We start from the raw sequence: 41,307 nt of genomic DNA, 5'->3' as shown, positions 1-41,307 counted from the left end.
CCCTGAGTTCCGCCGCCGCGTCGGCCAGCCGCTTGTCGCGTGTCCACAAACGCGCATCTGGCGTGAGCAGCGTGGCGGCGAGGAGATGCGCATCGACAAAGCCTAGGCCACGGCTGAACAGCGTGCCACGTTCGACCAGCGCCAGCACTTCCGCATCGCTCACGCGCACCGCCTGCGGCAAGCGCTGGAGCAAGGTGAGGAAGCCGATACGGTCGGCGAGGCTGCCCATCGCAAGTTCCCCCGTGACCATCGGATGGCCGAGCACATTTCCCGCCAACAGCACGCGGCCAAGTACCGCATCGCCGCTGCGCAAATGATCGATCCAGATGCCGGTATCGACGAGCAGCACTTTCAGGCCGTGCGGCGGCGCGGTCCGGCGGCTGCGTCCGGATCACTTCCCCCAAGGCGGGCGAGGCGGTGCGCTGCTTCGCGTTCGATCAACGCTTTCAGCGCTTCGCGAACCAGCGCCGATTTTTCCTTCAGGCCGGTATAGGCTTGGGCTTGCAATACGAGGTCGTCGTCTAGCGCGAGGGTTGTGCGCATGTTGGTGCCTCCGGGAGAGGCACGCTTTGTAGCATCGCGTGATGCTGGGTTCAATGCTGGGGGCAGGGAGGACGCGGGAGTAAATCCCGCGTCTTTCGTCGGACGGGTTCGCTTCGCGACCCGCCGGCCGGTCTCCGCCGTCTCAGGATTAGCTTTCGCTAATCCTGTGCGGGTCGCTCGTAAGGCTTCGCCTTACTTGCTGCGCTCGACTTGCTCAAATTCCAGCTCAACCGGCGTGGCACGCCCGAAGATGCTCACCGACACCTTCACACGGCTGCGGTCGAAATCCAATTCCTCGACAATGCCGTTGAAGCTCGCGAACGGGCCGTCGAGCACCTTGACCGAATCGCCGATTTCGAAATCGACCTTGATCTTCTGCTTGGGCGCAGCGGCGGCGGCTTCGTCCTTGGTGTTGAGCATCCGCGCGGCTTCCGCCTCGGGGATCGCTTGCGGCTTGCCATTGGGGCCGAGGAAGCCGGTAACCTTGGGTGTGTTCTTGACGAGGTGATAGACGTCGTCATTCATGTTGAGCTTGGCCAGCACATAGCCGGGCATGAATTTGCGCTCGACCAAAATCTTTTTGCCGCGGCGCGCCTCGGTGACCGTCTCGGTCGGGACTTCGATCTGCTCGACGAGCTGTTCGAGGCCCATGCGGGTCGCCTCCGACATGATCGAATCGCGGACCTTGCCCTCGAAACCCGAATAAGCGTGGATGATATACCAGCGTGCCATGGGATGTGTCTCTTACTTTGCGAGGCTGAGCAGCAGGGCGATGACCGCCTCGAAGCTGGTGTCGATCACGAAGAAGAACAGGCCGAGGATCACCGTCATGATCACCACCATAAGGCCCGTCGTCAGCGTCTCGCGCCGCGTCGGCCACACGACCTTCTTGGTCTCGGCCTGAACCTGACGGAAGAATTCGAGAGGGGTCGTCTTTGCCACGGTGCCTGCACTCTTGTTGTAACGTTGCGTGTCGGACATGGGCCCGCCGCCCGGGCCTGCCAAGGCCCGATGACGAGAATTCCCGATGTCGGAATGGGTACGGTCTAACAGGGGGCCGTGATAGGAGCAAGTCCCATCACGTCGGACGGCACAGGTGCCGCCGGCCGGCCTTGCGGCGTCTCGCGGGTCAGCTTCGCTGACCGCGTGCGCCTTCAGGCTTGGCAGGGGAGCTCGGACTCGAACCGAGGGCCTTCGGTTTTGGAGACCGACGCTCTAACCAACTGAGCTACACCCCTATCAACGGCGATCGTTAGCGTGCCGCCGCGTGGCCCGCAAGCGGCTTTACGCAGCGGCGCGGTCGCCCCAGTTGCGGTGCGCGAGGGCGCGCGCTTCGGCGACGGGGAGCGGGCGGCCGAAATAATAGCCCTGGACCTTGGTACAGCCGAGATCCTGCACCATGCGGTGTTCGTCCTCGGTCTCAACGCCCTCGGCAGTGGTGGCCATGCCGAGGCTTTGTGCAAGCGCGACCACCGCGCGGATGATCGCGATCGCCTCGGGCACTTTCTTCGACGCGCCGATCACGAAGCTGCGGTCGATCTTGATTGTCGAAAACTTCGTGCGGCTGAGATAGCCGAGCGAGGAATAGCCCGTGCCGAAATCGTCGAGGCTGAGGCGGACGCCGAGCCCGAGAATGCGCTCGAGCACCTTCACCGCGCCGGTATCGTCGCGCATGAACACGCTTTCGGTGACTTCAAGCTCGAGCCGGCTGGCGGGGAGGCCGCTATTCGCCAATGCCGAGGCGACGATCGCGACGAAGCCGGGATTGTGCAATTGTTCGGGCGAGACGTTGACCGCGATGCGCGTTTCACCGGGCCAGCTCGCCGCCTCGGTACAGGCCGAACGCAGCACCCACTCGCCGATCGGCGCGATCAGCCGCGCATCCTCGGCGAGCGGGATGAACTTGACGGGCGAGATCGAGCCGAGTTCGGGATGCGTCCAGCGCACCAGCGCCTCAAACCCTTTCAGGCTACCGGTGCCGGCATCGACGACGGGCTGATAATGCACGTCGAGCTCGTCATTGCTGAGCGCCTTGCGCAGCGCCTGTTCGAGGACACGGCGCTCTTCGGCGGCGACGTGCAATTGCGGTTCGTAGCAATGGTACATCCCGCCGCTCTGATCCTTCGAGCGGTAGAGCGCGAGGTCGGCCGAGCGGATCAGCATCTCCGCCGTCGCGCCGTCGCGCGGGCCGAAGGCGACGCCGACGCTGGCCCCGGTGTAGAGCGTGTGCTGATCGAGGTCATAGGGTTTGGCGAGCGCATCGACGATCGTCTGGGCGAGGCGTTCGACGCGCGCGCTGGCGCTCGCATCGCGCACGACGACCGCGAACTCGTCGCCGCCGAGCCGCCCGATCAGCTCATTCTCGCTCATCAACGCAGTGAGCCGTTCGGACACGCGCCCGAGCAACCGGTCGCCGATCGGATGGCCGAGCGAATCGTTGACCGCCTTGAAGCGATCGAGATCGATCATCATGAAGGCGCAGCGGCTGCCCCATTTGGTGGCGTCTACCATCGCGCGCGCCAGCGTTTCGTTGATGTGCAGGCGATTGGGCAGGCCGGTCAGCGTATCGAAACGCGCCATGCGGTTGATCTTGTCGGCCGATTCGCGCTGTTCGGTGACGTCCGATCCGACGCCGCGAAAGCCGATGAACGCGCCGCGTTCATCGATGCGCGGGTTGGCGGCGATTTCGAACCAGCGTTCGCTATCGTCGACCCACACCGGCAGCAACACGCCGCTGAACGCCACGCGTCCTTTCAAATGCTCGGCGAGCGTGCGCAGGCCCGCCGCGAAATTGCCGGCCTCCCAGGTCGGACCGGCCAACACTTCGAGCAGCGCCTTGCCGTTGATGCTGACGGGATCGAGCCCGACCGAATGCGCAAAGCGCGGCGAGGCGCGCACGATGCGGCGCGCGGCATCGGTTTCCCACAACCAGTCGGCGCTGTGATCCTGCGCCTCGCGCAGCAGCAAGCTGACGGTCTCGTCACGCTCGGCAAGCGCGATTTCCCCGGCGCGGATCACCACCAGCGCGCGGGCGCGGGTGAAGCAGCCGATCATCAGCAGCGTGGTAAAGAGCAGGACCGAGGCCGCCAGCACCGGCCCGCCGACAAAGAACAACATCGTGGAGATCGCCGCGCCGAGGACGCCTAAAAAGCTGAGCGTCGCCAGCGGCAGTGCCGCCATCGCGACGGCCGACGCGGTCATCAGCACCGACAATACGATCCACAGCCCAAGCGCGGTGGTGCTATCGGCGGTAGCGCCAAAGGCAAGCGGCGGCACCGACCAGACGGCCGCGAGCGCGATCCCCTCGAGCACCGTGTCGCGCACATCGTTTAGCGTGGCATTGCTGGCGGCGCGGTGGCGTGCGGCGAGGCGACGGAAGGTGACCGCCACCGCGACCGCTGCGACGACCGCGCTCCAGCTCGCCATCGCCCATAACGGCGCGGCGCGTTCGAGCAGCAGTGTAACCAGCGTCGCGCCGATGAGATTGGCCGCGAGCAGGAAGAAGGCGAGCTGGCTGCCGGCATGCAATTGCGCCGCGCGGATCGGCGCCCAATCGGTCGTGTCGGCAGGATCATACAGGCCGAGCAACGCTCTGGCGTCGATTCGCGGCATGGCGAATTGCGAGGTCGGTTCGGTACGCACGCCGCAGGGTGTAGCGCAGAAGCGTTAGCGGATCGTTATGGCGGGGAGCGCGGCCGGAATTCGACAGGCGCACCAACACGATCAGGCACGTCGATCAAGCCAATGTGACCGGCAGCTGTAGAAAAATCCTTCCGGACGGCGATTCGGGTGGCAGCGCGCCGGCGCGAATGTTGACTTGCAGCGACGGCAGAATCAGCGTTGGCGCGGCCAGCGTCTTGTCGCGCGCCTCGCGCATTGCGACGAACGCATCCTCGTCGGCGGTGTCCGCAAGATGGATGTTGCCGGCCGCTTCCGCCGCCACGGTTGTTTCCCACCGATACTCCGCGCGGCCAGCGGGGAGATAATCATGGCCAACAAAAATCCGCGTCTTAGGCGGCAAGGCCAGGATTCGCTTGATCGAGCGGTAGAGCGTTCGCGCGTCGCCACCCGGAAAATCGGCGCGCGCGGTGCCATAATCCGGCATGAACAGCGTATCGCCGACAAAGGCGGCATCCCCGATCAAATAGGTGTTGCAGGCCGGTGTGTGGCCCGGCGTGTGCAGGGCGCGGATTGTCAGCGTCCCCAGCGTCAGGCAGTCGCCCTCGCGCAGCAGAATGTCGAACTGGCTGCCGTCGGTTGCCACGTCATCGGCATCGAACATCGGCGCAAACACCTTTTGGACATCGGTAATATGCGTGCCGATGACCAACGCCGCAGCCGTCTTGCGCCGCAGATAGTCGCCTGCCGACAGATGGTCGGCGTGAGCATGCGTTTCCAGAATATAAGCGAGCGTCAGGCCCTGGCGGGCAATCACAGCCAACAGCGCATCGGCCGAGATGGTCGCCAATGTCCCGCCTTTGGGTTCGAAATCGAGCACGGGATCGATGATCGCGGCGGTTCCGGTCGGGGTGTCGACGACCAGATGGGTCGCGGTGAAGGTCGCAGGATCGAAAAAGGTCTGGACGCTGGGGTTCATGATGGAGCTCCTATCTCGCCTAATATAATCTCTTGCTAAATTAGTTTCAACGCATATATTTGCGGTATGGTCGACCTCGCCACCTTTGACATGACTCGCTTTGAAGAGAGCGCTGCGGCTGCGGCGCGTCTGCTCCGCGCACTCGCCAATGAGCGTCGCTTGATGATCCTGTGCCAATTGTCGGCGGGCGAACGATCGGTGGGCGCATTGCTCCCGCTCATCGGCCTGTCGCAATCGGCGCTGTCGCAACATCTGGCGGTGTTGCGCAGCGACGGGCTGGTGGCGACCCGGCGCGATGGCCTCGCGATTTACTATCGGATTGCCGATCCTGCAGCGGCGCAGGTGCTGGCGACGCTTGCCGCGATTTTCTGTCCCGATGATGTGGAGACATCCAATGCCCAAGACTCTGATCGCGCTGACGCCTGATTCTGTCGCGGAACGCCTGCGGCAGGGCCATGCCCTGCTGATCGACATTCGCGAGGAGGACGAATTCGCGCGTCGGCATGTTCCCGGCGCCGTGTCGCGCCCGCTGTCGCGGTTCGAGGCAGTGGCGCTGCCCGAGATGGCGGGGACCGATGTCATCTTCACGTGCCGATCGGGTATGCGCACGACCGCCAATGCGGCGCGGTTGGCTGCCCCTGTCGGCGGGCAAGCCTAGTTCTGGACGGGGGCCTTGATGGCTGGGCGCGCGCCGGATTGCCGGTGGAGGCCAATCGCAAGGCCCCGCTGGAAATGATGCGGCAGGTGCAGATCGTCGCGGGCTCGCTCGTGCTGACCGGGGTGGTTCTGGGGTGGCTGGTATCGCCCTATTTCTTCGGTGTGTCGGCCTTTGTCGGCGCTGGCCTGACCTTTGCCGGGATCAGCGGATTTTGCGGCATGGCCCGATTGCTCGGCTATCTGCCGTGGAACCGCGCGGTCGCGGCCTAGATCGTGGACGTTGCCAGCATATCCTATCCCGCTGCGATTGCAGGCGGCGCGGTCATCGGGCTGCTGCTTTCGGTGTTCGGCGGGGGCGGATCGGTGCTGGCGACGCCATTGCTGCTCTACATCGTCGGCGTGCGGGATCCGCATGTGGCGATCGGTACGTCGGCTGCGGCGGTTGCGGCCAATGCCGCGCTCGGCCTGTTCGTGCAGGCGCGCGCCGGCAGGGTGAAATGGCCCTGTGCTATGGTATTCGGCACCGCCGGGCTGAGCGGATCGCTGATCGGCGCGCATGTCGCCAAGCAGATCGACGGTAGCCAGCTATTGATCTGGTTCGCGCTGGCGATGGCGCTGGTTGGCGGATCGATGCTGCTGCCGCGTAAGGCAGATGGCGATGCGACCGTCCGCTTGACGACGGCGTTGACCTTCAAGCTGGCGCCAGCAGGAGCGGTGACGGGGCTTGCCGCCGGATTCTTCGGGATCGGTGGTGGCTTCCTGATCGTGCCGGGGCTGATGGCGGCAACGGGCATGACGCTGGCCAACGCCGCCGCGTCGTCGCTGGTGTCGGTCGTGTTGTTCGGCGCGGCGACCAGCGCGAGCTATGCGATGTCCGGTTTGGTCGATTGGTCGCTCTTTGCCGCGCTGCTCGGCGGCGGTGCGATCGGATCGGTGATCGCCATTCCGGTCGCACGATTGCTCGCAGACCGCGCGGCGGGGGCTCGCACCGCGTTTGCACTCATGGTGCTGGCGACCGCCGGCTATGTCGCGTGGGGCGCGCTGAGCTGAGCGCCCCGCGAGCCCCTGCGGCGGCGGCTTACGCCGCCAGGTCGTACGGTTTGATATCCCCGTTCAAATACAAATTGCGGGCCTTGGCCCGGCTCAATTTGCCCGAGCTGGTGCGCGGCAATGTGCGCGGCGGGATGAGTTCGATCACGCAGTTCATGCCGGTGACCGAGCGGACGCGTTCGCGGATCTCGTCGCGGAGGCGGACGCGTTCGGATTCGTCCGAGGTGCGGCACTGGACGAGGACGGCGGGGGTTTCCTCGCCGCCCGGCGTGGTGATCGCGAAGGCGGCGATGTCACCGGCCTTGAAGCCGGGGAGTTGCTCGACCGCCCATTCAATGTCCTGCGGCCAATGGTTGCGGCCGTTGACGATGATCATGTCCTTGGCGCGGCCGACGATGTAGATATAGCCGTCGCTGAGATAGCCCATGTCGCCGGTATCGAGCCAGCCATCGACGAGGCAGGCATCGGTCGATTCCGGATCGCGGAAATAGCCGACCATCACCGAGGGACCCGAGCACCAGATCTTGCCGATGGCGCGTTCGGGCAGGGGGGTGCCGTCTTCCTCGCGGATCTGGACTTGCATGTCCTTCACCGGCTTGCCGCAATTGACGATCGCGCGGAAGCGTTGCGGGCGATCTTCCCCCGCCGCGACGCCCGACAATTGCGTTTCCTCGACCAGTTCGACGCGAATGCCTTCGGTCGGCGGCATGATTGATACGGCGAGCGTCGCCTCGGCCAGACCATAGCTCGGCAGGAAGGCGCTTGCCTTGAAGCCGGCTTCGTCGAACGCATCGACAAAGCTTTGCATCACGTCGGGGCGGATCATGTCGGCACCATTGCCCGCGAGCCGCCAGCGCGACAGGTCGAAGCGGTCCGATGCCTTGGTCTGGCTCGACATGCGGCGTGCGCAAATGTCGTAGCCGAAGGTCGGCGAATAGCTGATCGAGGTGCCGGGGTTGCGGCTGATCATGTCGAGCCACGCGAGCGGACGGCGCGCGAAATCCTCGGTTTTGAGGTAATCGGTCGAAACCTGATTGGCGACCGGCGACAGGAAGCAGCCGACCAGCCCCATGTCATGATACCAGGGCAGCCACGAGACGCAGCGGTCACTCTCGATCACTTGCATACCGTGCGAATGCGCCGCGAGGTTGTTGAGCAATGCGTGGTGGGTGATGACGACGCCGTGCGGGAAGCGCGTCGATCCGCTGGAATATTGCAGATAGGCGATGTCGCTGCTTTTTGCCTGGGGCAGATCGACCATCGGCGCGGGGCGGATGACGAGTTCGGACCAGTCGACGCCCGTAACCCCGGCGGCGCGCGCGGCATCGCCGCCCATTTGCGCGAGTTCGGGGGGATAGATTAGCAGCGTTGGGTCGCAGCTGGAAAGCTGGACGCGGAGCTGTTCGATATAGGAATCGCGCCCGCCGAAGCTGCTCGGCAACGGCAGCGGCACGGGCCACGCCCCGGCATAGACCGTGCCGAAGAACAAAGCCGCGAAATCCGGGCTGGTCTCTGCGACGATCGCGATGCGGTCCTCGGGTTTGATCCCGGCGGCGATCAGGCGGCGTGCCATCGCCAGCGCATCGTCGCGCAATTCGGCAAACGGATAGGCGCGCGACAGCGTGCCGCGCGCATCGTGGAAATTCAGCCCGCGCGCTCCGCTTGCCGCATAATCGAGCGCTGCCCCCAGCGTCTCGAAATCGGCGAAGCGTCGTGCCAGCGTATCGGCGGTCGGGGTACCGACCACGTTTGGCGCGGCTGGCCCCGGTGTCGCCACCGAGGTTTTCCGCGTATCCGCTACATCCATCATCATCAGTGTTTGCGCCCTTGATCGCGACCGTTCGCCGACGGCCGCGCCTAATTTTTCGACATGCACCCCTGCTTGCGTCAGGCGTTCAAAATCGAGTTCGACTGTGGCACAATGATGGCGTCATGTTCCATCCAGCAAAGAACCGTTCGAAATCAAGAGAGATACGTACCGTCCCGCCCTTGGATGCGGCGGCGCTCGATCGGCTTGCGCTGCGCTATGTCGAGCGGTTCGCGACGACGCGGAGCCGATTGGCGCACTATCTGGTGCGCAAGATTCGCGAGCGCGGCTGGGACGGGGACCCGGCCGACCCGGCGGCGCTGGCGGAGAAGTTGGCCGACCTCGGCTATATCGACGACCGCGCCTTTGGCGAGGCGCGCGCGGCGGCGATGGGACGGCGCGGCCTGGGCAAGCGCCGCGTCGCGGGCGCACTCCATCAAGCCGGCCTTGTCGAGGAGGATCGCGACGCGATCGTCCCGGCGGTCGAGGATCGCGCGCTTGAGACGGCGATGGCATTTGCGCGGCGGCGGCGGATCGGCCCGTTCGCTGCGGTGCGCGCCGAGCGTGCCGAGCGCGAGAAGCACATTGCCGCGATGATTCGCGGCGGTCATGATTTTACGCTGGCACGGCGGATCGCCTCGCTCGGGCCGGGGGAGGCGCTTGACTCCAGCGACTGATACGTACGCGATTCGCGCGAATTGCGTGTCTATCGGCGCGGCTCGTTTCGCTTTTTGCGTCCGTACTTCGTCCATGCTAGCGACGTGCGCGGGGGATAGTTCGTGATGCGGAACGAAGTCATTCCGGCGCTTGGCGGCATCGACCGGGAGGGCGCGGCGGGTTGCGGCGCGGAGACGGCGGAGTCGTCGGCACGCGTCTACACCGGTATGCTCAAATGGTTCGATATGACCCGCGGCTTCGGGTTCGTCGTGGCCGATGATGCAACCGTCGGCGACATCCTGATTCATTTCTCCGTCTTGCGGCCGCATGGGCGACGCAGCCTGCCCGAGGGCGCGCGGATCGAGTGTCTGGCAGCGGTGCGCGAGCGGGGGCTGCAAGCGAGTGAGATCCTGTCGATCGACCTGAGCGACGCGGTCGAGCCGCCGATCCGCCCCCGCAGCGACGGCGTGCGCGGCGATTCCGCCGCGCTGATCGAGCAAGCCGGGCCGTTCGAGCCGGTGACGGTCAAATGGTTCAATCGGCTGAAAGGCTATGGTTTTCTGCTGCGGTCGCGCGATGCGAGCGATGTCTTCATCCATATCGAAACGCTGCGCCGCGCGGGGATCGAGGAAATCGAACCGGGGCAAGCGTTGCAGGCACGCATCGTCGAGCGCGACAAGGGTCCGCTGGCTGTAATCGTCGAAGACGAAGAAGGCTGAGGACCGATTATGGGCGTTCGATATGCGGCTTTGCTGGCACTCGCTGTGCTCGCCACTACGCCGGGGTGCCACGGCGCGACCGACACCACCAAGGGCGCCGAAGCCTCAAGCGGCACCGTCGCGCTGACCATCACCGGCAGCACGGGTGCCCATGCGTTTGTCGTCGAGGTCGCGAAAACCGCCGATGAGCAGGAGCGCGGGCTGATGTTCCGCACCGATATTGCGCAAAATGGCGGTATGCTGTTCGCGCCCTATCCGCCCGATGGCGGACCACCGCGCGCGGCCAATTTCTGGATGAAGAACACGCCGAGCCCGCTCGATATCCTGTTCATCCGTCCCGACGGGACGATCGCGCGGATTGCGGAAAACACGGTGCCGCAGTCCGAAACGCCGATCCCCTCGGGCGAGCCGGTCAGCGCGGTGCTGGAGCTGCGCGGCGGGCGCGTGCTCGATCTCGGCATTGCCGAGGGTGACCGGGTTAGCTGGCCGAGGCGGCCGCGCTAGATCGGGAAACGCGGTTGAAGGCGGCGCGGCGGCGCGCTAAGCGCGGTGGCATGGGCATCAACCTCAATCCCTTCACTTGGTGGAATGGCGCAACCATTGGCACGGCGTTTGGCCTGCGCGGCAAGGCGCGGGTCGGCGAGGACGCGCTGGGCAACGTCTATTATCAGGGCGGCAGCGACACGGCGGGCAACCCGCGCCGCTGGGTCATTTATAACGGGCCGAACGATTCGAGCCGAGTCGCACCCGAATGGTTCAGCTGGCTGCACCATCAAGTCGATGACGTGCCCGATCGCGCGCTGCCTGCGGCGCGCGTGTGGCAATTGCCGGCCGAGCCCAATCTGACCGGTACGGTCGCGGCCTATCGCCCCAGGGGTGCGCTCGAAAAGGGTGGTGTTCGCGCCGCTGCAACCGGCGATTATGAAGCGTGGGTTCCCGACGCGTGAAGCGCGCCGGCAGGTGGAGCGGGGTGCTCGTGCTGGCACTGCTCGCCGCCGGATGCGGGCCGACCAAGCCGGTTGCGCCCGATACAAAACCGACCCCGGTCACCGCGCTCGATGCCGATACCAGCGCGAGCAATATCGTAACGGTCGATCTCGGCGGCGGCGTCGATCCGAGCTATGGCGCGACGCCGATGGTGGACCGCGTCGCGACGCTCGGGCTGCTCAACAAGCGCAATGGCGCGGCGCGCGATGTCGTGCTGAAGCCGGGCAAGGCGATGCGAATCGGTGACGTCGTGGTGCGGCTGCGCGCGTGCGAACGGACCGCGCCGTGGGAGCAGGAACAGTATACGGGTGCGTTCGTCCAGGTCGATGTGCAGGGCAGTGACACGAGCTGGCGCCGGGCGTTTTCGGGCTGGCTGTTCAAGGAACGCCCCGCGCTCAATGTCGTCCAGCACCCGATCTACGATGTGTGGATCAAGAATTGCGCGATGACCTTCCCGCTCGGCGGTCCCGATTCGGTCGCGGGTGGCGGTGCGCCCGGCTCCAGCAACATGCCGCGGTCGAGCGCGAAGAAATCACCCGCAGCCGCGGATGACGCGCCCGAGCCGACCACGCCCGAAATCGCCGCGGACAATGCGACGAGATAATCGGCGCGGCTGATTTCGACCGCGCCGAGCGAGGCGAGGTGATCGGTCAGGAATTGGCAGTCGAGCAAGGTGAAGCCGCCAATGCGCAGCCGCGCGACGAGCCATGCCATCGCGACTTTCGACGCATCACGCGCGCGGCTGACCATGCTTTCCCCAAAAAAGGCACGACCGAGCGCAATGCCGTACAGCCCACCGGCGAGCGTATTGCCATCCCACACCTCGATCGAATGCGCGAAGCCCATGGCGTGGAGTTGGTTGGTGACGCGTTCGATCGGCGCGTTGATCCAGGTGTCGGGACGGTTGCCGACCGATTGTGCGCACAGCGCGAGGATTTGCGGAAAGGCCTGGTCGGCGGTGACGCGAAAACGGTCGGCGACGAGCGTCTTGCGCAGCGAGTGCGACACATGGAAACCGTCGAGCGGCAGGATCGCGCGCTCGCTCGGCTCGACCCAATAGACGTCCGCGGCATCGCGCCCGTCCGCCATCGGGAAGACGCCGACCGAATAGGCCCCCAGCACCAGTTGCGGGTCAAGCGGCGGGATCGGGTCTGGGTCGTCGTCGGGCGGCGGCGTCACCGCTGACGTCATTGGGCGATGCGACGCTCGATCGCCTGCCACAGCTGCGCGAAAGCTTGCGCACCCGCCGATCGCGCCGCGAAGCTGCCGACCGGGGCGCGGCGCGCGGTGACCTGTTCGATCAGGCTTGCCATCGGGATGACGGGCCAATCCGGGTGCCGCGCCAGCGCATCGGCATGCAATTTGCGCCGACGATCGACCATCGAGTGGACCGGCATGACCTGCGCCTTCGACCCGAGATGCTTGAGCACCTCGACGAGCGCGCGCTCCGATAGCGGGGATGGGATGACGGGGACGACGATCAGATCGGCGGCGCGCATCACTTGATCGCTCGTCTCGGTCAGGCCCGGCGGGCAGTCGAGCAGGATGCGGTCATACTCCTTGCGCAACCCGGTCAGCAGCTTTTGCAGCCGCTTCTTCTTGTCGAGTTCGTGGAACAACAGGTCGAGCCCGCGCAGCGACGCATCCGCGGGCAGCAAATCGAGCCGCGGAGTCGCGGTCTTTTCGATCAATTTGTCGGGTTCGACATCCTTGGCGAAGACCGACTGCGCCTGGTCCTTCGCTCTGGCATCTGGTTTGGCCGAGAGCAGAAAGCTCGACGCGGCTTGCGGATCAAGATCCCACAACAGGGTGCGCCGCGACGATGCGGTCGCGGCGACCCAAGCAAGATTGACCGCGAGCGTCGTCTTTCCGACGCCGCCCTTCAGACTGTAAATCGCAATCGTCGACACAATCGAGCCCCTCTTTTACGAACGGCCAATGTGGCGGATGCCGAAGAGCGGTGCAATCGGCGGAATTATCCGACCTTGCAGAGCTGCGCTGGCTTGCCCGGCTCCGTCAGCGTGACCGCCTTGGGGTTGCCGGTCATTTCATAGCCATCGGCCTTGAGCGGATCGCCGGCCTTGTCGGCGGTCAGTTTGACCGGTGTGCCATTCTTGCTGGTCTTGACCAGAACTTGCTTGTCGCCATCGAAGAAGGTGACGAAGGCGAGGCTGTTATCCTTGCAGCGCAAGCTGACATCGGCCTTGATCGACGGCGGGAGTTCGATCGGCGCCTTGTTGGCGAGGACCGATGCCATCGGATCCGGCGCGACGTTCGTCACCTCAGTCGGCTTATTGTCACAAGCCGAGAGCGCGAGCAGCGCAACGGCGACGGCGGGGAGGATGCGGATGATCATTCGATTTTCTTCGCTCACGCGGCATCGGGCGTCAAGACCGTAGCTTACTCTAGGACGTCAGTTTTTTGCGTTGCAACAATTCTGTAACGTAACGGTCATCTCGTTTCGCGGGCTTGCCACCGGGCGACAGGCATGAAAGGCTTGGGTCTTAAGACGTTGGGAGCGCGGGAATGGCGGCGGACATCACCAGCTATGCGGCCTTCTGGCCCTATTATCTGCGCGAGCATGCCAAGCCGGAAACACGTGCGATCCATTATGCCGGGACCGCGCTGACCTTCGTGTTCCTGGCGGTGGCGATCGTGGCGGGCGGCTATTGGTGGCCGGCGCTGCCGATCGCGGGATATGGTTTCGCCTGGGCCGCGCATTTCGGGGTGGAGAAGAACCGTCCGGCGACCTTCACCTATCCGTTATGGTCGCTGGCGAGCGATTACCGGATGTTCTTTTTGTGGGCGAGCGGGCGGCTGGGGCCGCATTTGCGCGCGGCGGGGGTTCACGGACGCGACGCGACCTGAACATCGGTCTGCGGGAAGTCGTCGCCCTTGAACAGCAGCGGCGCAGCCTCCGTCTTCGCCAGAGCATAGGCGAAACAGTCGCCATAATTCAGCTTGGCCGGATGATGGCCTTTGCCAAACCGGCGATAGGCATATCGCGCGACCTTCGTCTGATCGCGCGTTACGGGTACGATGTCGATATCGAAAAACGCGACAAGGCGATCAAGTCGTTCACTCAGAACATCGTCGCGGAGAGAATCGATTTTGATGCCCGCCTCAAGGTAACTGGCGGCAGACATCTTCAGGCGGCCCTTCTTGCCCAAGAGGATGGACAGGAAGCGAGGCGTTTCTGGTTCCTCGCGCAAAAAGCAAATCAGGACGGACGTATCGACGATCAACGCGGCAATCCATACTCGTCATAGAGAAGATCGTCCATGTCTGCCGACGTTAAGCCACCCGGCCAGCGTGCGCGACTGCCGTCGACGATTTCGTAAAATTCCGTTTCTTTTGCGCGTAGTTCGTCCGGCTCCCAGAGGCGCTCGCGTCGAACGGCCGCGAGCCGCATGCGCAGCGCACCGATAACCGCTTGTGTTACATCTTCTCCACTTTCAGAGGCCAACCGCTCGGCTAGAAGTTGCGCTTCGGCACTTTCGATCGTGAGGGCGGTAGGCATCGTTTCCTCCTACTCGAAAGTCTACCACGTCTGCTTCCGCCCCGCCAAGCGAAGCTTGCTTGCCGCGAGGAGAGGGGACGCATAGCTAAGGCTCATGCACACCACCCCCAACACGCTCGCTTTGATCGGCAACACGCCACTGGTTTTCCTCAAAGGGCCGAGCGAGGCCGCCGGCGCCGAAATCTTCGGCAAATGCGAATTCGCCAATCCCGGCGCTTCGATCAAGGATCGTGCCGCGCTCGGGATCGTCGAGGATGCCGAGGCACGCGGGCAGATTGCGCCGGGTGGGACCTTTGTCGAGGGGACGGCGGGCAATACCGGGATCGGCCTCGCGCTCGTCGCCAATGCCAAGGGCTATAAGACGATCATCGTGATGCCCGAGACGCAGAGCCGCGAGAAGATGGATACGCTGCGCGCATTGGGGGCCGAGCTCGTGCTCGTGCCCGCTGCGCCCTATTCGAATCCGGCGCATTTCGTCCACACCTCGCGCCGGATCGCCGAGGAGACGCCCAATGCGGTCTGGGCCAATCAGTTCGACAATATCGCCAATCGCAAAGCGCATATCACCGGCACGGCCGAGGAAATCTGGGCGCAGATGGACGGGCGGATCGACGGGTTCACCTGCGCCGCGGGGACGGGCGGGACGATCGCCGGGGTCGGGATGGGGCTGAAGGCGAAGAACGAGGCGGTCTGCATCGCGCTGAGCGATCCGTATGGCGCAGCCTTGTACAATTATTATGCGCATGGCGAGTTGAAGGCCGAAGGATCATCGGTCGCCGAAGGGATCGGGCAGGGGCGGATCACCGCCAATCTGGAGGGCGCGCCGATCGATACGCAGTTCCGCATTTCCGATGCCGATGGGATGGAGTGGGTGACGCGGCTGCTGGCCGAGGAAGGGCTGTGCCTGGGGCTTTCGTCGGGGATCAACGTGGCGGGTGCAGTGTTGCTGGCGCGGCATCTGGGCCCGGGCAGCCGGGTCGCGACGATCCTGTGCGACACCGGGTTCCGCTATCTCTCAACACTCTACAATCGCGCGTGGCTCGAGGCAAAAGGGCTGGCGGTGCCGCCATGGCTGGCCTCAGCCTAAAGGCTGGAATCGACAAGCGCATCTTAATGCGTTACATTTATGCCACAGCTTATGAAAATTATCGCACAGCACCCGCAACGGGAAGCAGGCCAGACAACCCAGCGCGTGAAGGTCGGCATGATCGGCCTCGCCGCGGTCGTGCTTCTCATCGGCCTCGCGGCCGCCATTTTCGCGACGATGAACCACGACCGCGGCGTCGCCGCGATCGGGAGCGCCCGCCCCGAGGTCGTGTCGGCGATCGTATCCGGCAATAACGCCGAACCCGTTATCGCGACCAAGGAACCGCTTGCCGAGTTGGGCGTCGCGCCGAGCGCCGCGATCGCCAGCAATGCCGCCCAAGCGCAGCCACACGCCACCAGCACGCGTCCATGACCTCGAATCAGGCCGGTTCGCCGGGGATTTTGCGGGAAAATGCCGCGCATCGGGCGGGTGCGGCGGGGATGGCAGGGGCTGGCGCGATGATCTCTTCGAACACACCGGGAACAAGTTGATATGGCGCGACAAAAATCGCGGGAGAATTTAAGGGATTAAACCTAGGTCCCCGCCATTCCCCGGCTTTCCCCTTGTATCCCCGGTAAATCACGTGTTAACTCTGCCTTCAACAGGGGCAGACTCATCTCGCCTGCGCGACAGTGCGCTGAGAATCGCAACGGATGCGATTCTCGGGACGGGAGAGGTTTGCCCGGCAGTGCGGGGTGGGCGTGGACGAACGCAGCGAATATCAGGGAGACGGTCTTGGCCTTGTCGATGACAAGGGCCGGGTCGCGATTCCTGCCTCGCTGCGACAGGCGCTGGCCGCCAATTCCCCGCGCCCCGATGGCAAGGATGGTGGCACGATCATCGTCGGCGTCCATCCCAGGCAGACCTGCCTGCGTGCCTATGACCCCGCCTTCGTCAAGATCCTGAAGGCCAAGGTCGAAGCGCGCGAGACCGCGCATACCGGCGAGGATGGCGAGCCCAATTACAATTTCAAGCGGCGCGGCGCGAGCGGCGAGCAAGCTCCGTTCGACGGCTCGGGCCGTTTCATCATGCCGGCTTTTCCACGCGACTATGCCAACATCGGTGAGCATGCCTTTTTCTGGGGCACGTTCGATTGGATCGAGATTTGGGACCCGGCGACGCTGATCGCGGCGACCGATGTCGACCCGGTAATGCAGGCGGCGTGCCGCTTTCACTGCAAGCAGAGGGGGATCGCGCTGTGATCCCCGCAAATCCTGTGATCTCCGAAGATCGGGTGAACGACGCGCCGCATGTGCCCGTGTTGCTGGCCGAAGTGCTCGATGCGCTCGCTATTGCCCCCGGCGAGACACACGTCGATGCGACCTTCGGCGCGGGCGGCTATACGCAGGCGATGCTGGCGCAGGGCGCGCGCGTGTTCGCGTTCGATCGCGACCCGGATGCGATTGCCGCGGGTGCGGCGATGGTCGCGGCGGCGGACGGTGCGCTGACGCTGGTGCCCGCGACCTTTTCGGCGATGGATGCCGAACTCGCCGCGCGCGACGCCGTGCCGGTGCAAGGTGTGACGATGGATATCGGCGTGTCGTCGATGCAGCTCGATCAGGCCGAACGCGGCTTTTCGTTCCAGTCCGACGGCCCGCTCGACATGCGGATGAGCCAGGAAGGCCTGAGCGCCGCCGAGTTCGTCAACGAGGCCGACGAAGCGCACATCGCCTATGTCATCAAGGAATATGGCGAGGAGCCGCGCGCGCGCCGCGTCGCGCAGGCGATCGTCTACAACCGCCCGATCACGCGCACCGGCGAGCTCGCGCGGATCGTGCGCAAGGCGCTTGGCTACAAGCCGCAGGACAAAAAGGACCCCGCGACGCGGACCTTCCAGGCGATCCGCATTCACATCAACCGCGAGCTGGGCGAGCTGGCCGATGGCCTTGCCGCGGCCGAGCGCGTGCTGGCGCCCGGTGGTCGGCTGGCGGTGGTGACGTTCCACAGCCTCGAGGACCGGATGGTCAAGCGGTTCCTGCGTGAGCGCAGCGGATCGCTGCCCTCGGGATCGCGGCATTTACCCGAAGTGGCGGCGAAACATGCGCCGAGCTTCGAAATGGTCGGGCGGGCGTTACGCGCCGACGACGATGAGATCGCGCGCAATCCGCGCGCCCGTTCAGCCACGCTTCGTACGGCAACGCGTACCAGTGCCGCCGCATGGCCGGAACAATCTGTGACAGAGGGAGCGATGTGATGCTGGGTCTGGCGTGGAAAAGCCTTGGGTGGTTTCTGGCGGGTGTCGCGGTGGCGCTCGGCTTTCTGCTGGTGCCGCTGCAGGTGGCAGCCGAGCGCAAGAAGCTCGATCGTACGGCGAGCGAAATCCTGCGCGCCAAGCGCGATATTCGCGCGCTCGAAACCGAATTCGATACTCGCGCGAGCCTGGCGCAACTCGACAAATGGAATGCCGAATCGCTGGGTATGGTGGCACCTGCCGCCGACCAGTTCGTCGCGGATGAAGCGGCCTTGGCCTCGATCGAGCCGACGGCAACCGGCGTTGGTCCGCAAATGGCGTCGTTCGTGCCGGCCGCGCCGGTTTATGCCGGAACCAGCCAAGCGCCGGTTGCGGAGTCAGCGGCCCCCGCTGCACCTGCGCCTGCACCGCGCAGCGCAATGGCGGCGGTTGCCGAGCCTCAAGCACAGCCGGCGTCGCGGCCCCGTGCCGAGGCGCGCCCCCGCGCAGCGCTGGCGTTGCTCGATCGCGCGTTGCTCGATGACAGCGTGATCGGCGATTTACGCAGCGGCGCCCGCGCGGAAATCGGGCACCAACGGTGAGTCTGCTCGTCGCCCGCCCGATTCCGGCGCGCCGCTCGACCGATCAGCGGCACGCGCTGGTCGCGGTCGCGCATGTGCGGCTGATGATGCTGATGCTGCTGATCATTGCCGGTTTCCTGCTGGTGATCGGGCGGATTGCGCTGCTCGGTCTGCTCGGCACGCCGGCGGGCGCGGCGACGCTGACGATCAATCCGGTGGTGCGTGGCGATATTCTCGACCGCAATGGCCAGCCGCTGGCGCGGACGATCGAAGCGTGGACGATTGGCGTGCGACCGCCCGACTTGCTGGGTGACCGGCAGGTATTGGCCGGGCAATTGGCGGCGCTGATGCCGGCGCATGATTCAGCCTGGTATCTCGACCGGCTGAGCATGAAGGGCAAGTTCACCTATCTGGAGAAGCACGCCTCGCCGGCTTTGGTGAATCAGGTCCATGCGCTGGGCGAGCCGGGGATCGTTTTCGCGCGCGAGCCCGAGCGGCTGTATCCGCAATCGACGCTGGCGGCACATGCGCTTGGCTATATCGGGCCGACCGCGACCGACCCCCGCCTGCTGGGGCGCGCCGGGATCGAACGCGCGTTCGAGGCGCGGCTGACCGATCCGCGGCTGCGTGGCCAGCCGATTTCGCTGTCGATCGATTCGCGCGTGCAGGCGGCGATGGAGAGCGAGCTCGGCCGTGCAATGGTGTCGTTCAAGGCGAAGGACGCAACCGGCGTGGTGCTCGACGTGCGCACCGGCGAAGTGATCGCGATGGTGTCGCTGCCGGTCTATAATCCCAACAAATTGAGCGGCACGAGCATCGATGCGCTGCGCAACAATGTGACGCAATCGGTGTATGAGCTGGGCTCGACCTTCAAGCCGATCACGATGGCGGCGGCGATCGAGAGCGGCGCGGTGACATCGATGGCGCGGCGGTTCGATGCGACGGTGCCGATCAAGGTCGGGCGCTTCACGATCCATGACGACCGCGGCGACGAGCAGAAGCGCTGGTTGAATATTCCCGAGACGCTGATCTATTCGTCGAACATCGCGACGGCGCGGATCGCCGAAGCGATGGGCAAGGACAAATTGACCGCGATGTTCACTGCGATGGGGTTTGGCGAGCGCCCATCGATCGAACTGCGCGAGCGCGCCGGGCCGATCTGGCCGACCTATTGGGGCGATACGACGCTGATGACCACGGCCTATGGGCACGGCATTGCGGTGACCCCGCTGCATCTCGCCAACGCCTATGCGACGCTGGTCAATGGCGGGATCTGGCGGCCGACGACGATGCTGAAGGTCGCACCCGGCGCGGCCCCGGCGGGACGGCGGGTCCTGTCCGAAGCGACGAGCGCGCGGATGCGGCAATTGCTGCGGATGGTCGTCCTGCTCGGCACCGGCAAAAAAGGCGAGGCCCCGGGCTACCGCGTCGGGGGCAAGACCGGCACCGCCGAAGTGGCGGGTGCCGGTGGCTATTCAAAAAAGGCCAACGTCTCGACCTTCGCCGCTGCCTTCCCGATGGATTCGCCGCGGTATGTGGTGGTCGCCATGCTCAACTCACCGGTCGGCAATGCCGAATCGTTCGGGATCACCGCGGCGGCATGGACCGCAGCCCCGGTCGTCAGCCGCGTGATCGCGCGGACCGGATCGCTGCTCGGCGTGACGCCTGATATGAAGCGCGATATCGATGTGTCCGACCTGACACCGCTGGTGTGGCACGGCGCGGGCGACCGCAAGAACGCGGAATGAGACGCGCATGAAACTGGGCGCGCTGACCGGCGGACAAGAAACCGCGACCGTCACGGGCTTCGCGATCGACCACCGCAAGGTCGCGCCGGGCGTGGTGTTCGGCGCGTTCCAGGGCGCGGTCGTCAATGGCGAGGACTTTATCGGCGCAGCAATAGCAGGCGGCGCGATTGCGGTCGTCGCGCGACCCGAAGCCACGGTCGATGGCGCGGTGCATATTGCCGATGCGGTGCCGCGGCGCAAATTCGCCGATCTCGCCGCGCGCTTCTTCGCGCCGTTCCCGCCCCTCGCGGTGGCGGTGACGGGCACCAACGGCAAGACCTCGACCGTCGAGATGGTGCGGCAATTGTGGCGGATGACCGGGTTCCACGCCGCCTCGATCGGGACGCTGGGCGTGACGACCGGCGACGATCGCGTCTCGACCGGGCTGACCACGCCCGATGTCGTGACCTTCCTGTCGAATGTCGCGGGGCTGGCGCGCGAGGGCGTGACGCATCTGGCGTTCGAGGCGTCGAGCCATGGGCTCGACCAATATCGCACCGAGGGCTCACGCGTGTCGGCGGCGGCGTTCACCAATCTCAGCCGCGATCACCTCGATTATCACGGCACGATGGAAGCGTATCTCGCGGCGAAGCTGCGCTTGTTCAGCGAAGTCCTGGCCGAGGACGGCGTTGCGGTGGTGTGGGCGGACGATGTCGCGTCGGCGCGCGTTGCCGAGATCGTGCGCGGGCGCGGGCTGCGGCTGATTTCGGTCGGCACGACGGGCGCGACGCTCCAGCTGATGTCGCGCGATCCGACCCTGCTTGGGCAGGCTCTGGTGATCGCGGCCGAAGGCAAGACGTACAAGGTCAACCTCCCGCTGATCGGCGCGTATCAGGCCGCGAATGCGCTGACCGCGGCGGGGCTGGTGATTGCGGGCGGTGGCGATATCGCGTCGACGCTGGCCAATCTCGCGCGGTTGCAGCCGGTGCGCGGGCGGCTTGAGCGCGCGGTGATCGCGCGGAGCGGCGCGCCGGTCTATGTCGATTATGCGCACACGCCCGATGCGCTGGAGGCGGCGATTTCCGCCTTGAAGCCGCATGCGGCGGGTCGGCTGATCGTGGTGATCGGCGCGGGCGGCGACCGTGACACGGGCAAAAGGCGCGAGATGGGCGCGGTTGCGGCGGCAATGGCGGACGTCGTGATCGTCACCGACGACAATCCCCGTTCCGAAGACCCGGCGGTGATTCGCGCGATGGTTCTGGAAGGCGCGCCGGATGCGACCGAGATCGGATCGCGGCGCGAGGCGATCGGCGCGGCGATCATGCAAGCGGGGCCGCAGGATATCGTGCTGATCGCGGGCAAGGGGCATGAGCAGGGCCAGATCGTCGGCGATCTGGTCTTGCCGTTCGACGATGTGAGCGTGGCGCGGGAGATGGCGTCGTGAGTGGCCTGCAGCTTCTTAAGCCCCTCCCCTCCAGGGGAGGGGTTGGGGGTGGGGCCGTGCCTCCATTCCCCAATTTCGCGTTTGCGGCACAGCCCCACCCCAACCCCTCCCCTGAAGGGGAGGGGCTTTTATGACTCTCTGGACCTCAGCCGACATCGCAGCGGCGACCGGCGGCGCGGCCTCCGCGCCGTTCAGCGCCACCGGCGTCACCTTCGACTCTCGCGAAGTGACCACAGGCGACCTGTTCATCGCGCTGACTGGCGAAGCGACCGACGGGCATCGCTTTCTGGAGCAGGCGTTCGAGCGTGGGGCCGCGGGGGCACTGGTGTCGCAGCCAAGCGCGCACCCGTCGGTGCTGGTGCCCGATACGATGGCGGCGCTGGAAAACCTCGCCCGCGCCGCCCGCGCGCGGACCTCGGCCAAGATCATCGGCGTGACCGGATCGGTCGGCAAGACGGGCACGAAGGAGGCACTGTTCGCCGCGCTCGACCGTGGCGCACGCGGCGAAGCGCATCGTTCGGTCAAGAGTTACAACAACCATACCGGCGTGCCGCTCAGCCTCGCGCGGATGCCGGCGGCTACGCGCTTCGGCGTGTTCGAGATCGGGATGAACCATGCGGGCGAACTCGCGCATTTGACGACGCTGGTGCGCCCGCACGTCGCGATCATCACCACGGTGGCGTCGGTGCACCGCGAATTCTTCGACAGCGAGGAAGCGATTGCGGACGCTAAAGGCGAGATCTTTCAGGGGCTGGAACCCGGCGGCGTTGCGATCGTGCCGTATGACAATATCCACCGCGACCGGTTGATCGCCGCCGCGGCGCCTTATGCCGCGCGCACTGTCACCTTCGGGCTCGAAAAAGGCGCGGACGTCCGCGCGATCGAAACGATGCGGACCGCGAGCGGGGGCACGTTCGTTACGGCGCGGGTCGGAACGCGCGAATTGAGCTTCACGATCAGCCAGCCGGGGCTGCACTGGGTCTCGAACTGCCTCGCGCTGCTGGCCGCCGTCGATGCGGTCGGCGGCGATCTCGCCCTGGCTGGGCTCGCGCTCGCCGAATTGGGCGGCTTGGCGGGGCGCGGCGCGCGCTTTGCAGTGCCGGTGGGAGGCGGCGAAGCGCTGATCATCGACGAAAGCTACAATGCCAACCCGTCGTCGATGCGCGCGACGCTGGCGGTGCTGGGGGCGGAGCAGGCCGCGCGGAAAGTCGTCGTGCTCGGCGAAATGCGCGAGCTGGGTGCGGAAAGCGACGCCTATCACGCGGCGCTGGCCGAGCCGATCCTGGCGGCGGGCGTCCGGACGGGCATTTTGGTTGGTGAACGGATCGCGCCGCTGGCCAACGCGCTTGAGGGGGAGGGCGATTTCGTCCATGTGCCCGACGTCGCTGCGGCGCGCGTCAGCCTGTCCGCGATGCTGGCACCGGGCGATGCGGTGTTGATCAAGGGATCAAACGGCGTAGGGCTGGCGGCGCTCGTCGCGGCTTTGCAAGGCGGAACACTGTAATGCTTTACCTTCTCGCCGAATATCTCGGTTTTCCGGGGCTGTTGAACCTGATCCGATATCAGAGCTTCCGCACCGGCGCGGCGGTCGCGACGTCGCTGTTCCTGGGGTTGTTGATCGGCCCGCGCTTCATCGGGTGGCTGCGCGTGCGGCAGGGCAAGGGCCAGCCGATCCGCGCCGACGGCCCGCAATCGCACCTCGCCAAGCGCGGCACGCCGACGATGGGCGGGCTGATGATCCTCACCTCGATGGTGTTTTCGATCCTGCTGTGGATGGATTTGTCGAGCCCGTATGTGTGGGCCTGCACCTTCGTGACGCTGGGCTTCGGCGCGATCGGCTTCCTCGACGATTTCGACAAGGTGCGCAAAGCGAGCACGGCGGGCGTATCGAGCCGCTTGCGGTTGATCGGCGAGTTCGTGATCGCGGGCATCGCCGCGACGCTGATCGTGCAGCAGAACGGCACGCATTTGTATTTGCCGTTCTATACCGGATCGGTGATCGATCTGGGCTATTTCTATATTGTGTTCGCCGCCTTCACGATCGTGGCGTTCGGCAATGCGGTGAATTTGACCGACGGGCTTGATGGCCTGGCGACGATGCCGGTGATCATCGCGAGCGTCGCGTTCATGCTGATCGTCTATCTCGTCGGGCGCGCCGATTTTGCGCATTATCTCGGCATCCCGCACGTGCCGCATGCCGGCGATCTGGCGATCTTCTGCGGGGCGATCGTGGGGGCGGGGCTCGCCTTTCTGTGGTTCAACGCGCCGCCCGCCGCTGTCTTCATGGGCGATACCGGCAGCCTCGCGCTCGGCGGCGCGCTGGGGACGATCTCGGTCGTCGCGCACCATGAAATCGTGCTCGGCATCATCGGCGGGCTGTTCGTGGTCGAGGCGATGAGCGTCATCATCCAGGTGTTCTTCTACAAGCGCACCGGCAAGCGCGTGTTCAAGATGGCGCCGATCCACCACCATTTCGAACAGCTCGGTTGGAGCGAACCGACCGTGGTGATCCGGTTCTGGATCATTGCGTTCGTGCTGGCGCTTGCCGGTCTAGCAACGTTGAAATTGCGGTGATCGTTTCGCCGACCTGGGCGGGCAAGCGCTTTGCTGTGCTCGGGTTGGCGCGATCGGGTGCGACGAGCGTGCGCGCGTTGCTGGCGGGCGGGGCGAGCGTGGTGGCGTGGGATTCGGATGCGGGGCGGAGAGTTCAAATCCTCCCCCGGGGACCGGGGGAGGGGGACCATGAGCATTCAGCGAATGGTGGAGGGGGAGCGACGGCAGTTGTTTCGCCCAGCCTCGCCCCCTCCGTCTCGCTGCGCTCGCCACCTCCCCCGGTTCCGGGGGAGGATTTGGTTTTGGCCGATCCACTCGACCTCGACCTCGCGGCTTTCGACGCGCTGATCGTCTCTCCCGGCGTGCCGCTCAATCGCCATCCGGTCGCGGCAAAGGCGCGCGCTGCGGGGACCCCCATCATCGGCGACATCGAACTCTTCGCCCAAGCCCGCGCCGCGCTGCCGCCGCACAAGGTGGTCGGCGTTACGGGGACGAATGGCAAATCCACAACCGTCTCGCTGATCCACCACATCCTGCAAACCGCAGGCATCCCCTCACGGCTCGGCGGGAATATCGGTCTGCCGATCCTCGAGCAGGAGCCGTTGCCCGCCGGTGGCGTCTATGTGCTCGAACTGTCGAGCTATCAGATCGACCTGACGCAGACGCTCGATTGCGACGTTGCGGTATTGCTCAACATCACGCCCGATCATCTCGACCGCTATGACGGGTTCGAGGCCTATGCCGCCGCCAAGGCACGGCTGTTTGCGATGCAATCGAAGGGCCATGCGGCGATCATCGGGATCGGCGATGCCGCCTCGGCGCAAATCGCGCGCAGCTTGTCGGCGCGGGGCGAGGATTTGACCAAGATCGCGCCCGGCGTGTGCATGGTGCAGCCGCTGTCGCCGAGCCTGGCCGGGCCGCACAATTTGCAAAATGCGCTCGCGGCGATCAACGTCTGCGAAGCGCTCGGCGTGCCGCATGCGGCGATCGACGCCGGCCTGCTGAGCTTTACCGGCCTGCCGCACCGGATGGAGCGGATCGCGACGAAGCATGGCGTGGCGTTCGTCAACGACAGCAAGGCGACCAACCCCGAATCGACCGCGCCCGCGCTGGCGGCGTTCGAGCGGATCCACTGGATCGTGGGCGGACAAGCCAAGAGCGACGATCTCGATGCGTGCGCGCCGAGCTTCGGCCGGGTCGTGCGCGCTTATACGATCGGGGCATCGGGCGCGACATTTGCGGACATTCTGGGCGGGAAGGTGCCGGTCGAGGAAAGCGGGACGCTGGCCGCTGCCGTCGCCGCCGCCGCCGCGAACGCCCGGGCCGGGGACACCGTCTTGCTGTCGCCCGCGTGCGCCTCGTTCGACCAGTTCCGCGATTTCGAGGATCGCGGCGACCAGTTTCGCGCGTACGTCGAGGCGCTGGTATGAACGCCCCCGTGCCAAAACTGTGGACGAGCATGAAGGGTCGCGGCGGTCGCGGTGATCGTACCGCGCTGGGCATGTGGTTCTGGGATATCGACCGGGTGCTGCTGCTGCTGACGCTGCTGCTGATCGCGGTCGGGCTGATCGCGGTCGGGGCGGCTTCGCCTGCTGCTGCGACGCGCTATTCCGGGGGCAAGCATATCGTGCCGCCGCTCTTTTATTTGTGGTGGCAGTTGATCTGGATCGGCGTGTCGCTGCCGATCCTGCTGGTCGTGTCGATGTTGCCGGTTCCGCTTGCGCGGCGCCTCGCATTGTTCGGGACCGTCGTCTGCCTCGTCCTGCTGATGCTGGTGCCGGTGATCGGGGTCGAGAAAAACGGCGCGACGCGCTGGATCAACTTTGGCATTTCGCTGCTGCAACCCTCCGAATTCCTCAAGCCCTGCTTCGTCGTGACGGTGGCGTGGCTGCTGTCGATGCGCGCGCAGGACGCTGCGCTGCCGGTGGTGACGATTACCGGCGGGATGACGGCTTTGGTCGCGTTTCTGCTGATGCTGCAGCCCGATTTCGGGCAGACCGTCGTGTTCTGCGCGGTGTGGATGGCGTTGCTGATGATCTCGGGCACGCCGCCCAAGGTGATGGCCGGGCTGATCGCGGCGGTTCCCGTCGGGTTGTTGGCGGCTTATCTGTTTTACGGCGTGGCGCGCGCGCGGATCAACGCCTTCCTGTTTCCCGAGACCGAGGGAATCGGCGCGGCCGACCATTTCCAGACCAATGCCGCGCACGACACGATCACGGCGGGCGGCTGGCGCGGGACCGGGCCGGGCGGCGGATCGATGAAATTCCGCCTGCCCGAGGGGCAAACCGATTATATTTTCTCGGTGATTGGCGAAGAATTCGGGCTGATCGCGTGCATGATCATCGCGATGCTGTTCCTGGCGATCGTGGTGCGGGTGTTCGTCAAATTGCTCGACGAGGAGGATGAATTTCGCCTCTTCGCCGCCGCTGGTCTCGCCACGCAATTCGGTGTGCAGGCGCTGATTTCGATGGCGGTGAATACCGGGCTTGCCCCATCCAAGGGGATGACCTTGCCCTTTATCAGCTATGGCGGATCGTCGCTGATCGCGCTGTCGATCGGCATGGGCTTGCTGCTGGCCTTCACGCGGCGCAATCCGTTCGTTACGCGCTCCAAATACATTGCGCATTCAGGGGCGCATCGGAGCGGCATATGACGGCGAAACATTTCGTATTGGCAGCGGGTGGGACCGGCGGCCACATGGTTCCGGCGGCGGCACTCGCGACCGAACTGATCAAGCGCGGGCATTATGTCGCGTTGGTCAGCGACGAGCGCGGCGTGCGCTTTCCCGGCCTGTTCGAGGGCATTCAGACGCATATCCTGCCAGCGGGGCGACTGGGCGGCGGGCCGGTCGGTTACGCCAAGGCAGCGGCAGCGATGCTCAAGGGCCGCGCGATGGCAATCCAGCTGTACAAGAGCTTTCGGCCCGACGCGGTGATCGGCTTTGGCGGCTATCCTGCCCTTCCGGCCGTGCTCGGCGCGTTCAACCAGGGCATCCCGACGGCGGTGCATGAACAGAATGCCGTGCTCGGCCGCGTTAATCGGCTGGTCGCGGGCAAGGTCAGCGCGATCGCGACCTCCTATGCCGAGGTGCAGCGGCTGTCGCCCAAGCATCGCGGCAAGACGCATCTGGTCGGCAATCCGGTGCGCGATGCGGTGCTGGCGCTGCGCAGCAAGCCCTATCCGCTGCTGGAGGAAGATGGCATTTTCCGCGTGCTGGTGACGGGCGGTAGCCAGGGCGCGAGCGTGCTGAGCCAGGTCGTGCCCGATGGTCTGTCGCTGCTTCCGGTCGCGTTCCGGCGGCGGCTTCAAGTGACGCATCAGGCGCGGATCGAGGATATCGATGCGTGCCGCGCGAAATATAAGGAACTCGATATCGCGGCTGATCTGGCGACGTATCTGCCCGACATGCCCGAGCAATTGGCGTGGGCGCATCTGGTGATCGCACGCGCCGGGGCCTCGACGCTGGCGGAACTGACGTGCGCGGGGCGACCCGCGATTCTGGTGCCGCTGCCGAGCGCCACCGACGATCACCAGACGGCGAATGCCAAGGAAATGACCTCGGCCGGCGGCGCGCGGACGATCGACCAGCGCAGCTTCACGCCGGTCGAACTCGCCAAGCAAATGCAACGGCTGGGGCTCGACCCCGAAGCGCTGCAGAATGCGGCGGGGCGCGCGCGGGCGTGCGGGCGACCCGATGCGGCGCGCGATCTCGCCGATCTGGTCGAGAGTCTGGGCGATACTGCCGGCGACATGCCGATCGGCAAGCCGCAACCGATCAAGGAAGCCTTCGCATGAGGGGCGTGGCCACCGACATCGGCACGATTCACTTCGTCGGCATTGGCGGGATCGGCATGTCGGGCATCGCCGAGGTGATGAAGAATCTCGGTTATACGGTGCAGGGGTCGGACGTGGCCGAGGGCTATGTCGTCGAGGGGCTGCGCGCCAAGGGGATCAAGGTCCTGATCGGGCACCACGCCGATAATCTGGGCGATGCGGCGGTGATTGTTACCTCGACCGCGATCAAGCGCGGTAATCCCGAGGTCGAGGCGGCGCTGGAACGGCGGATCCCGGTGGTGCGGCGCGCGGAAATGCTCGCCGAGCTGATGCGGTTGAAATCGACCGTCGCGATCGCGGGCACGCATGGCAAGACGACGACAACCTCAATGGTCGCGGCGTTGCTCGATGCCGGCGGGGTTGATCCGACGGTGATCAATGGCGGGATCATCAATAGCTACGGGTCGAACGCGCGGCTCGGCGCGAGCGACTGGATGGTGGTCGAGGCCGATGAGAGCGACGGCAGTTTCCTGCGCTTGGACGGCACGATCGCGGTCGTCACCAATATCGATCCCGAGCATCTCGACCATTACGGATCGTTTGACGCGGTAAAAGATGCGTTCGTCGAGTTCGTCGAGAATGTGCCGTTCTATGGCGCGGCCTTGCTGTGCCTCGATCACCCCGAGGTGCAGAACATCATCCCGCGCGTGCGCGACCGGCGCGTGGTGACCTACGGCTTTTCGGCGCAATCCGACGTGCGCGGCGTTAATGTGACGCCGATCCCCGGCGGTAATCGCTTCGAGGTGATCGTGCGCCACCGCGACGGGACGAGCCGGTCGATCGAGGGGATCGAAATGCCGATGCCGGGGCGGCACAACGTGCAGAATGCGCTGGCGGCGATCGGCGTGGCGCTCGAGCTCGGAATCGACGATGCGACGATCCAGCAGGGCTTTGCCAAGTTTGGCGGGGTGAAGCGGCGCTTTACGAAGGTCGGTGAGACGGGTGGCGTCACGATCATCGACGATTACGGGCATCACCCGGTCGAGATCCGCGCGGTGTTGTCGGCGGCGCGCGAGGGCGTCGAAAACCGCGTGATCGCGGTGGTGCAGCCGCATCGTTATTCGCGGCTCGGCGATTTGATGGAAGAGTTTCAGGGCGCGTTCAACGAAGCCGACATGGTGTTCGTGGCACCGGTTTACGCCGCGGGAGAAGCCCTGATCGACGGGGTCGATGCCGAGGCGTTGGTCGATGGGCTGAAGCGCCGCGGGCATCGCTCGGCGGCGACGATCGCCGATGCGGGCGCGCTCGCCGTCGCGCTGGCGGGCGTGGTGCAGCCGGGGGACATGGTCGTGTGCCTCGGGGCAGGGGATATTACCAAGTGGGCGGCCGGGTTGGCGGCGGGTATCGAGGCGGTTCACAAATCTCCCCTCCCGCTCGCGGGAGGGGTCGGGGGAGGGGCTGTTACCGTATGACCGCGCTTGTCGATATGCCCTCCCCTAACCCCTCCCGCGAGCGGGAGGGGAATTCCTATCGCGTGGAGGGCCGTCTCACCCAATCCGCCCCGCTCGCCCCGCTGGTCTGGTTCAAATCGGGCGGCAGCGCTGAGTGGCTGTTCGAACCCAAGGACGTCGCCGACCTCAGCGCCTTCCTCGCCGATCTGGACCCTGCAACGCCGGTCCTCCCGCTCGGCCTCGGCTCGAACATGATCGTGCGCGATGGCGGGGTGCCGGGCGTGGTGATCCGGCTCGGCAAGCCGTTCGCCAAGGTCGAGGCGGTGGACGCGACCACGCTTCGCTGTGGCGGCGGCGCATCGGGCATCCTCGTCTCGTCGACCGCGCGCGATGCCGCGATCGCTGGCGTCGAATTCCTGCGCTCGATCCCCGGCACCGTTGGCGGCTTCGTGCGGATGAATGGCGGCGCTTACGGGTGCGAGACCAAGGACATTCTGGTCGAGTGCGATGTCGTGCTGCGTTCGGGCGAACAGCGGACGCTCCCGGGCGAGGCGCTCGGCTACACCTATCGCCATTCGACTTTGCCCGAGGGCTGCGTCGTCGTCGGCGCGACCTTCCGGGGTTCGCCGGGTGATCCCGCCGCGATCCAGGCCGAAATGAACCGCATCGCCGCCGCGCGCGAGGAATCGCAGCCGCTGCGCTCGAAGACGGGCGGCTCGACCTTCAAGAATCCGCAAGGCCACAAGGCGTGGGCGCTGATCGATGCCGCCGGATGCCGGGGCCTACGGATCGGCGATGCGCAGGTGAGTGAGAAGCATTGCAACTTCCTGCTCAACCTCGGCGCTGCCACGAGCGCGGAAATCGAAGCACTGGGCGAGGAAGTGCGCGCGCGCGCGCTGGCGCAGTCGGGGGTGACGCTGGAGTGGGAAATTCAGCGGGTGGGTCAATTCCTCCCTCTCCCCCTCAGGGGAGAGGGTCGGGGAGAGGGGCAGTCATGAGCGCAACGTCACAGACTGCCCCTCTCCCGACCTCGCTACGCTCGGCCACCCTCTCCCCTGAAGGGGAGAGGGAGAAACTCCACGTCGCGGTCCTGATGGGCGGCTGGTCGGCCGAGCGCGAGGTTTCGCTGTCGTCGGGCGCGGGCGTTGCGGAGGCGTGCGAAAGCCTTGGCCACCGCGTGACGCGGATCGACATGGGGCGGGACGTTGCCGCCAAGCTCGCCGAGGCCGCGCCCGACATCGTGTTCAATGCGCTCCACGGCACGCCGGGGGAAGACGGGTCGGTGCAGGGGATGCTCGATCTGATGGGGCTGAAATACACCCATTCGGGCCTCGCCACCTCGGTGATTGCGATCGACAAGCAATTGACCAAGCTGCTGCTGGTTCCGGCGGGCATTCCGATGCCGGGCGGGCGGATCGTGAAGTCGGCGAGCCTGTACGAGGGCGACCCGTTGCCGCGGCCCTATGTGCTGAAACCGGTCAATGAAGGTTCGTCGGTCGGCGTGGCGATTGTCACGGCCGAGGGCAATTACGGCAATCCAATCGCGCGCACCACGCCCGGGCCGTGGTCCGAATTCGAGGAACTGCTCGCCGAACCCTATATTCGCGGGCGCGAATTGACGACGGCGGTGCTGGGCGACGTCGCACTCGGGGTCACCGAGCTTCGGCCGAAGACCGGCTGGTACGATTACCAATCGAAATATACCGACGGGATGACCGAGCATATCTTCCCCGCCGCTATTCCCGATGAGATCACCGAAGCGTGCAAGCGGATTGCGCTGGACGCGCATCGCTTGCTCGGCTGCAAGGGCACGTCGCGCTCGGATTTTCGCTGGGACGACGAAACCGGGATCGATGGGCTGTTCCTGCTCGAGGTCAACACCCAGCCGGGCATGACGCCGCTCAGCCTAGTGCCCGAACAAGCGCGGCATTGCCGGATTTCCTACCCCGAACTGGTCCAGATCATTATCGATGAGGCCCTTGTATGAGCGCCACGATCAAACGCGGCACCGCGCGGCGCCCGGTCCAGCCGAAACGTCGCACGCCCCCCAAGGCGTCGGGGATCGATCGGATGCTTGCGGCGCTGCCGGTGAGCGAAGCGACGCTGCGGCGGATCGCGACCTGGTCGATCATGGGATTGGTTGGCGCGGTTACCCTCGCGACCGCGACGGCGTTCGGCGTGCCGGGTATCGTCGGGTCGGCAATCGGCGAGCAGATCGGCGCGGCGGGGTTCCGCGTGACCAATATCCAGATCACCGGGCTCAACCGGATGGACCATAATGTCATCTATAAGATCGCGGCGAACCAGCCGTCGATGGCGATGCCGCTGGTGAGCCTTGAGAAAATTCGCCAGGATCTGGTCGCGCATAGCGGCTGGATCGAGGATGCGCATGTCTCGCGGCGTTTGCCCGATACGCTGATCGTCCATGTCGTCGAGCGTCAGCCGTCGGCGATCTGGCAAAAGGATGGCAAATTGTCGCTGATCGCGGCGAACGGGACGTGGCTGGAGCCGGTCGACCCCGAGGCGATGCCCGATCTGCCGCTCGTCATTGGCGCGCATGCCAATGAACAGGAACCGGCGTACCGGCAATTGCTCGACGTGGCACCGGCGCTGCGCGGCCAGGTGAAGGCGGCGACGTGGGTCGGCAATCGGCGCTGGACGCTGACCTTCGAAAGCGGCGAAACGCTGGCCTTGCCGCAGGGTGACGTGGAGGCAAGCAAGGCGCTGATCAAATTCGCACAAATGGACGGGGTGCGGTCATTGCTCGGCAAGGGCTGGGTCGGGTTCGACATGCGCGATCCCTCGCGACTGGTGGCGCGCAAGCCGGGCGTGACGACGAACAAGGCGATTACCGATCCGGCCGCCGATGCGAAACCGGCGGTGATCGAAGCAAAGCAGACCGGCGCGCAGGCGCAAGGGTAACAACCGCGTAACGAAGGTACAGACTATGGCGAACAGGGCACCGGAAGGATTGATCACCGCACTCGATATCGGGTCGTCGAAGGTCTCGGCAATGATCGCGCAGAAGGGCGATGGCGGCGAGCTGATCGTGCTCGGCACCGGCCAGCGCGAGAGCCGTGGCGTCAAGCGTGGCTACATCGCCGATGCCGCCGCGACCGAAGTCGCGGTGCGCGAAGCGGTCGAACAGGCCGAACGGATCGCGGGGACCAACATCGAGAATGTCTGGGTCAGCTTTTCGGCCGGTGGCCTCGTGTCCGACGTCGCCTCGATCGAGTTCGAGCTGGGTGGCCACCGCGTTGAGCAGTCCGACATCGATGCCTTGCTCCAGGCCGGTCGGGACTCGATCGATCCGCAGGGGCGGATGGTGCTGCACGCACAACCGGCGCTCTATACGCTCGACGGGCTCACGGGGGTGAAGCGTCCCTTGGGACTCCATGCCGACCGGCTGGGCGTGCATATCCATGTCGTGGCCGCCGACGGATCCCCGGTGCGCAACCTTGGGCTGTGCGTGGCGAATGCGCATCTCGAAGTGAAGGCGATCATCGCCTCGCCCGTCGCGACCGGCATGGCGTGCCTGAGCGATGAGGAGCGCGAGCTGGGCGTTGCGCTGGTCGAATTGGGGGCGGGGATCACCAACGTGTCGCTCTTCGCGGGCGGGATGCTGGTCGGGTTGCTGTCGATCCCGATCGGCGCGCAGGACATTACCGACGACATCGCCTCCGCCTTCGGAACGCGGCGCACGCAGGCCGAGCGGATGAAGTGCGTGCACGGCTCGGCCAACGCCTCGCCACGCGACAATCACGAGATGATCGACGTAGCACCGATCTCGACCGAAGACGATGCAAACGATGGCACGCGCATTACCAAGGCGCAGTTGATCGCGGTGATCCGTCAGCGGCTCGACCATTTGATCGGCGAAGTCGGCAAGGCGCTGGCCGAGCTGAAGTTCGAGGGACCGGTCGGGCGCCAAGTCGTGCTGACCGGCGGTGGCGCGGAGTTGAAGGGCATCGCCGATTATGCGCAGCAGGCGCTGGGGCGGTCGGTGCGGATCGGGCGTCCGCGCGGGCTGACCGGTATGCCCGAGGCGCATGCGACGCCCGCTTTCACGACGCTCGCGGGCCTTGCTTTCTATGCCGCGGCCGACCCGGTCGATCTGCGTGCCTTGTCGGGCAAGCAGCAATTGGTGCACCGGCCAAAGGGTTTTGCGCTGTTTCGCCGCCTGATTGCGGCTGCCAGAGCAAATTATTAAAGAATTACGACAGGATTTGGTTGTTGGCGCTGGAACGACCGCTACCGATGGTGCAGAACAGCTTCACGTACATGTAGAGCGCCGGGGTGTGTGGGCGCAATTGGAGACCGGATATGAGCATCGAATTTCTGCCGCCTGAAGTCGATGAGCTGACGCCGCGGATCGCCGTGATCGGTGTGGGCGGCGCGGGCGGCAACGCTATCGCGAACATGATGCGGGCCGACGTCCAGGGCGTCGACTTTCTGGTCGCCAACACCGATTCACAAGCGTTGAAGCAATCGACCGCTGGCTACAAGATCCAGCTCGGCGCGAAGATCACGCAAGGCCTCGGCGCGGGTAGCCGCCCCGAAATCGGGCGCGCGGCGGCCGAGGAAACGATCGAGCAACTCACCAAGATGCTCGAAGGCGCGCACATGTGCTTTATCGCCGCGGGCATGGGCGGCGGCACCGGCACGGGGGCAGCACCGGTCATCGCCAAGGCAGCGCGCGACATGGGCATCCTGACCGTCGGCGTGGTGACCAAGCCGTTCGCGTTCGAGGGCAATCGTCGTGCGAAGGCGGCCGAGGCGGGGATCGAGGAACTGCAAAAGTATGTCGATACGCTGATCGTCATCCCCAACCAGAATCTCTTCCTCGTCGCCAATGCTAACACGACCTTCAAGGAAGCGTTCCAGATGGCGGACGAAGTCCTGCAACAGGGCGTGCGCGGCATTACCGATCTGATGGTGATGCCGGGCCTGATCAACCTCGACTTTGCCGACGTCCGCTCGGTCATGCAGGAAATGGGCAAGGCGATGATGGGCACCGGCGAGGCGTCGGGTGACAATCGCGCGATCGAGGCGGCGTCGAAGGCGATCGCCAACCCGCTGCTCGACGGTGTCAGCATGAAGGGCGCCAAGGGCGTTATCGTGTCGATCACCGGTGGCGACGACATGCGCCTGCTCGAAGTTGACGAAGCTGCTAACCATATTCGTGAGCTGGTCGACGAAGACGCGAACATCATCTGGGGTTCGGCGTTCAATCCCGATCTCGAAGGCAAGATCCGCGTCTCGGTCGTCGCGACCGGGATCGAGGCAGAGAGCCGTCCGGTCGCCGCCGCCGCACCGGCATCGCGGGCGTTCAGCTTCGCTGCGCCGAAAAAGACCGAGGAAGTTGCCCCCGTGGCAATCGAAGCCACGCCCGAACCGGTCGAGGTCGCCGAGCCGGTCGCGGCAGTCGAGCCGGTCGCCGCCGAGGCCGACGAACTCGTGCTGGGAAGCGAAGCCGCGATGGCCGAGCCTGCTGCCCCGATTGCTGCGGATGAGATTGCAGTGCCGGCCGCGCCTGCTGCCGACGACACGCCGAGCGAAGCCCCGACGCGTCGGCGCTGGCTGTCGCCCGGTGCCGCCCCGGTTGCCGAACAGGCAGTTGAAGCGCCCGTTGAACCGGCTGCGCCAGCGCCTCGCGTCAAGCTGGGCGGAACCTTGTTCGAGCGGATGTCGAGCGTGTCGCGCGGTGCCGCACGGGACGAGGATCCGGCGCCCGACAAGGACCCGCTCGATATCCCGCGCTTCCTGCATCGTCAGAACAACCAGTAAGCGACCGTTCGGGCGGCGCGCCGGTGTTCCCGGTGCGCCGCCTGCCGTCGATGTGCGTCGTTTTGGCGCAGTCCAGCCGCACGCGATATTGCCGGTTGCACCGCGAACGCGTCTAGGAAGCAGGATGCGTACTCTCCGTCTCGCCGGTTCGATCTTTGCGCTGTCCCTTGGCGGCGCGGCGGCGCACGGGCAAACGCCCTATCCGTCGCCCGCTCCATCGCCGCCCTCGCCCTATGGCGCCGTGATCACCGTTCAGCCTTTGTCCGATGCCGATTTGCTGGCGAGCGAATTGCGGCTGCTGGCGGCCGATCCGCACAATGTGCAGGCGTTGGTGCGTGCGGGCGAGCTCGCACTCAAGCTCGACGACGATACCGCTGCAGCGGCATTTTTCGCGCGTGCCGACCGAATCGATCCGCGCAATGCCAGGGTCAAGGCAGGCGAGGGCAGTTTGCTCGTCACGGCGGAGCGGCCCGGCGACGCGCTGCGGCACTTCGCCGAAGCCGAAACCCTGGGCGGCGATCCGCGCAGCTTCGCGGCCGACCGTGGTCTGGCGTACGATCTGGTCGGGGAGCAGGAGCGGGCGCAGCGTGATTACCGGCTGGCGCTGAAGGCCGGTCCGAATGACGAAACGCAGCGACGCTACGCGCTGTCGCTCGGTATATCGGGCAAGCGCGAGCTGGCGTTAGCGCAGATCGACCCGTTGCTCCGGCGCAGCGACCGCGGGGCATGGCGTACGCGCGCGTTCATTCTGGCGATGGGTGGCGACAAAGCCGGTGCCGCGAAGATCGCGACGAGCATGATGCCGACCGGCATGGCAGGCGGTCTGCAGCCGTTTTTCGAGATTCTGCCGACGCTGCGCCCCGCCGACCGCGCCTTTGCGGTGCATTTCGGCGAAGTTCGCGCGACGGCGGAGCGTCTGGCAGATGCGCGGCTGGTCCCGCCGCTCGCGGCGCTTGGCCCCGATCCGACCGCGCCGGTCGTCGCCGCGGCGGCACCGCGCCCGCTGGTGGTGGTCGACGCGCGCGAGGAACGGCGACTCGCGAAGGCCGCGCGAAAAACGCGCCGGTCGGGCGGGCGCGAACAGATCGCCGCGCTCACCACGCCGCCGCCGCAACCTTTACCCGCGCCGCCCGCTTATAGCGGGCAACCGGTGGCACCTGCACCGGTGGTATTGGCCTCGAACCCAGTTCGTGTGCCGCCCGTCGCGGCGTCAGCGCCGATGCCAAGTGCACCGGTGGCGACGTTCGTCGAGCGTGGCGCTCCGGTTGCGAGCGCGGAGGCTGCCGCCAAGCCTTCGGTCATTGGGAATGTGCCGAGCGGCGCGCGGCCAACCCCGGAGATCGCCGTGCAGCCGATCATCGTGCCCAAAGCTGCGACCGTGCCGCCCGGACCGGCCGTTACCGCGGTGCCTGTGTCAGCCCCCGCGGCGGTTCCTGCTCCCCCCGCGCCGACGTTTGCCGCCAGCCCGCCGTCACCGACTCCCGTGCGCAGCGAAGAGTCGATCCTTGCCGCGATCATCGCCGACATCACGGTGCCTGGTACCGAGCAGGCCGCCGCGCCGGCACCCGACGAACCGCCCGTCCAGCCGCTGGCGAAGCGTGTTGCCGCAAAGGCTGCCCTCACCGAAAAGCCGCCGGTCGATCAGGCCGCGCTCGACAAAAAGGCCGCCGACAAAAAGGTCGCCAACAAGAAGGTCGTGGCGGACAAGAAGGCGGCAAGCGACAAGAAAGCCGCCGAGGCCAAGAAGCTCGCCGACGCCAAAAAGGCGGCGGAGGAGAAAAAGAAGAAGGACCCGAAGTTCCTCGAACCGTCGCGCGTGTGGGTGCAGGTTTCGGGCGGTGCGAACGAGAAGGATCTGCCCAAGCAATGGACCAAGGTCCGGGCGAAATCCAAGGCGTTCGGCGGCAAGGGCGGCTGGACAACGCCGCTGCGCGCGACCAATCGCATCCTGACCGGTCCGTTCAAGAGCGACGATGAAGCACAAAGCTTCGTCAACACGATTGCCAAGGACGGGGTTTCAGGCTTCGTCTTCGTCAGCGACGCGGGACAGAAGATCACCAAATTGGCGGGCAAGTGACGGGATTAACACGAGAATGACAGCGCTTGCGCCTTTGGCATCGCACCCGGAGCGCTCCCGCGGCCGGCTTCACGAGGAACAAAAGGGGGGCGAGTTCGATGCCGTGCGGGGGCCGCGCGATGCGTTTCAGCGCGACCGCGACCGGATCATCCATTCGATCAGCTTCCGCCGCCTGCGCCATAAGACGCAGGTGTTCATGGCGCCCGATGGCGACCATTTCCGCGTCCGCCTGACGCATAGCCTGGAGGTGGCGCAAATCGCACGCACCGTCGCGCGCGCACTCGGCCTGAACGAGGATCTGACCGAGGCGCTCGCGCTCGCGCACGATATCGGCCATCCGCCCTTCGGCCATGCGGGGGAGGATGCGCTGCAAGCGGCCATGGCGGGCCATGGCGGGTTCGATCATAACGGCAATACGCTGCGCGCGCTGATGACGATCGACAGTCCCTATCCGCGCTGGAACGGGCTCAATTTGACGTGGGAAACGCTGGAGGGGTTGGCCAAGCATAATGGGCCGATCGCTGCGCCGGGTTGGGCGCTGGCGGAATGCGACGCCGCGTTCGCGCTCGACCTGACGCAATGGTCGAGCCTCGAGGCGCAAGTCGCCGCAATCGCCGACGATATCGCCTATGACAATCATGATATCGACGATGGCTTGCGTGCCGGGTTGCTGACGCTTGAGCAGTTGCTTGAGGTGCCGGTGATCGCGCGCGGATGGGAAGCGGTGCGCGCGCGCTTTCCCGATGTCGCCCCGGCGCGGCTGGTGAGCGAGCTGGTGCGTTCGCAAATCGGCGCGATGGTGCGCGACTTGCTGACCGAGACGCGCACGCGACTCGCCGGGATTGGCGATCTTGCGGACGTGCGCACGGCGGGGCGGTGCCTGGTCGGTTTCTCGCCCGAAATGCGCGAGGATGAGCGCGTGTTGAAGCGCTTCATGTACGCCAACCTCTACCATCATCCGCGGCAATTGGCGTCGGCGCGGGCGGCGGAAGGGATCGTGGCGGGGCTGTTCGCGGCTTATACGGCCGACCCCGCGTTGATGCCCGGCGACTGGCCCGAGCGGCTGCCTGCGGACGAGCCGTGGCGCAGCCGGCACATCGCCGATTTCATTGCCGGCATGACCGATCGCTACGCCGTGGCCCGGTATCGCGAGGCGGTCGGCCCGATCGATTTGCCCGAAGGGTTTTAGCACGCCGTATTTGGCACAGTCTTGCGACACATTGGGTCCATAAGATCCCCGACGCGCGTTGTAGGCGCTCAGGCAAGGACGTGGTCGATGAGCAAAGCCAGTATCGCCCTCAATCGCTTCGGACTCGGCGCGCGCGCCGATCAGCCGGTGCCGTCCGATCCGGTCGGCTGGCTGACCGGGCAATTCGCCAAATATGACCCCAAACCCGACGTGATCGCCAATGCGCCGACCAGCGCCGGGGTGTCGGCCGAACTCGCCGATTATTTCCGGCAGCAGCGCGCGTTGCGCGCACAAGCGGGCGGGCGTCCGGGACAGGCACCAGCGGCGATGGCCCCGCGCCCAACGGAGCTGGCGGCCCCAGGAATGCAGCCGGTCCCAGCCATGACGGCACCGGCGGCGCCTGAGCAGAACGATGCCATCAAGGTGGCGCGCCAGTTTGCCCAGCGCAGCGGGCGGGGCGATTATGCCGGGGCGGTCGGCGCGCGCGCGACCAGTGCGCTGATCACCGATACGCCGTTCGTCGAGCGGCTGGTGCATTTCTGGGCCAATCATTTCGCGGTCTCGGCCGACAAATTGCAAGTGATCGGCCTGTCGGGCACGATGGAATTCGAGGCGATCCGCCCGCACGTGCTCGGCCGTTTCCGCGATATGCTGACCGCGGTCGAGCAGCATCCGGCGATGTTGCTCTATCTCGATCAGGCGGTGTCAGTCGCGCCGAATTCGCCGCTGGGATCGCGCATCGCGCTGCGCGGCAATCGCAAAGTCGGGCTAAACGAGAATCTCGCGCGCGAGATCCTCGAACTCCACACGCTCGGCGTGCGCACCGGCTACAGTCAGGCCGATGTCACCGAGTTCGCCCGCGCAATGACGGGCTGGACGGTGGCCGGGATCGGGCAGGGGCCGGGCGCGCGCGCCGCCGGGACCGATGGCCTGCCCGGCGATTTCGTGTTCGCGGCCCCCTTGCACGAACCGGGCGACCGCATGGTGATGGGCAAACGCTATCCGGCGGGCGGGGTCGAGCAAGCGCAGGCAGTGCTCAACGACGTGGCAATCGCGCCCGCCACCGCGACGCATATCGCCACCAAGCTCGCGCGGCATTTTGCGGGGGACACGCCGCCGCCGGCCATGGTCGCGCGGTTGCAAGCGGCGTTTCTGAGCTCGGGCGGCGATTTGCCGACGGTGTATCGCGCGCTGATCGCGTCGCCCGAGGCGTGGGTCGAACAGCCGGTGAAGTTCAAGACGCCGTGGGAATGGACGATCTCGGCAATGCGCGGGCTCAACGTCAAGACCGCCGATCCGTTGGTGATGGTCGGCTTGCTCACACAGCTTGGTCAGCCGGTGTGGCGGCCCGGTCAGCCGGTCGGCTATGACGACATCGCCGCGAGCTGGGCCGGGCCCGATGCGGTGCTGCGCCGAGTTGAGGCGGCGGAGCGCTTTGCGAGCCGCGCGGCCAATGTTGATGCGCGCGCGCTCGCGCCGAAGCTGCTGCCGGGTGCGGTCAGCCCCGCCACCACCACCGCGCTCGCCAATTGCGAGAGCCCGGCGCAAGGCCTCGCCTTGCTGCTGGTCGCGCCCGAATTCCTGCGGAGATAGGCCATGTACGACCGTCGTTCCTTTATCGGTGCCGGTGCCGCAGGCGCACTGGCCCTCGCGCTCGCCCCCCGCATCGCCTTTGCCAAGGCCGAGACCGACAAGCGCTTCGTCTTCATCATCCAGCGCGGCGCCGCCGATGGGATGGGGATCGTGGCACCTGTCGGTGATCCGGCCTTCGCTGCCGCGCGCGGCACGCTGGCGGAGGATTTCGCGGGTGCCGCCCGGCTCGACGGCATGTTCGCGCTGCATCCGGCGATGACGACGCTGCGCGGCCTGTACGGCCAACGCCAAGCGCTGTTTGCGCACGCTGTCGCCTCGCCCTATCGCGACCGTTCGCATTTCGACGGGCAGAACGTGCTCGAAAGTGGCGGGACCAGCGCGTATCAGGAAAAAGACGGCTGGCTCAACCGCTTGCTCGGCGTGTTGCCGCCGACGCAGGCGAAGGCGATCGCGGTCTCGGCGACGGTGCCGCTCGCGCTGCGTGGCCAGTATGACGTGTCCTCCTATGCGCCATCCAACCTGCCGCAGGCATCGGACGATCTGCTGCAGCGCGTGGCGATGCTGTATCAGGGCGACAGCCAACTCCATGCGCTGTGGAGCGAAGCGATGAACACGCGTGCGCTGACCGGCGATTTGGCGGCAGGCGGGGGCGCGAATGCGGCGGCGACCGGCGCGCTGGCGGCGAAGCTGCTAGCCCCCGCCAATGGCGCGCGGATCGCGATGATCGAGACCGGCGGTTGGGACACGCACACAGGGCAGCGCCAGCGCCTCGGCGTGCAATTGAAAGGGTTGGATGCGATGATCGGCGCGTTGCAGACCGGCCTCGGGCCGCTGTGGAGCGACACGATGGTGCTGGTCGCGACCGAATTCGGGCGGACGGTGGCGGTCAACGGCACCGGCGGGACCGATCACGGTACCGGCAGCTCGGCGATGCTGCTCGGCGGTGCGGTGCGCGGCGGGCGGGTGCTGGCGGACTGGCCGGGCTTGTCGCCGGCGGCGTTGTTCGAGGGCCGCGACCTGAAGCCGACGCTGCAGCTCGACGCGTTCATCGGGGGCGCGGTGGCGGGGCATTTCGGCGTCGAGCCAGCGCGCGCAATGGCGGCGTTGTTCCCGGCGAGCCGGGGAACGGCGGCGGTGTCGGGGCTGGTCTAGGGTCGTACTCGAAGGTTCAATCATTCTCCGTTCGCCCTGAGCTTGTCGAAGGGCACCTTGAAAAATTCACACCGCGTATAAGCGGAGAGCTGGGCTTCGACAGGCTCAGCCCGAACGGAATTTGAGGTGATCACGCTTCACAGAAGACGCCACTAGCCGGGTTCGACCGCGCAAGTTTAGGCTAA

43 protein-coding genes, 1 tRNA gene and 1 pseudogene are annotated in these 41,307 nt (G+C 65.9%); 32 read left to right on the top strand and 13 right to left on the bottom strand.

Annotation, left to right across the window (positions count from 1 at the left end; genetic code table 11):
• From ABWP09_RS03250 to ABWP09_RS03220, 7 genes are all read right to left on the bottom strand, one after another.
• The coding region (locus ABWP09_RS03250; protein WP_353203724.1) for a type II toxin-antitoxin system VapC family toxin at positions 1 to 349 on the bottom strand (349 nt) is incomplete at its 3' end.
• Between the two features lie 2 nt (positions 350 to 351).
• Positions 352 to 543 (bottom strand): type II toxin-antitoxin system VapB family antitoxin, encoded by a 192-nt coding sequence (locus ABWP09_RS03245; protein WP_353203723.1) that lies wholly within the window; start codon positions 541 to 543, stop codon positions 352 to 354.
• 192 nt (positions 544 to 735) lie between these two features.
• Complete coding sequence (nusG, locus tag ABWP09_RS03240; protein WP_353203722.1) at positions 736 to 1,275, bottom strand: transcription termination/antitermination protein NusG; 540 nt, start codon at positions 1,273 to 1,275, stop codon at positions 736 to 738.
• 12 nt (positions 1,276 to 1,287) lie between these two features.
• A complete protein-coding gene (secE, locus tag ABWP09_RS03235) occupies positions 1,288 to 1,485 on the bottom strand; it encodes a preprotein translocase subunit SecE (protein ID WP_353203730.1) in 198 nt (65 codons plus the stop codon).
• A gap of 219 nt (positions 1,486 to 1,704) precedes the next feature.
• Positions 1,705 to 1,781 (bottom strand) — tRNA-Trp (locus tag ABWP09_RS03230).
• A gap of 46 nt (positions 1,782 to 1,827) precedes the next feature.
• Positions 1,828 to 4,155: a putative bifunctional diguanylate cyclase/phosphodiesterase gene (locus tag ABWP09_RS03225; protein WP_353203729.1), complete on the bottom strand. Its 2,328-nt coding sequence runs from the start codon at positions 4,153 to 4,155 to the stop codon at positions 1,828 to 1,830.
• Between the two features lie 124 nt (positions 4,156 to 4,279).
• Positions 4,280 to 5,140, bottom strand: coding sequence for an MBL fold metallo-hydrolase (locus tag ABWP09_RS03220; protein WP_353203721.1), 861 nt, complete (start codon positions 5,138 to 5,140; stop codon positions 4,280 to 4,282).
• A gap of 66 nt (positions 5,141 to 5,206) precedes the next feature.
• On the opposite strand from ABWP09_RS03220, the gene ABWP09_RS03215 reads away from it, so the two are divergent.
• The 4 genes from ABWP09_RS03215 to ABWP09_RS03200 all read left to right on the top strand — a co-directional run bounded on the left by ABWP09_RS03215 (position 5,207) and on the right by ABWP09_RS03200 (position 6,847).
• The gene (locus tag ABWP09_RS03215; protein ID WP_353203720.1) at positions 5,207 to 5,566 is read left to right on the top strand and encodes an ArsR/SmtB family transcription factor; all 360 of its coding nucleotides are present in this window, start codon (positions 5,207 to 5,209) and stop codon (positions 5,564 to 5,566) included.
• On the top strand, positions 5,535 to 5,798 hold the full coding sequence (locus tag ABWP09_RS03210) for a rhodanese-like domain-containing protein (protein ID WP_353203719.1): 264 nt from the start codon (positions 5,535 to 5,537) through the stop codon (positions 5,796 to 5,798). The genes ABWP09_RS03215 and ABWP09_RS03210 overlap by 32 nt, the downstream gene beginning before the upstream one ends.
• A 74-nt stretch (positions 5,799 to 5,872) precedes the next feature.
• Entirely contained in the window at positions 5,873 to 6,067 is a 195-nt protein-coding gene (locus ABWP09_RS03205) for a YgaP family membrane protein (RefSeq protein WP_353203718.1), read from the top strand.
• Between the two features lie 3 nt (positions 6,068 to 6,070).
• Positions 6,071 to 6,847, top strand: a complete 777-nt coding sequence (locus ABWP09_RS03200) for a sulfite exporter TauE/SafE family protein (protein WP_353203717.1) — start codon at positions 6,071 to 6,073, stop codon at positions 6,845 to 6,847.
• A gap of 28 nt (positions 6,848 to 6,875) precedes the next feature.
• Here the strand turns inward: ABWP09_RS03200 and ABWP09_RS03195 are convergent, their stop codons facing one another.
• Positions 6,876 to 8,660, bottom strand: coding sequence for a fatty acyl-AMP ligase (locus ABWP09_RS03195; RefSeq protein ID WP_353203716.1), 1,785 nt, complete (start codon positions 8,658 to 8,660; stop codon positions 6,876 to 6,878).
• Positions 8,661 to 8,779: 119 nt separating this feature from the next.
• Between ABWP09_RS03195 and ABWP09_RS03190 the strand changes: the two genes are divergently transcribed.
• The 5 genes and pseudogenes from ABWP09_RS03190 to ABWP09_RS03170 all read left to right on the top strand — a co-directional run.
• Positions 8,780 to 9,331, top strand: coding sequence for a regulatory protein RecX (locus ABWP09_RS03190; protein WP_353203715.1), 552 nt, complete (start codon positions 8,780 to 8,782; stop codon positions 9,329 to 9,331).
• Positions 9,332 to 9,538: 207 nt separating this feature from the next.
• Positions 9,539 to 10,030: a cold-shock protein gene (locus tag ABWP09_RS03185; protein WP_353203728.1), complete on the top strand. Its 492-nt coding sequence runs from the start codon at positions 9,539 to 9,541 to the stop codon at positions 10,028 to 10,030.
• 9 nt (positions 10,031 to 10,039) lie between these two features.
• Complete coding sequence (locus ABWP09_RS03180) at positions 10,040 to 10,534, top strand: DUF192 domain-containing protein (protein WP_353203714.1); 495 nt, start codon at positions 10,040 to 10,042, stop codon at positions 10,532 to 10,534.
• A 50-nt stretch (positions 10,535 to 10,584) separates the two neighbouring features.
• The gene (locus ABWP09_RS03175) at positions 10,585 to 10,977 is read left to right on the top strand and encodes an NADH:ubiquinone oxidoreductase subunit NDUFA12 (protein ID WP_188445761.1); all 393 of its coding nucleotides are present in this window, start codon (positions 10,585 to 10,587) and stop codon (positions 10,975 to 10,977) included.
• A gap of 188 nt (positions 10,978 to 11,165) precedes the next feature.
• Positions 11,166 to 11,399, top strand: a pseudogene (locus ABWP09_RS03170) (DUF2155 domain-containing protein); the annotation flags it as partial.
• A 35-nt stretch (positions 11,400 to 11,434) separates the two neighbouring features.
• On the opposite strand, the gene aat reads toward ABWP09_RS03170, so the two are convergent.
• From aat to ABWP09_RS03155, 3 genes are all read right to left on the bottom strand, one after another.
• Positions 11,435 to 12,196 carry a leucyl/phenylalanyl-tRNA--protein transferase gene (gene aat / locus ABWP09_RS03165; protein WP_353203713.1) on the bottom strand — a complete coding sequence of 254 codons (762 nt, stop codon included), beginning with the start codon at positions 12,194 to 12,196 and terminating at the stop codon, positions 11,435 to 11,437.
• Positions 12,197 to 12,204: 8 nt separating this feature from the next.
• Positions 12,205 to 12,927: a ParA family protein gene (locus tag ABWP09_RS03160; protein ID WP_353203712.1), complete on the bottom strand. Its 723-nt coding sequence runs from the start codon at positions 12,925 to 12,927 to the stop codon at positions 12,205 to 12,207.
• Positions 12,928 to 12,992: 65 nt separating this feature from the next.
• Positions 12,993 to 13,373 (bottom strand): hypothetical protein, encoded by a 381-nt coding sequence (locus ABWP09_RS03155; protein ID WP_353203711.1) that lies wholly within the window; start codon positions 13,371 to 13,373, stop codon positions 12,993 to 12,995.
• A 170-nt stretch (positions 13,374 to 13,543) separates the two neighbouring features.
• Between ABWP09_RS03155 and ABWP09_RS03150 the strand changes: the two genes are divergently transcribed.
• Positions 13,544 to 13,885 (top strand): Mpo1-like protein, encoded by a 342-nt coding sequence (locus ABWP09_RS03150; RefSeq protein ID WP_353203710.1) that lies wholly within the window; start codon positions 13,544 to 13,546, stop codon positions 13,883 to 13,885.
• On the opposite strand, the gene ABWP09_RS03145 is transcribed toward ABWP09_RS03150, so the two are convergent.
• Positions 13,864 to 14,262 (bottom strand): type II toxin-antitoxin system VapC family toxin, encoded by a 399-nt coding sequence (locus ABWP09_RS03145; RefSeq protein ID WP_353203709.1) that lies wholly within the window; start codon positions 14,260 to 14,262, stop codon positions 13,864 to 13,866. The genes ABWP09_RS03150 and ABWP09_RS03145 overlap by 22 nt on opposite strands.
• Positions 14,259 to 14,537, bottom strand: a complete 279-nt coding sequence (locus ABWP09_RS03140; protein WP_353203708.1) for a type II toxin-antitoxin system VapB family antitoxin — start codon at positions 14,535 to 14,537, stop codon at positions 14,259 to 14,261. Before ABWP09_RS03140 ends, ABWP09_RS03145 begins: the two co-directional genes overlap by 4 nt.
• Before the next feature lie 94 nt (positions 14,538 to 14,631).
• Here ABWP09_RS03140 and ABWP09_RS03135 point away from each other — a divergent pair, with 94 nt between their 5' ends.
• The 22 genes from ABWP09_RS03135 to ABWP09_RS03030 all read left to right on the top strand — a co-directional run bounded on the left by ABWP09_RS03135 (position 14,632) and on the right by ABWP09_RS03030 (position 41,122).
• On the top strand, positions 14,632 to 15,624 hold the full coding sequence (locus ABWP09_RS03135; RefSeq protein WP_353203707.1) for a cysteine synthase A: 993 nt from the start codon (positions 14,632 to 14,634) through the stop codon (positions 15,622 to 15,624).
• 51 nt (positions 15,625 to 15,675) lie between these two features.
• Entirely contained in the window at positions 15,676 to 15,996 is a 321-nt protein-coding gene (locus ABWP09_RS03130; RefSeq protein ID WP_353203706.1) for a hypothetical protein, read from the top strand.
• 329 nt (positions 15,997 to 16,325) lie between these two features.
• Positions 16,326 to 16,826 carry a division/cell wall cluster transcriptional repressor MraZ gene (locus ABWP09_RS03125; protein ID WP_353203705.1) on the top strand — a complete coding sequence of 167 codons (501 nt, stop codon included), beginning with the start codon at positions 16,326 to 16,328 and terminating at the stop codon, positions 16,824 to 16,826.
• A 32-nt stretch (positions 16,827 to 16,858) separates the two neighbouring features.
• Complete coding sequence (gene rsmH, locus ABWP09_RS03120; RefSeq protein ID WP_353203727.1) at positions 16,859 to 17,818, top strand: 16S rRNA (cytosine(1402)-N(4))-methyltransferase RsmH; 960 nt, start codon at positions 16,859 to 16,861, stop codon at positions 17,816 to 17,818.
• Entirely contained in the window at positions 17,818 to 18,396 is a 579-nt protein-coding gene (locus ABWP09_RS03115) for a hypothetical protein (protein WP_353203704.1), read from the top strand. Before rsmH ends, ABWP09_RS03115 begins: the two co-directional genes overlap by 1 nt.
• Positions 18,393 to 20,123, top strand: a complete 1,731-nt coding sequence (locus ABWP09_RS03110) for a peptidoglycan D,D-transpeptidase FtsI family protein (protein WP_353203703.1) — start codon at positions 18,393 to 18,395, stop codon at positions 20,121 to 20,123. Before ABWP09_RS03115 ends, ABWP09_RS03110 begins: the two co-directional genes overlap by 4 nt.
• Positions 20,124 to 20,130: 7 nt before the next feature.
• Entirely contained in the window at positions 20,131 to 21,546 is a 1,416-nt protein-coding gene (locus tag ABWP09_RS03105; protein ID WP_353203702.1) for a UDP-N-acetylmuramoyl-L-alanyl-D-glutamate--2,6-diaminopimelate ligase, read from the top strand.
• Positions 21,547 to 21,676: 130 nt separating this feature from the next.
• Complete coding sequence (locus tag ABWP09_RS03100) at positions 21,677 to 23,050, top strand: UDP-N-acetylmuramoyl-tripeptide--D-alanyl-D-alanine ligase (RefSeq protein WP_353203701.1); 1,374 nt, start codon at positions 21,677 to 21,679, stop codon at positions 23,048 to 23,050.
• Positions 23,050 to 24,120, top strand: coding sequence for a phospho-N-acetylmuramoyl-pentapeptide-transferase (mraY, locus tag ABWP09_RS03095; protein ID WP_353203700.1), 1,071 nt, complete (start codon positions 23,050 to 23,052; stop codon positions 24,118 to 24,120). The genes ABWP09_RS03100 and mraY overlap by 1 nt, the downstream gene beginning before the upstream one ends.
• The gene (gene murD, locus ABWP09_RS03090; RefSeq protein ID WP_353203699.1) at positions 24,117 to 25,529 is read left to right on the top strand and encodes a UDP-N-acetylmuramoyl-L-alanine--D-glutamate ligase; all 1,413 of its coding nucleotides are present in this window, start codon (positions 24,117 to 24,119) and stop codon (positions 25,527 to 25,529) included. The genes mraY and murD overlap by 4 nt, the downstream gene beginning before the upstream one ends.
• 29 nt (positions 25,530 to 25,558) lie before the next feature.
• Entirely contained in the window at positions 25,559 to 26,752 is a 1,194-nt protein-coding gene (locus ABWP09_RS03085; protein WP_353203726.1) for an FtsW/RodA/SpoVE family cell cycle protein, read from the top strand.
• On the top strand, positions 26,749 to 27,894 hold the full coding sequence (gene murG, locus ABWP09_RS03080) for an undecaprenyldiphospho-muramoylpentapeptide beta-N-acetylglucosaminyltransferase (RefSeq protein WP_353203698.1): 1,146 nt from the start codon (positions 26,749 to 26,751) through the stop codon (positions 27,892 to 27,894). The genes ABWP09_RS03085 and murG overlap by 4 nt, the downstream gene beginning before the upstream one ends.
• Complete coding sequence (gene murC / locus ABWP09_RS03075; protein ID WP_353203697.1) at positions 27,891 to 29,345, top strand: UDP-N-acetylmuramate--L-alanine ligase; 1,455 nt, start codon at positions 27,891 to 27,893, stop codon at positions 29,343 to 29,345. Before murG ends, murC begins: the two co-directional genes overlap by 4 nt.
• Before the next feature lie 14 nt (positions 29,346 to 29,359).
• Entirely contained in the window at positions 29,360 to 30,322 is a 963-nt protein-coding gene (murB, locus tag ABWP09_RS03070; RefSeq protein ID WP_353203725.1) for a UDP-N-acetylmuramate dehydrogenase, read from the top strand.
• Positions 30,319 to 31,311 carry a D-alanine--D-alanine ligase gene (locus ABWP09_RS03065; protein ID WP_353203696.1) on the top strand — a complete coding sequence of 331 codons (993 nt, stop codon included), beginning with the start codon at positions 30,319 to 30,321 and terminating at the stop codon, positions 31,309 to 31,311. The genes murB and ABWP09_RS03065 overlap by 4 nt, the downstream gene beginning before the upstream one ends.
• Positions 31,308 to 32,246: a cell division protein FtsQ/DivIB gene (locus ABWP09_RS03060; RefSeq protein WP_353203695.1), complete on the top strand. Its 939-nt coding sequence runs from the start codon at positions 31,308 to 31,310 to the stop codon at positions 32,244 to 32,246. Before ABWP09_RS03065 ends, ABWP09_RS03060 begins: the two co-directional genes overlap by 4 nt.
• A 25-nt stretch (positions 32,247 to 32,271) precedes the next feature.
• Positions 32,272 to 33,534, top strand: coding sequence for a cell division protein FtsA (gene ftsA / locus ABWP09_RS03055; RefSeq protein ID WP_353203694.1), 1,263 nt, complete (start codon positions 32,272 to 32,274; stop codon positions 33,532 to 33,534).
• 113 nt (positions 33,535 to 33,647) lie between these two features.
• On the top strand, positions 33,648 to 35,111 hold the full coding sequence (ftsZ, locus tag ABWP09_RS03050) for a cell division protein FtsZ (RefSeq protein ID WP_353203693.1): 1,464 nt from the start codon (positions 33,648 to 33,650) through the stop codon (positions 35,109 to 35,111).
• 124 nt (positions 35,112 to 35,235) lie between these two features.
• Positions 35,236 to 37,188, top strand: coding sequence for an SPOR domain-containing protein (locus ABWP09_RS03045; RefSeq protein WP_353203692.1), 1,953 nt, complete (start codon positions 35,236 to 35,238; stop codon positions 37,186 to 37,188).
• 16 nt (positions 37,189 to 37,204) lie between these two features.
• Positions 37,205 to 38,377: a deoxyguanosinetriphosphate triphosphohydrolase gene (locus ABWP09_RS03040; protein WP_353203691.1), complete on the top strand. Its 1,173-nt coding sequence runs from the start codon at positions 37,205 to 37,207 to the stop codon at positions 38,375 to 38,377.
• Between the two features lie 87 nt (positions 38,378 to 38,464).
• Complete coding sequence (locus ABWP09_RS03035; RefSeq protein ID WP_353203690.1) at positions 38,465 to 39,970, top strand: DUF1800 domain-containing protein; 1,506 nt, start codon at positions 38,465 to 38,467, stop codon at positions 39,968 to 39,970.
• 3 nt (positions 39,971 to 39,973) lie between these two features.
• A complete protein-coding gene (locus ABWP09_RS03030) occupies positions 39,974 to 41,122 on the top strand; it encodes a DUF1501 domain-containing protein (RefSeq protein ID WP_353203689.1) in 1,149 nt (382 codons plus the stop codon).
• The last annotated feature ends 185 nt before the right edge of the window (positions 41,123 to 41,307 follow it).

The organism is Sphingomonas sp. (genome assembly GCF_040398505.1).
Lineage (GTDB): Bacteria > Pseudomonadota > Alphaproteobacteria > Sphingomonadales > Sphingomonadaceae > Sphingomonas.
This window is presented reverse-complemented; position numbering and strand designations above follow the sequence as displayed.

Coding starts and splice junctions, on each gene's coding strand:
- ABWP09_RS03140 (WP_353203708.1), bottom strand. CDS start 14,537: ATGCCTACCGCCCTCACGATCGAAAGTGCCGAAGCGCAACTTCTAGCC.
- murB (WP_353203725.1), top strand. CDS start 29,360: ATGCCCTCCCCTAACCCCTCCCGCGAGCGGGAGGGGAATTCCTATCGC.
- ABWP09_RS03040 (WP_353203691.1), top strand. CDS start 37,205: ATGACAGCGCTTGCGCCTTTGGCATCGCACCCGGAGCGCTCCCGCGGC.
- ABWP09_RS03135 (WP_353203707.1), top strand. CDS start 14,632: ATGCACACCACCCCCAACACGCTCGCTTTGATCGGCAACACGCCACTG.
- ABWP09_RS03205 (WP_353203718.1), top strand. CDS start 5,873: ATGATGCGGCAGGTGCAGATCGTCGCGGGCTCGCTCGTGCTGACCGGG.
- ABWP09_RS03185 (WP_353203728.1), top strand. CDS start 9,539: ATGCTCAAATGGTTCGATATGACCCGCGGCTTCGGGTTCGTCGTGGCC.
- ABWP09_RS03085 (WP_353203726.1), top strand. CDS start 25,559: ATGAAGGGTCGCGGCGGTCGCGGTGATCGTACCGCGCTGGGCATGTGG.
- ABWP09_RS03180 (WP_353203714.1), top strand. CDS start 10,040: ATGGGCGTTCGATATGCGGCTTTGCTGGCACTCGCTGTGCTCGCCACT.
- ABWP09_RS03045 (WP_353203692.1), top strand. CDS start 35,236: ATGCGTACTCTCCGTCTCGCCGGTTCGATCTTTGCGCTGTCCCTTGGC.
- ABWP09_RS03035 (WP_353203690.1), top strand. CDS start 38,465: ATGAGCAAAGCCAGTATCGCCCTCAATCGCTTCGGACTCGGCGCGCGC.
- ABWP09_RS03155 (WP_353203711.1), bottom strand. CDS start 13,373: ATGATCATCCGCATCCTCCCCGCCGTCGCCGTTGCGCTGCTCGCGCTC.
- ABWP09_RS03195 (WP_353203716.1), bottom strand. CDS start 8,660: ATGATGATGGATGTAGCGGATACGCGGAAAACCTCGGTGGCGACACCG.
- ABWP09_RS03030 (WP_353203689.1), top strand. CDS start 39,974: ATGTACGACCGTCGTTCCTTTATCGGTGCCGGTGCCGCAGGCGCACTG.
- ABWP09_RS03225 (WP_353203729.1), bottom strand. CDS start 4,155: ATGCCGCGAATCGACGCCAGAGCGTTGCTCGGCCTGTATGATCCTGCC.
- mraY (WP_353203700.1), top strand. CDS start 23,050: ATGCTTTACCTTCTCGCCGAATATCTCGGTTTTCCGGGGCTGTTGAAC.
- ABWP09_RS03215 (WP_353203720.1), top strand. CDS start 5,207: ATGGTCGACCTCGCCACCTTTGACATGACTCGCTTTGAAGAGAGCGCT.
- murG (WP_353203698.1), top strand. CDS start 26,749: ATGACGGCGAAACATTTCGTATTGGCAGCGGGTGGGACCGGCGGCCAC.
- ftsZ (WP_353203693.1), top strand. CDS start 33,648: ATGAGCATCGAATTTCTGCCGCCTGAAGTCGATGAGCTGACGCCGCGG.
- ABWP09_RS03060 (WP_353203695.1), top strand. CDS start 31,308: ATGAGCGCCACGATCAAACGCGGCACCGCGCGGCGCCCGGTCCAGCCG.
- ABWP09_RS03105 (WP_353203702.1), top strand. CDS start 20,131: ATGAAACTGGGCGCGCTGACCGGCGGACAAGAAACCGCGACCGTCACG.
- ABWP09_RS03190 (WP_353203715.1), top strand. CDS start 8,780: ATGTTCCATCCAGCAAAGAACCGTTCGAAATCAAGAGAGATACGTACC.
- ABWP09_RS03065 (WP_353203696.1), top strand. CDS start 30,319: ATGAGCGCAACGTCACAGACTGCCCCTCTCCCGACCTCGCTACGCTCG.
- nusG (WP_353203722.1), bottom strand. CDS start 1,275: ATGGCACGCTGGTATATCATCCACGCTTATTCGGGTTTCGAGGGCAAG.
- ABWP09_RS03115 (WP_353203704.1), top strand. CDS start 17,818: ATGCTGGGTCTGGCGTGGAAAAGCCTTGGGTGGTTTCTGGCGGGTGTC.
- ABWP09_RS03175 (WP_188445761.1), top strand. CDS start 10,585: ATGGGCATCAACCTCAATCCCTTCACTTGGTGGAATGGCGCAACCATT.
- ABWP09_RS03245 (WP_353203723.1), bottom strand. CDS start 543: ATGCGCACAACCCTCGCGCTAGACGACGACCTCGTATTGCAAGCCCAA.
- ABWP09_RS03210 (WP_353203719.1), top strand. CDS start 5,535: ATGCCCAAGACTCTGATCGCGCTGACGCCTGATTCTGTCGCGGAACGC.
- ftsA (WP_353203694.1), top strand. CDS start 32,272: ATGGCGAACAGGGCACCGGAAGGATTGATCACCGCACTCGATATCGGG.
- murC (WP_353203697.1), top strand. CDS start 27,891: ATGAGGGGCGTGGCCACCGACATCGGCACGATTCACTTCGTCGGCATT.
- ABWP09_RS03130 (WP_353203706.1), top strand. CDS start 15,676: ATGAAAATTATCGCACAGCACCCGCAACGGGAAGCAGGCCAGACAACC.
- ABWP09_RS03100 (WP_353203701.1), top strand. CDS start 21,677: ATGACTCTCTGGACCTCAGCCGACATCGCAGCGGCGACCGGCGGCGCG.
- ABWP09_RS03150 (WP_353203710.1), top strand. CDS start 13,544: ATGGCGGCGGACATCACCAGCTATGCGGCCTTCTGGCCCTATTATCTG.
- ABWP09_RS03220 (WP_353203721.1), bottom strand. CDS start 5,140: ATGAACCCCAGCGTCCAGACCTTTTTCGATCCTGCGACCTTCACCGCG.